Source organism: Zoogloea sp. (assembly GCF_030157465.1).
GTDB lineage: Bacteria > Pseudomonadota > Gammaproteobacteria > Burkholderiales > Rhodocyclaceae > Zoogloea.
In genome coordinates this window covers 1-53845 of the sequence record NZ_JAOAUU010000077.1, presented here as the reverse complement: position 1 = coordinate 53845, position 53845 = coordinate 1, and the positions used below count along the sequence as shown (strand labels likewise).

The window sequence follows — 53845 nt, the reverse complement described above, 5'->3', positions numbered from 1 at the left end:
GCTTGAACGGCCGGGTTTCGGTCGTAGCTACACAACAGAATGGGCCGGCTTTGACCGGCTCTTCTTTTTCAAGGGATCACCGTGCCATTTCTCGGACTTGAACGGCCGCGCATCGACACGCCCATGGGGCAGGCGCTCGAATGCGCGCTGGGCGTACTCAAGCGGGTCGGTTTTTTCAGCATGTTCATCAACCTGCTTACGCTCACCTCGTCGATCTACATGATGCAGGTGTACGACCGGGTACTGGCTTCGCGCAGCGGCCCGACCCTTCTGTACCTCACGCTTTTCGCCGGTGCCTGCCTGGCCACGCTGGCCGCCCTCGAAGTGGTGCGCTCCCGGCTGCTGGTGCGGCTTGGGGCGCGCTTTGACGCGCAGCTGTCGGGCCTCGTCTTCATGCGCACGCTCACCGCCGGGCGCAGCGGCCAATCCCTGCGTGATCTCGACCAGCTGCGCAACTTCCTGACCGGCTCGCACATCCTGAGCCTGCTCGATGCGCCGTGGATGCCGATCTACATCGGCCTGGTTTACCTGCTTCACCCCATGCTCGGCCATGTGGCGCTGGTGGGGGGCGTGCTGCTGTTCCTGCTGGCGCTCTGGAACGAGCGTGACACCCGCGAGCCCCTTGCCGAGGCCGGCAAGCAGATGGCGGCCGGCACCCAGTTTGCCGAGATTTCGGCGCGCAACGCCGAAGCGATCCGCGCCATGGGCATGTTGCCCGGCCTCACCGTGCTGTGGCGCAAACGTCACGACCTGGGCCTCGGCCTGCAGGGCCTGGCCAGCGACCGGGCCGGCAACGTGGCCGCGGTGGCCAAGGCGCTGCGCTTCTTCCTGCAGGTTGCGATTCTCGGCGTGGGTGCCTGGCTGGTGATCAAGCAGGAATGCACCGGCGGCGTGATGATCGCTTCGTCCATCATCATGGGCCGCGGGCTGGCCCCGGTGGAAGCGGCCATTGGCGGCTGGCGCGGCTTCCTGATGGCGCGGGAATCGTATGGTCGGCTGCTCAAGGGATTTGGCAGCGATGCCGCCGACGCGCCCACCATGCTGCTGCCCAAGCCCGAGGGCAAGCTGGTTTTCGAGGGCGTTTCGGGCGGCCCGCCCGATTTGCGCAAATTCACCGTTCAAAACCTCAGCTTTAGCCTGGATGCCGGCAGCGTGCTGGGCATCACCGGCCCCAGCGCGGCCGGAAAGTCCACCCTCGCGCGGCTGGCGGTGGGCGTGTGGCGGCCGGGCACCGGTGTGGTGCGGCTTGACGGCGTGAATATCGCCGACTGGAATCGCGAAGACGTGGGCCCACACATCGGCTACCTGCCCCAGGACATCGAGCTTTTTCCCGGAACCGTCGCCGACAACATCGCCCGCTTCGGCAAGGTGGACCCGGACAAGGTTGTCGATGCGGCCCAGCTTGCCGGGGCGCACCAGGTGATCCTCGAACTGCCCCAGGGCTACGACACGCCGATCGGCCCGTCGGGCGTCAATCTGTCCGGCGGGCAGCGCCAGCGCATCGGGCTGGCGCGGGCCTTCTATGGGCGCCCGCCGCTGATCGTGCTGGACGAGCCCACCTCCAACCTCGATGCCGAAGGCGAAGGCGCCGTGCGCCAGGCCATGGAAGTGCTGCGGGGCCAATCGACGGTGGTCGTCATTGCCCACCGGCCGGCGGTGCTCGGCGGCACCGATCAACTGATGGTGATCCTGAAAGGACAAATCGTGAATTTCGGGCCCACTTCGGAAGTCATGCCGGTCATCACGCGGCGCGTCATTGCCCGTCCGGAAGGCCAGCCGCAGGAAGCCGGAGGCGCAGCCAATGGTTGAACTCGCCCGTGAAATCGAAGCCTCGCTGATCGTCGGCGAGGACAAGGCCGTGGCCGACGCCCGGCGCCCGGCGCTGGAGCCGCATCGGCTACGCAATCCTGGCCGGCACCTTCGGGCTCACCATCGTGTGGTCGTCGCTGGCGCCGCTGTCGTCGGCGGTGGTGGCCCAGGGCTCGGTCAAGGTGGACAGCAGCCGCAAAAAAATCCAGCACCCGGAAGGGGGCGTGGTGAAGGCGATCTTGGTGAAGGATGGCAGCACCGTGAAGGCCGGTGATGTGCTGGTGCAGCTCGACGAAACCAAGGCCGGCGCCGCCTACGGGGTGGTGAAGGGCGGGCGCGAAGTGGCCCTGGCGGCCCAGGCGCGCCTCGAGGCCGAGCGCGACGAGCGTTCTTCCATCGTCTTTCCCAAGGCGCTGACGAGCCAGGCGAACGAGCCGCAGATCGCCGAAATCCTGCGCTCCCAGGAGTCCGTCTTCAACGCCCGGCGCGCCTCGCGCATCGGCGAGGTGGGGATTCTCGAACGACAGATCGGCTCGCTGCGCAGCGAGATCGCGGGCCTGCAATCCCAGCAGCGCTCCAAGCAGGAGCAGGCGGCCAGCGTCAAGGCCGAACTCGACGGGCTTGCGTCGCTGGCCAGCCAGGGCATGGTCGAAAAAACCAAGATCCGCACCATCGAGCGCGATCTGACCCGCCTCCTCGGCGAGCGGGACGAACTGGCCTCCAAGGTGGCTTCGGCCAACACGGCAATCAGCGAGAAGGAGCTCAAGAAATTCCAGGTGAAAAAAGCCTTTCACGAGGAAGTGGTTGCCGAGCTGAAGAAGGTTCAGGCCGAAAACTTCGAGTTGATCGAACGTGAAAGCGCCACCCGCTACACCCTCGAGCAAACCGAACTGCGCGCACCGGTGGATGGCACCGTGACGGATCTCAAGATTCACACCGCCGGCGGCGTGATCGGCCCCGGCGAAGTGGTGATGGAAGTGGTGCCCAGCTCCGACCGGCTGATCGTCGAAGGCAAGGTGTTGCCGCCGGACATCGACCGGGTGGCGCTGGGGCAGGATGTGGGCGTCAAGCTGCACGCCTTCAACGCACGCACCACGCCCGAGCTCAAGGGCAAGCTCAGCTACGTGTCGGCCGACGCGGTGCTCGACCCGCGTACCGAGATGAGCTACTTCATCGTCAAGGTCACGGTGTCGGCCGACGAACTGAAGCGACTCGGCGACCAGAAAGTGCAGCCGGGCATGCAGACCGACGTGTTCATCATCACCGGCGAGCGCACCTTCCTGGGCTATCTGTTCCGGCCGCTGGCCGACAGCTTCAACCAGGCCTGGCGGGAGCGCTAACGGGGCTCTCTCTGCTGCCCAGCATTTCCTCGCAAACCTTCATCCACGCCCGCGCGGCGTGGGACATGTAGCGGCCGGGCTTCCAGATCAACGCCACATTCCAGTCCAGGGGCGAGTCCGGCGCGGCAAGCAGCGGGCGTACAACCAGCTCGTCGCCAATGTTGAGGCGGGCGAGGAGGGGAGCCGGGATCAGCGTGGTGCCGAGCCCGGCGGCGGCCAGCGCGACGAGAAAATCCCACTGGCTGCTTTGGGCCGCGATGCGCGCTTCGAAGCCCGCCACGACGCAGGCCTCGCGGATTCGCCGGGTCAGCGAGAAATCGTCGCCGAGCAGCAGCAGCGGCTCGTCCCGCAGTGCCGTCAGCGGCACCGTTGCCGCCCGTGCCCAACGCGCCTGCCGCGTGCCGACCACGAAGACCGGATAGCGCCCGAAGCTGCGCGAATCCAGCCCCAGCGCCGGGTCGGCGGGCAGCAGCGTGGCGCCCACTTCCAGCTCGCCGCCGGCCACCTGCTGCTCGATCACCTGCCCGCCGTTTTCCTGCAGGCGCAGGCTCACCGCCGGGTAGCGCTCGCGAAAAGCCTTTACCACCGGCGGAAACAGCAGGTTCACCATCGGCGGAATTCCCACCGTCAGCTCGCCGCGGGCGAGGGTGGTGAGGTCGGTCACCTCGCGGGTGAGCCGGCCCATCATGCCCAGCGCCTCCAGCCCCCGTTCATGCACGATGCGCCCGACGTCGGTCAGGCGCAGCTGGCGCCCGTCGCGGATCAAGAGCGGCTGGCCGATTTCGTCCTCCAGTTGGCGGAGCATCTTGCTGACCGTCGACTGGGTGACGTTGAGGCGTTCGGCGGCCACCGTGAAGCTGCTGTGGCGAACGGTTTCGACGAAATAACGAAGTGCGCGAAGGTCCATTTTGATGAAAAAAACGACTGAAGTTCAGTAGTTTAAGTCATAACACGACTGTTTTACCCGTCCTATACTGCCAGCCGACTCGTCCGTCGAGATGGGGCCACACAACCGAGGATCGGAGAAAACGCAATGCCCATGGATCGTATTCGCCTTGCCCGCCTGCGGGACCGCATCATGTCGCCCGAAGCCGCCGCCGAACTGTTTCGCGACGGCATGACGGTCGGCATGAGCGGCTTCACCCGCGCCGGTGACTGCAAGGCCGTGCCTTTTGCGCTGGCCGAGCGGGCTGCCAACGAGCCGCTGCAGATCACGCTGATGACCGGCGCATCCCTGGGCAACGACATCGACAAGGTGCTCACCGACGCCAACGTGATCAGTCGCCGCATCCCGTTCCAGTCCGACCCGACGCTGCGCCGCAAGATCAACGCCGGCGAGGTGATGTTCATCGACCAGCACTTGTCCGAAACCGTCGAGCAGCTGCGCTCCGGCCAGCTTGCGCCGGTGGATATCGCGGTGGTCGAGGCCACCGCCATCACCGAGAACGGCGGCATCGTGCCGACCACCTCGGTGGGCAATTCGGTCAGCTTTGCCGTGCTGGCGAAAAAAATCATCGTCGAGATCAACCTGACCATGCCGGCCGGGCTCGAAGGCCTGCACGACATCTACATCCCCACCTACCGCCCGCACCGCCTGCCGATTCCGCTGATTTCGCCCGAGCAGCGCATCGGCCTGCCGTTCATTCCGGTGGACCCGGAAAAGATCGTCGCCATCGTGATCACCGAGAAGGCCGACAGCCCGTCCAACGTGCTGCCGCCGGACGACGAAACGCGGGCAATTGCCGGTCACCTGAATGATTTCCTGGGCCACGAAGTGAAGGCCGGGCGTCTGTCGGCGTCGCTGCAGCCGCTGCAGGCCGGCATCGGCACCATCGCCAACGCGGTGCTGCACGGCATGCTGGATTCACCCTTCCGGGATCTGAAGATGTACTCGGAAGTGCTGCAGGACAGCACCGTCGAACTGCTTGACGACGGTCGCCTGAGTTTTGCGTCGGCGTCCAGCATCACCCTTTCGCACGGTACGTATGAGCGGGTGCTGGGCGATATCGAGAAGTACAAGTCGCGTCTGGTGCTGCGTCCGCAGGAGATCAGCAACCACCCCGAAGTGATTCGCCGCCTTGGCCTGATCACCATCAACACGGCGCTGGAGTGCGACATCTACGGCAATGTGAATTCCACCCACGTGGGCGGCACGCACATGATGAACGGCATCGGCGGCTCGGGCGATTTTGCCCGCAACGCGCACCTGTCGGTGTTCGTGACCAAGTCGATCGCCAAGAACGGAGCGATTTCGAGCATCGTGCCGATGGTGACCCACGTGGATCACACCGAGCACGACACCGACATCATCGTGACCGAGCACGGCCTGGCCGACTTGCGCGGTCTGGCTCCCCGCGAAAGGGCCCGGCAGATCATCGACCACTGCACCGATCCGCTCTACCGCGACGTGCTGCGTGATTATTACTTGCGCGCCTGCCGCCGTGGCGGCCACACCCCGCAGTTGCTGCAGGAGGCCTTTGCCTGGCATTTGCGCTACGAGCACAGCGGCTCGATGCTGGAGCGCCAGCCGGAAGCCGTGCCGGCCTGAGGGTTTGCCCCGAACGCTCACCCCGAACGCGGGCGCGCGCAGGCCGCGCTCCGCAGGCTTCGGCTGATCGAAAGCGCCCTTCGATCCGGAGCCTCGTAACATCGCCTGCATCTCCCCAAGCCAACCGCGTTCCGCTCTCCCCGGCGGAACGCGGTTTTGGCTTTGTGGGGCGTGCGCGCGGGCAGGTTCAGGCGGTGATGTGCACCTCGGCGGCGCCGGAATGCATTCGGCCGATCACCGCCGCGTCGCCAAAACCGCCACTGCGGAAGGTTTCCAGCACGGTGGCGACACTGGCTTCGTCGCAGGCCACCAGCAGGCCGCCGCTGGTCTGGGCGTCGGCGAGCACGTTGCGCTGCCAGCTTTCCACGCCGTCGTCGAAGCGCACCGCGTTGCCGCAGCTGTCGAGGTTGCGGGCGATTGCGCCGGGGCCGATGCCCTGTTTGGCAAACGGCACGGCCGCCGGCATCACCGGCACGCTGGAAGCCGCCACCGCCGCGCCCAGACCCGCACCCCGACACACCTCCAGCAGATGGCCGAGCAGGCCGAAACCGGTGACGTCGGTCAGCGCGTGCACGCCCGGCAGGCTGGCCAGGGCCGGGCCCACGGTGTTGAGGCGGGTGGTGGTGGCGATCATCTGGGCGTAACCGTCTTCACCGAGCACGCCTTTTTTCATGGCGGAACCGAGAATGCCGACGCCCAGCGGCTTGCCGAGGATCAGCACGTCGCCATCGCGGGCATCGCGGTTGCGCTTGATCACGTCCGGGTGGGCGATGCCCAGCGCGACGAGGCCGTAGATCGGTTCGGGGGAGTCGATGCTGTGCCCGCCGGCCACCGGAATGCCGGCTGCCGCGCAAACACTGGCGCCCCCTTCGAGGATGCGGCCGATGTCGGACAGCGACATCTTGCCCACCGGCATGCCGACGATGGCCAGCGCCATGATGGGCGTGCCGCCCATGGCGTAAACGTCGGAAAGGGCGTTGGTGGCGGCGATGCGCCCGAAGTCGAAGGGATCGTCGACGATGGGCATGAAGAAATCGGTGGTGGCGATCAGGGCCTGCTGGTCGTTGAGGCGCCACACGGCGGCATCGTCGGCGGTTTCGGTGCCCACCATCAGATTGGCGAAGGGCTTGGCGGCAGGCATGTGACTGAGCATTTCGCTCAGTACGGCGGGGGCGATTTTGCAGCCGCATCCGCCGCCGTGAGACAATTCCGTGAGTCGCAGGGGTGCTTCAGTCATCTCTTTTTTTCCAGTTCATTCAGCGGGTTGTTCATCGTGTCTTCTCATTCTGCCCCCTTTTCCGCCCGCTTCGAGCAGCTCGACGAGTTCGACGCCATCATCGACGTGCGTTCGCCGTCCGAGTTTGCCGAAGACCATATTCCCGGGGCCATCAACTGCCCGGTGCTCGACGACGAGGAGCGCATCCGGGTGGGCACGCTCTACAAGCAGGTGTCGCCTTTCGAGGCACGCAAGGTGGGGGCTGCGCTGGTGTCGCGAAATATCGCAAACCACATCAAGGCGCATTTTCTCAGCAAGCCGAAGGGCTGGAAACCCTTGATTTACTGCTGGCGCGGCGGACAGCGCAGCGGTTCGATGACGGTTGTGCTCGGCCAGATCGGCTGGGCTGCCCGGCGTCTCGAAGGCGGCTACAAGTCTTTCCGCAATCACGTGCTGGCCGAGCTCGATGCGTTGCCGCCGGCGCTCACGTTCAAGATTCTCTGCGGGCCCACCGGCAGCGCCAAAACGGCGCTGCTCGATGCGCTGGCCGCGGCGGGCGAGCAGGTGCTGGACCTGGAAGGGCTGGCCAATCACCGTGGTTCGGTGCTGGGCGGCGAACCGAACAGCAGCCAGCCGGGCCAGAAGGCTTTCGAAACACAGCTGTGGTCCGTTCTGCGGGGCTTCGATCCGGCGCGGCCGGTGTGGGCCGAGTCCGAAAGCCGGCGCGTCGGACGGCTGCATTCGCCGGGCGTGCTCTTCGAGTGCCTGCGCAGTGGCGAGTGTGTGCGTATCCAGGCGCCGCTGGTCGCCCGCATCGATCATTTGCTGGAGCGCTATTCCGACCTGATTGCCGACCCTGCGGCCTTCAATGCCAAGCTCGAGCGCCTGGCGCCGCAGCATGGCCACAAGCGGGTTGCCGGGTGGCAGGCGATGGTGGAGGCCGGCACCTGGCGCCAGCTGGCCGAGGAACTGGTCACGGCCCATTACGATCCGGCCTATCTGCGCGGTGGCGAGGGGCTGTATCGCCGGCTGGCGGAGGGGCAGGAGCTGGTGTTGTCCGGGCTCGATCCGGCAAGCCTGGCAGCCGCGGCGCAGGAACTCGCCTCGTCGTCCGCAGGCTGATGCCGGATTGATCCCTCCGGGGTGCGGGCCTGCGCCGATGCGGCCCGGCCCGCTCGAGACCTCAGGCCGGCCGGCGGGCGTGGCGCAGGATGCTGGCCACGAGGGTGTCGAGATCAATCGGCTTGGCGATGTGGTCAACCATGCCGGCATTCATGCACTTGGCCTTTTCTTCGGCCATGGCGTGGGCGGTCTGGCCGATGACGGGCAGCGCCGGCGCCAGTAGACGGATGCGCCGGGTGGCTTCGTAGCCGTCCATTTCCGGCATCTGGATGTCCATCAGCACGATATCGAAGCTGCCGGGGCGGCTTGCGGCAACCCGTTCGACCGCCGCCCGGCCGTTGTCGACCATTTCGAGGCGGGCGCCTTCCGAGAGCAGCATGTCCTCGAGCACCAGTTGATTCACTTCGTTGTCTTCGGCGGCCAGGATGGAGATGCCGGCCAGGCGTTCGGCCTGGGGGCTGGCAGTGATGGCGTGGGGGGCGTGCAGGCTGGCGTTTTCCGCCGGCACGTAGGGCAGGCGGACTTCGAAGCAGCTGCCGTGGCCGGGCTCGCTGGTGGCTTCGATGCGGCCCTCGAAGAGGCCGACGAGCTGCCTGGTGATGGCCAGGCCGAGGCCGGTGCCGCCGAAGCGTCGGGTGGTTGAGCTGTCGGCCTGCTCGAAGGCCAGGAAAATCTGGTTCAGGCGGCAGGGGTCGATGCCAATGCCGGTATCGCTGACGCGGAATACCAGCTGGTCGTTGTCCCGTGCGGCGTGGATCGTGACGGTGCCAGCCTCGGTGAATTTCAGGGCGTTGGAGAGCAGGTTGGCGAGGATCTGGCTGACCCGCAGCGGGTCGAGGGTGCAGGCGACGGGCAGATTCGGGGCCAGTTCGAGGCGAAGGCTCAGGCCCTTGCTGCTGGCCCTTTCGCTGAATGTGCCGGCGGTGGCCTCGAGCAGCCGCGGCAGGTCGGTTGCCACGGATTCCAGGTGCAGCTTGCCGGCTTCGATCTTGGAGAAGTCGAGGATGTCATTCACCACGCCCAGAAGCAGCTTGCCCGAGTCGAGGATGTGGGCGAAGACCTGCCGCGTCCGGCTGTCAAGGCTGTCCCGATGGCCGATCTCCGCAAAACCGAGGATGCCGTTGAGGGGCGTGCGGATTTCATGGCTCATGTTGGCCAGGAATTCGCTTCTGATGCGGGCCAGTTTTTCGGCGGCCTGGCGGGCTTGCTCGCGGGCTTCTTCCATTGCCCGCCGTTCGGTGACGTCCATGAAGCTGATCACTGCGCCAACAATATGGCCGTCCCGGATCATCGGGTGGGTGGAGTAGATGACGGGCACCGGATGCCCGTCGGCGTGCCAGTACACCTCGTCGCTGATGGTGACGACTTCGCCGAGGCGCAGGGTCTGGTTGGTCGGGCAGTCCAGCGGGGAATAGGGCCGGCCGTCGGGGTGGCTGTGGTGGATGAGGGCGTGGATGTGCGCACCCACGACGCTGTCTGCGGCAAGCCCCAGCATGCGGCAGGCGGCCGGGTTGATGAAGGTGACGCGGCCGTGGGTGTCCACGCCGTAAACACCGTCGGCAGTGGATTCGAGGATCAGGCGGATGCTGGCTTCCGAGCTGGAAAGCTGGGCGGTGCGCTCGGCGACCAGTTGTTCGAGGTGCTGCCGGTGCCGGCTCAGTTCGTTTTCGAGCGCCTTGCGTTCGGTGACGTTGCGGCAGACGCCGAAGACGCGATCGATACGGCCGCTGTCGTCGAAGGTGGCGCTGGCCCAGTCGGCGACCCAGATGTAGGTGCCGTTGGGGTGGCTCAGGCGGTATTCGATCGCGTATTCGGGGGCCTCGGGGGTGAGGCCGGCGAGGGCGGCCAGGAAGTGTTTCTCGTCGTCGGGATGGACGAGCTTGAAGTAGGCTTTTCCGGTGCCTTCCGGAGGCAGGCCCCAACTGCGGGGCAGGTTGCCGTTTCGATAGACCCTGTCGCTACCCGTGATGTATTCGTAGGCGAACATGTTGGCCGCGTGGAGGGCGAGGCGCATGCGCTTTTCGCTTTCCGCCAGGGCCGCTGCGGAGTGGGCGCTGGCGATGCCGATGGCCGCGGTGTGGGTGGCCATGTCGACCAGTTGTTCGGCGGTGTCGATCTGCAGCGCGGGGCCGGTGCTGTAAAGGGCGAAGGTGCCGAGCAGGCCGCCGCCGGCATCGAGGATGGGAGACGACCAGCAGGCGTGCAGCTTGGCCGCGCGGGCTGCGTCGTGCAGGCAGGCCCAGCGCGGGTCGGTCTGGATGTCGTCGATGAGGAGGGCGTCGTGCATGAAGGCGCTGCTTGCGTCGGCGTTCCTGTCGCTGCCGATGAGCAGGCCGTCCATGGCCCGGTTGAAGGCGTCGGGCAGGCTGGGGGCTGCGCCGTGGCGCAGGGTGCCGCTCGGCGCGTCGAAGAGGAGGACCGAGCAGAGCATGCCTTGGGCCTGGGATTCGAGGCCGCGTACCAGCTGATCGAGGACGAGGGGCAGCGGCGCATCGCTGGCGATCATTTCGAGGATGCGGTTCTGGGCCGCCTGCAGGCCGGCCACACGTTTCTGTTTGTCCACGTCGTGGGCGACGCAGAGATAGCCGACGGCGCGCTGTCTGCCGGAAGTGATCGGCGTGACGATTTCGGCGATTTGGACGAGGCTGTGATCCTTGCGCAGCCAGGTGCGCTCGTGTTGGTCGACATTGGCCGGGTTGTGGGCCGGGATCGGGGCGCCGGGCTTGTCGGGGGGCTGGAAGTGATCAAGGCGCAGCTTGCCAATGGTTTCTGCGGCGGTGTAGCCCAGCAGGTTTTCGGCGCCGCGGTTGAACACGGTGATGAGGCCTTTGCTGTCGGTGGAAATGATCGCCACTTCAGAGGCCGCGTCCAGCACGCCTTGCAGCAGGCGATTGCTGCGTGCCATGCGCCGGTAGAAAAGAAACACCGACATCAGGGCCAGGGCGGCCAGGGCCGCGGAGGCGGCGGCGCGCCAGCGCCACTCGCGGAGCATTTCGGCGTGGGAGACGCCGACGACAACGTACAGGGGGAAGTGTTCGAGCCTCTGGAAGCTGGTGGCCCGCTGGATGCCGTCGAAGCGGCTCGCGTTGGACAGGGTGCCGGATTTCCGGCCTTCGAGGATCAGCTGGTGAGCCGGGTGGGTGGGTTCGGACTTGTTGATGGCGCCGGGAACGTAGGGGCGGCGGGTGATGAGGGTGCCCGTGTCGATGCGACGAATTCCGGCGGCGCCGTCCGTGCCGAGCCGGGCATCTTCGAGCAGACGATCGAAATAGCTCAGGTCGAGGGGCGAGCTCACGGCACCGAGAAAACGCCCCTGCGAGTCGCGGATAGCGCGCAGCAGGATGACGGCGTTGCGGTCGGTGGTGCGGGATATGACCACGTCGGAAATGACCAGGCCGGCATCGGGGTCGTCGCGGACGCGCTGGAAGTGCGGGCGATCGGCCACGTTCATGGGGCGCAGCATTGTTGCGGTGGTCAGGCGAAGCTCGCCGCTGGCGTCGAAAATCCGGATGCTGTCCACCTGCGGGATGCGCGCAAGGTAGTGGCGCAGGCGGGGGGCTTCGGCTTGCCAGGTTTTTTGAAGCGCTGCCGGTTCGTCGATGAGGGGGGCGAGCAGGACGGCCGATTCTGCCAGCAGCATGTCGACCGTGTTGAGCGTGGTGTCGAGGGCGAAGGCGTTGACCCGGGCAACGCCGCTGGAGGTGGCTTCCGCCTTGTTGATGACGTCGTTATAGCCCGTCCAGGAAAGGTAGCCGAGCACGAGGGCCGTCGTCAGCATGGCGACGATCTGCCCCCAGTACGCCTTCGGCAGCGGGCTCCGATCGATCTGCTTTTTATCTCCCACCCGCTACTCTCCTGCCGGCGAAGATGCCGGGGGGTTCCTCTTGTTGCCGGGCTTGCAGCCTGCGGTCATCGTGTTTACGGCGAGTGGGTGGATGTCTTGATGCGGATGCCCATGAGGGCAACCGGGCCACCCGTGAAGGGGGCCCGGGTGGGTGATGCTGCTTACAACACTTCGGCGGCGTGGTCGGCGAGGCGGGAGCGTTCGCCACGCTGCAGGGTGATGTGGCCGGAATGGGCCCAGCCCTTGAAGCGATCGACCACGTAGGTGAGGCCCGACGAGCCTTCGGTGAGGTAGGGCGTGTCGATCTGCGCGATGTTGCCCATGCACACCACCTTGGTGCCGGGGCCGGCGCGGGTGATGAGGGTTTTCATCTGCTTGGGCGTCAGGTTCTGGGCTTCATCGATGATCAGGAACTTGTTGATGAAGGTGCGTCCGCGCATGAAGTTGAGGGACTTGATCTTGATGCGGCTCCTGATCAGGTCGCGCGTGGCGGCCCGGCCCCATTCGCCGCCCTCGCCGGTGGTGCCGTTGAGCACGTCCAGGTTATCTTCCAGGGCACCCATCCACGGGGCCATCTTTTCTTCCTCGGTGCCGGGCAGGAAGCCGATGTCCTCGCCCACCGGTACGGTGACGCGGGTCATGATGATTTCCGAGTAGCGCTTGGTCTCGAGCACCTGGGTCAGGCTGGCTGCCAGCGTGAGCAGCGTTTTGCCGGTGCCGGCCTGACCGAGGAGGGTGACGAAGTCGATCTCCGGGTTCATCAGCAGGTTGAGGGCGAAGTTCTGCTCCCGGTTGCGCGCCGTTATGCCCCAGGTGTTGTTCTTCTGGTGGGAGTAATCGATCAGGGTTTCAAGGGTGACGGTGCGTCCGGCCTTGTCCTTGACCCAGGCCTGCAGGGGCTGCTCGCCTTCGCCTTCCTGGAAGACGAATTCGTTGATCAGCAGGTCGGCGGTGTCGGGGCCCTTGAGCTTGTAGTAGGTGTGGCCGTCCTGCTTCCAGGATTCGAGATCCTTGCCGTTGGCTTCCCAGAAGGCGGTGTCGATCTCACGGGTGCCGGTGTAGAGCAGGTCGGTGTCTTCGAGAACCTTGTCGTTGAAGTAATCCTGTGCGGCGAGGCCCAGCGCACGGGCCTTGATGCGCATGTTGATGTCCTTGGACACCAGGATGACCGCGCGCTTCCGGTCGAACTTCTCGAAGAGGTGCAGCACCACCGCGAGGATCTGGTTGTCGCCCTTGGCCGTCGGCAGCGCCGCGGGCAGCTTGACATCGACCGCCTCGGTCTGGAGGAACAGGCGCCCGCTGGCCAGCTCGGATGACGGGCCGACGAGGCTGATGCCCGATTCGATGCCCTCGGGGCAGGAGTTGACGATTTCGTCGAGCGTGCGGCTGGCCTGCCGTGCGTTACGGGCCACTTCCGACATGCCCTTCTTGTTGGAGTCGAGCTCTTCGAGAGTCATCATCGGCACGAAGATGTCGTGCTCCTCGAAGCGGAACAGGCTCGTGGGGTCGTGCATCAGCACGTTGGTGTCGAGGACGAACAGCTTGGTGGCGGGGGTCTTGGACTTGCCGGTGCGGCGGGTTGCCATGGTGTCGGTCCTTCTCGGCGTGTGTGGGAGAGGAAGCGGGCGGGCTGTTAGAGGGTCTTGATGTAATCCAGCACTTCCTGGGCGTGACCGGGCACTTTCACGCCACGCCATTCGCGCCGCAGGATGCCGGCGGCGTCGATGACGAAGGTGCTGCGTTCTATGCCCCGCACCTGTTTGCCGTACATGTTCTTGAGTTTCATGACGCCGAAGAGCGTGCAGGCGGTTTCATCCGGGTCGGAGATGAGATCGAAGGGCAGGGCCTGCTTGGTGCGGAAGTTGTCGTGGGATTTGATGCTGTCGCGGGAGATGCCGAGCACGACGGCGCCTGCGGCAATGAATTCGTCGTGCAGGTCGCGGAAGTTCTGGCTTTCGGTGGTGCAGCCGGGGGTGCTGTCCTTCGGGTAGAAGTAGAGCACGACTTTCCGGCCTTGAAGGCTGGACAGGCTGAAGGCGGGGCTGCCGGTGGCGGCAAGGGTGAAGTCGGGTACGGCCTGATCGAGCATGGTGTCTCCGGAAACGTTGGTCGTCCGGTGCAGACTAATCGCAAGGCGGCAGACTGGCAATCCGCCCTGCGTGAAGATTTTCGTTCAGGCCGGATCGAAGATCAGCGCGGCCGCCACGTTGCGGTGCTCGGACACCAGGATGTTGTAGGTGCGGCACGCCGAACCCAGGTCCATCACCTCAAGCCCGATGCGGGCGTTGAACAGCGCCTTCATCAGTTTGGGTTGCGGAAAGCGCTGGCGCATTCCGGTACCCAGAATGATGATCTCGCAGCCGAGGCCGGCCAGACGCTCGAAGGCGGCTTCGTCGAGACTTTCGAAGTCGCCCTGGTGCCAGTCGGGCACGAGCTGCTGGGGCATCACGATCAGGTTTTGTTCGTGGCGGTCCGGCCCGATCATCACGTGCCGGGCGTCGTAGCGGGCGATGGTGTGGTACTGGGCATTCTGGTCGAGGTGGAGTTTCATGGCTTCTGTTCTCGGCGGTGGCGGGAGTTGATTTGCCCGGCTAGGGTGGCTTGGGTACCATTATAGCTTTGCGTCGTCTTGCGCCTGCCCGGGTATGCCCCCGGCCGTCACGCCAGCGGCGCCGGAATCATGAGCCGCCACACCAAACCGCGTGCTGTCAGCCGGCAGCCCGCGCTTATCAGTCAGGAAACGGAAAACGCCGTGCAACCCATTCGCAAGTCCGACAAACTCGCCAACGTCTGTTACGACATCCGCGGCCCCGTGCTGCAGAAGGCGAAGCAGATGGAGGACGAGGGCCACAAGATCATCAAGCTGAACATCGGCAACCTGGCGCCGTTCGGTTTCGATTCCCCGGAAGAAATCCAGCTCGACATGATCCGCAACCTGCCCAACGCGGCCGGCTATTCGGATTCGAAGGGGATCTTCTCGGCCCGCAAGGCGATCATGCATTACACCCAGCAAAAGCACATCAAGGGTGTGACGCTCGAAGACATCTACGTGGGTAATGGCGTTTCCGAACTGATCGTGATGGCCATGAACGCGCTGCTCAACACCGGCGACGAAGTGCTGGTGCCGGCCCCCGACTACCCGCTGTGGACCGCCGCGGTCAGCCTGTCGGGCGGCAACCCGCGTCATTACATCTGTGACGAATCCAACGGCTGGTTGCCGGATCTCGACGACATCCGCGCCAAGATCACGCCGCGCACCCGCGCCATCGTGATCATCAACCCGAACAACCCGACCGGTGCCGTCTATCCCGACGACACCCTGAAGGCCATCGTGGCCATTGCCCGCGAACACGGCCTGATCATCTACGCCGACGAAGTGTACGACAAGGTGCTCTACGAGGGCGTCACGCACACCTCCATCGGTTCGCTGTCGGAAGACGTGCTGACCGTCACCTTCAACGGCCTGTCCAAGAACTACCGCTCCTGTGGCTACCGCGCCGGCTGGATGGTGGTTTCCGGCGACCGCCGTCCGGCTGCCGATTACATCGAAGGCCTCAACATGCTGGCCTCGATGCGCCTGTGCGCCAACGTGCCCGGCCAGTTCGCCATCCAGACGGCCCTCGGTGGCTACCAGAGCATCGACGATCTGGTTGCCCCCGGCGGCCGCCTGCGTCGCCAGCGCGACCTTGCCTACGAGCTGATTACCGCCATTCCGGGGGTCAGTTGCGTCAAGCCCAAGGCCACGCTGTACATGTTCCCGAAGCTCGACGCCAAGATGTACCCCATCGAGGACGACCAGCAGTTCATCGCCGAACTGCTGGAGCAGGAAAAAGTCCTGCTGGTCCAGGGCACCGGCTTCAACTGGCCGACGCCGGATCATTTCCGGCTGGTTTTCCTGCCCTACGAGGACGACCTGAGGGATGCCGTCAACCGCATCGCCCGCTTCCTCGACGGCTACCGCAAACGTCACGGCACCTGATTTGCGGGTGAAGGGTGAAGCGTGAGGCGCGAGGGGTTCAACCCGCTCCGCACGCTGGCCCCTTTGCCTTTACCCTTAACTCTTCACTCTTGACCCTTCAACGAATATGAAACCCATCAATGTTGGCCTCCTGGGCATCGGCACCGTCGGCGGTGGCACCTTTACCGTTCTCAAGCGTAACGAAGAAGAAATCACCCGCCGTGCCGGCAGGCCGATCCGCATTACCGCGGTGGCCGACAAGAACCTCGAACTGGCAAAGAGCGTTGCCGGCGAAGGCGTGCGTCTGACCGACGACGCCTTCTCGATCGTCACCGACCCCGAGATCGACATCGTCGTCGAACTCATCGGCGGCTACGGCGTGGCCAAGGAGCTCGTGCTCAAGGCCATCGAAAACGGCAAGCACGTGGTCACCGCCAACAAGGCGCTGCTCGCTGTGCATGGCAATGAAATCTTCGCCGCCGCCCAGAAGAAGGGCGTGATGGTCGCCTTCGAAGCTGCCGTGGCCGGTGGCATCCCCATCATCAAGGCGCTGCGCGAAGGCCTCTCTGCCAACCGCATCCAGTGGCTGGCCGGCATCATCAACGGCACCACCAACTTCATCCTGTCCGAGATGCGCGACAAGGGCCTGCCCTTCGCGGAGGTGCTCAAGGAAGCCCAGGCGCTCGGCTACGCCGAAGCCGACCCCACCTTCGACATCGAAGGCGTCGACGCCGCCCACAAGGCCACCCTGATGGCCTCCATCGCCTTTGGCGTGCCGGTGCAGTTCGACAAGGCTTACGTCGAGGGCATCAGCAAGCTCGACGGCGTCGATATCAAGTACGCCGAACAACTCGGCTACCGCATCAAGCTGCTGGGCATCGCCCGCCGCCGTCCGCAGGGCATCGAGCTGCGCGTGCATCCCACGCTGATTCCCGAAAAGCGCCTGATCGCCAACGTCGAAGGCGCCATGAACGCCGTGCTGGTGCAGGGCGATGCCGTTGGCGCCACCCTTTACTACGGCAAGGGCGCCGGCGCCGAGCCGACTGCCAGCGCCGTGATCGCCGACCTCGTCGACGTGACCCGCCTGCACACCTCCGACCCGGAACACCGCGTGCCGCATCTGGCCTTCCAGCCCGACCAGATCACCGAACTGCCCATGCTGCCGATCGACGAAGTCGAGACCAGCTACTACCTGCGCCTGCGTGTCGACGACAAGCCGGGCGTACTCGCCGATGTCACCCGCATCCTGGCCGACCAGTCAATTTCCATCGACGCCATGCTCCAGCGCGAACCGGAAGAGGGCGAGTCGCAAACCGACATCATCATCCTCACCCATCTCACCATCGAGAAAAACATGAACGCCGCCATCGCCAAGGTTGAAAGCCTTGAGTCGGTGACCGGCAAGGTGACCCGCCTGCGCCTGGAAAATCTTTGATTGGTTTTCCGGTTTGAAATAAAAAAGCCGCGCTGGTCGCGGCTTTTTTATTGCTGTGTGCAACGCGACTCAGCGCAGAACCCGTCCGTCACGACTCAGGACGGTGAGGTCTACGAAGCGTGAGCCGTTGTGGCTGGCCGGCGTGTAGCCGAGCTTGTAACCGCCCAGGTCGAAGTTGCTGCTTTCGAGCGTGTTGACCAGCTTTTCGCGGGTCAGATCCTTGCCGGTTTTACGAATGGCCTCGGCCATCAGTTTGGCGTTGATGAAGCCTTCGAGCCCGTAGTAGCTGTAGTTGCCGTGTTTGGCGAAGGCCTGCAGGGCCTTGTGATATTCCTTGACGACGGGCAGCGTGTCGTTCCAGGGGTAGGGCATGGCCTGGGAGATGCCGATGCCGTGCGCTTCCCTGGCGCCCATTTCTGCAACCAGGATGTCTGCGCCGATCGGCGAGAGGGTGGAGAACTGCGGTGATTGACCGGCCTTGCGCATCTGCCGTACGAATTCGGCGGTGGGCTTGAACAGCGTCACCATGATGACGGCCTGCGGGTTGGCCTTGGCGATCTGGGCAACGGCGCCTTCTACCTGCTGCGAGTTGCGTTCGACCGAGCCTTCGGCGACCGGCTTGAGCTTGTGCCGGGCGAGGGCGCTGACGACGCCATCCTTGCCGGACTTGCCAAAGCCGTCGTTCTGGTAGAACACCGCGATCTGCGTGATACCGAGCGCGACGAGGTGATTGACGATGGATTCGGTCTCGTCGGAGTAGCTCGCGCGGAGGTGGAACATATAGCGATTGACCGGCGAGCGCAGGCTGCCCGCGCCGCTGATGGTGCCCAGCAGCGGCACTTTTGCGTCGCTGAAAACCTTCATGGCCTCGGTGGTCGGCGACGAGCCGTAATAAGCCATCAGCGCGAAAACCTTGCTTTCGTTGATCAGCTTGCGGGTATTGGCGACGGTCTTTTCCGTTTCATAGCCGTCGTCGAGGGCCAGCAGTTCGATCTTCTTGCCGCCGACTCCGCCTGCAGCGTTCAGCTGCGCGAAGTAGGCCAGGGCGCCTTCCCTCATTTCCTTGCCGTAGGCGCCGTTGGGGCCGGTGAATGGCGCCGACATGCCGAGGGTGATGGTGCTGTCGCTGACGCCCGGATCAGCCGCCTGAGCGGCGGTGGTTGCGGCAAGGAGCAGTCCGGAGCCGAGGGCGGCGAGCAGGGACTTGAGCTTTTGGAGGCGCATGGGAATCGCTATTCTGGATTGATGGACGGAAAACCATCTTCGAGTATAGGGCAAACAAATGTGACGCAGGAATGCCGCGGGCGAAAGGCGTTTCCGAAATGGATGCCCTGAAATCCGGGTTGCATAAAGACGCTGGCCAGTACCCGGAGAAAATCTTTCCGGATGCTGGCCAGCGGCGATGAAGCGGGGTGAAGGAAGGCTTCAGCGTGTTCAGCCGCTGAAGAAATCCTTCACCTTGTCCATCCACGACTTGGCTTTCGGATTGTGGCGCTCTGCGTTGGTCGAGGCAATGTCGCCGAATTCGCGCAGCAGTTCCTTCTGGCGATCGGTGAGCTTGACCGGGGTTTCGACGATCACGTGAACCATCAGGTCGCCGGGCGCGTGGCTGCGCACGTTGCGGATGCCCTTGCCGCGCAGGCGGAAGACCTTTGCGCTCTGGGTTTCGGCCGGGATGCGGATGCTGGCCGCACCGTCGAGGGTCGGGATCTCGATTTCGCCGCCGAGGGCTGCCGTGGTGAAGCTGATCGGCATCTCGCAGTGGAGGTCGTCCCCGTCACGCTGAAAGACCGCGTGCTGCTTGATGTGGATTTCCACGTAGAGATCGCCGGCAGGGCCGCCATTGACGCCCGGTTCGCCCTGGCCGCCGTGGCGCAGGCGCATGCCGTTGTCGATGCCGGCCGGAATCTTCACTTCCAGCGTTTTCTGGCGCTTGACGCGTCCGGCGCCGCCGCAGGATGTGCAGGGTTCGGGAATGATGCGGCCGCTGCCGTGGCACTTCGGGCAGGTCTGCTGGATCGAGAAGAAGCCTTGCTGGATGCGCACCTGGCCCGCGCCGCCGCAGGTCGGGCAGGTTTTGGGCTGGGTGCCGGGCTTGGCGCCGGTGCCGTGGCAGGGCTCGCATTCTTCCTGGGCAGGAATGCGGATCGTCTTTTCGGCGCCGCGGGCGGCCTCTTCGAGACTGATCTCGAGGTTGTAGCGCAGATCGGCGCCGCGATAGACGTTGGAGCGCCCGCGTCCGCCACCACCGCCGCCTCCTCCGAAGATATCCCCGAAGATGTCTCCGAAGGCGTCGGCGAAGCCGTCGAAGCCCTGGCCGCCACCGCCGCCGCCCATGGACGGGTTGACGCCTTCGTGGCCGTAGCGGTCGTAGGCGGCGCGCTTGTTGGCGTCGGTGAGGATTTCGTAGGCTTCCTTGCCTTCCTTGAACTTCTCTTCAGCTTCCTTGTTGTCCGGGTTGCGGTCCGGGTGGAACTTCATGGCCAGCTTGCGGTAGGCCTTTTTCAGCTCGTCCTCAGAGGCGTCGCGATTGACGCCGAGGACTTCGTATAAATCCCGTTTCGCCATTTTTGGGTGCTCTGGCTATCTTGTGGAAAGGCCGAGCCGCACGGTGCGCGATGCACCGGCATGGCTCGGCCGGGTTTGTCGGTTCGGCTTTTTGAACCGGACAGGCTTACTTCTTGTCCTTCACCTCGGTGAATTCGGCATCCACCACGTCCGGATCATTGGACTGGGCGCCGCTGGCAGAAGCACCTGCTCCCGCACCTGCGCCGCCGGCAGCACCGGCTTCGGCCTGGGCCTGGGCGTAGATGTGCTCGCCGAGCTTCTGGCTGACGGTGCCGAGCGCTTCGCTCTTGGCGTCGATGGCGGCCTTGTCGCCGGACTTGATGGCTTCTTCGGCTTCGGCGATGGCGGTTTCGATCTTGGCCTTGTCGTCGCCGATCTTGTCGCCGTGCTCGGCCAGGGCCTTCTTCACGGAGTGAACCAGGGTGTCGAGCTGGTTGCGGGCATCGACCAGTTCGTGAGCCTTCTTGTCTTCCTCGGCGTGAGCTTCGGCGTCGCGCACCATGGCCTGGATCTCTTCATCGGAGAGGCCGGAGTTGGCCTTGATGGTGATCTTGTTTTCCTTGCCGGTGGCTTTGTCCTTGGCGGACACGTGCAGGATGCCGTTGGCGTCGATGTCGAAGGTGACTTCGATCTGCGGCATACCGCGCGGCGACGGCGGGATGTCGGACAGGTTGAACTGGCCGAGGCTCTTGTTGCCGTTGGCCATCTCGCGCTCGCCCTGCAGCACGTGGATGGTGACCGCGGACTGGTTGTCGTCGGCGGTGGAGAACACCTGCGAGGCCTTGGTCGGGATCGTGGTGTTCTTCTGGATCAGCTTGGTCATCACGCCGCCCAGGGTTTCGATGCCCAGGGACAGGGGGGAGACGTCGAGGAGCAGCACGTCCTTGACTTCGCCCTGCAGCACGCCGCCCTGGATGGAGGCGCCGACAGCGACGGCCTCGTCCGGGTTCACGTCGCGGCGGGGATCCTTGCCGAAGAATTCCTTCACCTTCTCGATGACCTTGGGCATGCGGGTCTGGCCGCCGACCAGGATCACGTCGTCGATGTCGGAAACCTTGACGCCAGCGTCCTTGAGGGCGATGCGGCAGGGCTCGATGGTGCGCTCGACCAGCTCTTCGACCAGCGACTCGAACTTGGCGCGGGTGATCTTCAGCGCCAGGTGCTTCGGGCCGGTGGCATCAGCGGTGATGTAGGGTAGGTTGATTTCGGTTTGCTGACCGGAGGACAGCTCGATCTTGGCCTTTTCGGCGGCTTCCTTGAGGCGCTGCAGGGCCAGCACGTCGTTCTTGAGATCGACGCCTTGCTCTTTTTTGAACTCGGTGACGATGTAGTCGATGATGCGCTGGTCGAAGTCTTCGCCGCCCAGGAAGGTGTCGCCGTTGGTGGACAGCACCTCGAACTGCTTCTCGCCATCGACGTCGGCGATCTCGATGATCGACACGTCGAAGGTGCCGCCACCCAGGTCGTAGACGGCGATCTTGCGGTCGCCCTTCTCGTTCTTGTCGAGGCCGAAGGCCAGCGCGGCCGCGGTCGGCTCGTTGATGATGCGCTTGACGTCGAGGCCGGCGATGCGGCCGGCGTCCTTGGTGGCCTGGCGCTGGCTGTCGTTGAAGTAGGCCGGCACGGTGATGACGGCTTCGGTGACTTCTTCGCCGAGGTAGTCTTCGGCGGTCTTCTTCATCTTGCGCAGCACTTCGGCAGAAACCTGCGGCGGGGCCATTTTTTTGCCGCGCACTTCAACCCAGGCGTCGCCGTTGTCGGCCTTGGCAATGGTGAAGGGCATCAGGTCGATGTCCTTCTGTACTTCCTTTTCTTCGAAGCGACGGCCGATCAGGCGCTTGATTGCGTAGATGGTGTTCTTGGCGTTGGTGACGGCCTGGCGCTTGGCCGGCGCGCCGCACAGGATTTCGCCGTCGTCGGCATAGGCCACGACGGACGGGGTGGTGCGCGCACCTTCGGAGTTTTCGATGACCTTTGGCTTGCCGCCTTCCATCACGGAAACGCAGCTGTTGGTGGTGCCGAGGTCGATGCCGATAATCTTGCCCATGAAAGTTCCTTCAGTTCGAATTCTGTTTGACGTGGCGGCCGATCGTCTCGGCGCCCTGGCTTGCTAACGAATATGGGGATGCTGTGGCCGGTTTCAAGCGGCGGGTTTTGCTTTTGAGACGATGACCAGTGCGGGGCGCATCGTGCGCTCATGGAGCAGGTAGCCCTTTTGTAGCACGGTGATCACGGTGTTCGGCTCACCGTCGGCCTCAAGGGCGCTGATGGCCTGGTGCTTGTTGGGGTCGAACTTTTCGCCGACCGGGTTGATTTCGGTGACGTTGGCGCTCTGGAACGCAGAAGCGAGCTGCTTGAGTGTGAGTTCGACGCCCTGGCGGAGGGTTTCGAGGGTGGCGTTGTCGGTGGCGAGGGCGGCTTCGAGGCTGTCCTTGACCGGCAGCATGGCCTGGGCGAACTTGTCGGCGGCAAATTTGCCGGCCTTGGCAATGTCGTCCTGGGCGCGGCGGCGGACGTTTTCCGTCTCGGCCTTGGCGCGCAGCCAGGCGTCGTGGTGCTCGGCGGCGTTCAGTTCGGCCTGGCGGAGCAGCTCGGCAAGGCTGGGCAGGGTGTCGATACCCGGCACGTCGGCAACGGGCGTCTGCGTTTCGGCACCGGTGTCGGCGACGTTCTCCACAAGCTCCGGCGCGGCCTTGTTCTCGGGGCTCAGAGGGGTTTCTTGATCTTGCATGGGTAACGGCTCCTTTTTTTGACTCGCACTAACTGGGGGCGGAAGGATAAAATTTCAAGAGCTATTTCCGCGCGCATTGAAGTCGTTACCGGAAAGCAGGCGAAGCAAGTGTAAAATCAACCCACTCCGGGCTGGTCCCGGTCATCTTTACGGACTCTGCGGCGTAAAGCAGGTATGGAAAAAACACCTGAAAAAATCGGCAAGTACAAGCTGGTCCGTGAGGTCGGCCGCGGTGCTACGGCCACGGTCTATCTGGCTGAGCATCCGCAGTACCCCGAAAATGTCGCGCTCAAGCTGATCCGCTTCGACGACAAATCCAAGGACACGGCCAAGTGGAACCGGCGCCTGCTCAAGCTGCTGCGCGCCGAGATGGATGTTTCCCGCCGTCTGGATCACCCCAACATCATCAAGGTCTTCGATACGACGGTCGAGAAGGATTACGCCTATCTCGTCATGGAGTATTTTCCGGGCACGACCCTGGAGCATTACTGCAGCTTCCAGAATCTCCTGCCGCTCCATCGCACGATCGGCATGATCTTCAAGTGCGCGATGGCCCTCGATTACGCGTACCGGCAGGGCATCGTTCACCGCGACATCAAGCCGGCCAACATCCTGGTTGATGAGCACGACAACGTAAAGATCACCGACTTCGGTCTGGCGCTCAACATCAGCAAGAAAAGCGCGTCGGATTCCACCTTCATCATGGGCGTCGGCTCGCCGGCCTACATGAGCCCCGAGCAGATCAAGGGCTATCCGCTCAACCAGAAGACCGACCTGTTCTCACTGGGGGTCGTGCTCTTTCACATGCTTACCGGGCGCCTGCCCTTCAGGGCAAAGAACCCGGCCCAGCTGATCTACAAGATCATCAACACCGAGCCTCCGCTGGTCTCGCAGATCAATTCCGAACTGCCTGAGCAACTCGACCAGGTCATTCGCAAGGCGCTGGAGAAGGATCTCTATTCCCGCTACAAGAACGGTGCCGATTTTGCGAAGGATCTGTCTGCGGTTCGCTACAAGATTCTCGACGACACCTCGGTGCCGGTCGACAACACCCGCTATTCCATCCTGCGCAAGATGCCGTTTTTCACGGAATTCGAAGACGTGGAAATCTGGGAGATCCTGCGTTTTTCCCGTTGGCGGAAATCGGATTCCAACACGCTGTTGATGCGTGAAGGTGATTCGGACCAGCGCTTCGGGATCGTCATCGACGGGCGAGTCGAGGTTTCGGTGGATGGCCAGCGGGTCAGCGAGGTGTCTTACGGCGAGGTTTTCGGCGAGTTGGCCTACCTCGACGAACAGGACCACAAGCACATGTACACCGCGGTCACCACCACGACCACCACCTATCTCGAACTCAATCCGGCGGCGCTCTCGCTGGCGACGGACGAGTGCCAGGATGCTTTCCGCCGCCGCCTTGTGACGATTGTGGCGCGCCGGCTCGGGAGCGCCTACCGGGAGCTGGCCAAAACCGGTGCTCCCGCCGAGCGTATTACCGCCAGCGGTTTCGGCATGGAACTGCAGCTCCTCGACAACTGAGGTGCTGCGCCATCGGGCGCGTAAAAACTCAGCATTTCACCCCAGCTTGGACAGCGTCCAGCGGCGGATGTCGTCTGTGCTCATTGCGCCGGCCTGCCGGGCGATCTCGCGGCCGTGGCGGATCAGCAGCAGGGTTGGAATGCTGCGGATTCCGAAACGCGCTGCCAGCCCCTGTTCTTCCTCGGTATTGACCTTTCCCAGCCTTACCTGTGGCTCGAGCTGTGTGGCTGCCGCTGTGAAGGCTGGAGCCATGCTGCGGCAGGGCCCGCACCAGGGCGCCCAGAAATCCACAAGCAGCGGCAGGTCGCTGCGTTCGGCGTGGGCGGCAAAGTTTCCAGCCGTCAGGGTGACAGGCGCGCCGGCGAACAGGCTGTGCTTGCAACGTCCGCAGGTGCCGTTGTCGTTCAGCTTGTCGGCCGGAACCCGGTTGAGTGCGTGGCAGTGGGGGCAAGGAACAAGGAGTGCTTCGCTCATGATCGTGGCGCCAGGTCGTGGATGTCCAGTCAGTTAGATGGGGTGGGGGGCACGACTTTCAAGCGGTCCCTTGCCGGGGCCGTGGTGCAGACAACTAAAGTTCTCCCCAATTTGGCCGAAATCGCTTCCTGAGTCGCGATGTCTTCGCGGAACCTTGGGAGGTGGCCTGTGAGCCGAGGCAGCACTTATGGAATCAGTCGGGTGGATAACGAAACCAGTCGCACTCACGGCTGGCTGGTGACCATCCAGCGGCGCGGAGTTATTTACCGGAAACATTTCAGTGACGGGGTGTTTGGCGGCAAGCCGCGTTCATTTGCGGCGGCAAAGGAATATCGCGACGAAATCATTGCCGCGCACCCGCCGCTTTCGATGCAGGAATACTCCAACATCGTCAAAAAGAACAACCGCTCGGGCGTGGTCGGCGTGTGTCGCTACTGCGCTTCGGAAACCCGCGATCTGCCTGAAGAAAAGCAGCGCTGGTTCTGGGTGGCGTCGTGGCCCCTGCCTGATGGCCGGCGCAAGCGGGTGAAGTTTTCAGTCAAGAAATATGGCGAGGACGGAGCTTTCCAGATGGCCATGGATGCACGCTCTTCGGCGCTTGGCAAGCTGGTGGGCGCATTCGATCCGGGTGCTGTCCGTCGTAAGGCGACCCGTCGCCGCGCTGCGGGTGTTCCCGCGAGCGGAGCGCACTGACCCGCGCACAACACGGCCCGGGCTTGCGTGCCGTGTTGTACGCAGGCCCGGCAGGCTCAGTTCCTGTCGTCGGCCAGGGCCAGGCCAACCATCCAGGTCAGGACGCTATATAACAGAGCACCCCAGAACGCCGTCCAGAAATCCGGCACCACGAAGCCTTGTACAAGGCCCGATACCGCCCAGAACATCAGTGCATTGATCACCAGCGTGAATAGGCCGAGGGTCAGGATGGTGATGGGCAGGGTGATGAGGATGAGCAGCGGCCGGATGATTGCATTCACGAAACCCAGCAACACGGCGCTGATCAGCGCCGCGGTGTAGCTGTCCACCTTTACGCTCGACACCAGTTCCGGGATCAGCATCAGCGCGACCGCGTTGAGTATCCAGCGCAGGATCAGTTTCATTTCATTTCTCCGGCAGACATTTCTGTTTTTGCGGGGCCTTCACGCGCGGGCACCCAGTTCGCGGGCCCGGCTTGCCTGGCGGGCAAGGGTGTCCTGGGCGGGTCGGGCTTCGGTCACCCAGTTGCCCATCTGGCGCAGCGACAGGGCCATCAGCGCTTCGATCCAGTCCTGCCGTTCATTCAGGCAGGGGATGTAGCCAAAGCGCTTGCCGCCCGCATGCAGGAAGGCTTCGCGGCATTCCATGTTGATTTCTTCGAGGGTTTCGAGGCAGTCGGAAACGAAGCCCGGGCACATCACGTCCACCGAACCGACGCCCGTGCGGGCGAGTTCTTCCAGCGTGGGCTGGGTATAGGGCTTGAGCCATTCTGCCTTGCCGAAGCGTGACTGGAAGCTGACGATCAGCCGCTCGGGCGGAAGCTTGAGGGCTTCGCCGAGCAGGCGGCCGGTTTTGTAGCACTCGCAGTGGTACGGGTCGCCCAGGTCGAGCGAGCGCCGCGGAATGCCGTGGAAGCTCAGCACCAGACGGTCGGCCTGGCCGTTTTTCTTCCAGTGTTCATGCACCGATGCGGCCAGTGCCTGGATATAGCCCGGGTCGTCGGCAAAGCTGCGCACGTAGCGGATTTCAGGCAGGTTGCGCCAGTGGCGCAGGCTGGTGGCGACTTCGTCGATGACCGTTGCGGTGGTGCTGGCGGCGAATTGAGGGTAGAGCGGCACGACCAGGATGCGTGTGCAGCCGGCGGCGCGCATGGCGTCGAGCTGGCTGCGGATCGACGGCTGGCCGTAGCGCATGGCCCAATTCACCACCAGCTCGCGCTCGCCGGCCTGGGTCAGGTAGCCGGCCAGCAGCTTGGCCTGCTTTTCGGTGTGGGCCTTGAGTGGAGAGCCTTCGTCTGTCCAGACGCTGGCATATTTTTTGGCAGACTTGGCCGGCCGGACGGTGAGGATGATGCCGTTGAGGATGGGCCACCAGAGCAGGCGCGGGATTTCCACGACCCGCGGGTCGGACAGAAATTCCTTGAGATAGGGGCGCAGGGCCGCGGCCGTGGGCGCTGCCGGCGTGCCGAGATTGACGATCAGAATGCCGGTGCGCGGCGTCTGACCATGGGTGTACGCTGGCTCTTGCCAGAATCGGGTCATCGGAAAGGCTTTCTAGTTTTGGCCCGACAGGGCACTGGTGAGGAGGCGGGCGGTGACGTCCACGATGGGGATGACCCGCTCGTAGGCCATGCGGGTAGGGCCGATGACACCGATCGAGCCGACGAGCTGGCCGTCCACCTCGTAGGGCGCGGTGACGACACTGCAGTCGTCGAGAGGGCTGAGGCCACTTTCGCCGCCGATGAAGATCTGGACGCCCTGAGCCCGGTTGGAGATGTCGAGCAATTGCATCAGGCCGGTCTTTTGCTCGAAGAGCTTGAACAGGTCGCGCAGGCGGGCCATGTTCGAGGACAGGTCTTCGGCGTCGAGGAGGTTTGTTTTGCCGGAGATGACATACGTTGACTGGGTTTCTTCCAGAACCTCGCTGCCGGCCTCGACGGCAGCGCTCATCAGCTCGGTCATGTCCGAGCGCAGTTGCTTGAGTTCGTCCTGGATGCGGTGGCGGATTTCGTGGAAGGCGAAGCCGGCGAAGTGCTGGTTGAGATAGTTGGCCGCCGTGACGAGCTCGGAAGGGCTGTAGCCGCGCTTGGTGAACAGGATGCGGTTCTGCACGTCGCCCGCCGTGGTGACGAGGATCAGCAGGATTCGGGTGTCCGACAGGCTGACGAATTCGATCTGGCGTATTTTGAGCGCGTCCTGTCTGGGCGAGACGACGACGCCGGCGAAGTGGGTCAGACCCGACAGCAACTGCGACGCGGCGCTGATGACGCGCTGCGGTTCGCCCGGCTGGATCTGGCCTTTGAGCTCCTGCAGCTGGCCAAGCCCCAGCGGCTGCACGGTGAGCAGGCTGTCGACAAAGAACCGGTAGCCGAGGGCCGTGGGGATGCGTCCGGCGGATGTGTGCGGGCTGGTGATGAAGCCGAGCTCTTCCAGATCAGACATCACGTTGCGCACGGTGGCTGGCGAGAGCTGGAGCCCGGAGTAGCGGGACAGCGCACGCGAGCCGACGGGCTGGCCTTCGGCGATGTAATGCTCCACCAGGGTCTTGAGGAGGATTTGCGAGCGTTGGTCGAGGCTGGTCATGGTTGCAACTTTGGAGGTTCGCAGGGATTCTAAGGAAGGCTGGCGATCATGAGAAGAACAAGCGCGTGGTGGGCCGTGCGATTTGCCGGCGGCGCAGAAGAATGTGGTTTAATCGATCCATGACCTGCGAATTCAAGACCATCGCACTGATAGGCAAATACCAGAGCCCCGAAGTGGCTGAGGCCGTGCTCCGCCTCGCCGACTATCTGCGCAATCTGGGGCTGAATGTGCTGATCGAACAGGGTACGGCAAGTTCCACTGGATTGAGTGCCGGATTTTCGGTTGCCACCTACGAGGAGATCGGCGGCCACGCGGATCTGGCCGTGGTGCTCGGCGGTGACGGCACGCTGCTCAACAGCGCCTGCCGGCTTGCCGAATACAACGTGCCGCTGGCGGGCGTCAATCAGGGCCGGCTCGGGTTTCTGACGGACATCTCCCGTGAGGTGGCTCTCGAGAAAATCGGTGAAATCCTGCGCGGTCGCTATGCCGAGGAATCCCGCATCCTGCTTGATGCGGAAGTGCTGCGCAACGGCCAGCGGGTCTTTCATACAGTGGCCCTCAACGATGTCGTCGTCAATAAGGGAGATCTGGGGCGCATGATCGAATTCGACCTGCGCATCGACGACGAGTTCGTATACACCCAGCGTTCCGACGGCATGATCATCTCCACGCCCACCGGCTCGACAGCCTACGCGCTGTCGGCCAATGGCCCGATTCTGCATCCCAGCGTCGAGGGCATCGCGCTGGTGCCGATGTGTCCCCATACACTCACGGCGCGGCCAATCACGCTGCCGGACACCAGCAGGATCGACATCGTCCTGCTGCCGCCCCACGACTCCCGCGTTCACTTCGACGGCCAGACCCGCTACGACACCCGTGCGGGCGACACCGTGCGGATCACCCGTTCGCCCCACAGCGTTCGCCTGTTGCATCCCGAGGGCTACAGTTATTTCGCAATGTTGCGCGAGAAGCTGCACTGGAGCTCCACGCCCCGCCATAGCTGACCGAGTCATCCATTCGCTTTATTCATGCTGCGTCATCTCTCCATTCGCGATTTTGTTATCGTCGATCAGCTCGAACTCGAGTTCGATTCCGGCTTTGGCGCCCTTACCGGTGAAACCGGTGCCGGTAAATCCATTCTTCTTGATGCCCTCGGGCTCGCTCTGGGCGGCAAGGCCGAGGCGGGCATGGTGCGCACGGGGCAGGCTCGGGCGGAGATCGTCGCCGACTTCGACCTGCCGGCCGGGAGCCCCCTGCGGGACTGGCTGGCCGAGCAGGAAATCGACGCCTCGGATGGCAGCGTGCTGCTCCGCCGGGTGCTCGAGAGCGGTGGCCGCTCGCGGGCCTGGCTCAACGGTTCGCCGGTGGTGCTGACCCAGTTGCGTGCGGCCGGCGAGTGGCTGGCCGACATCCACGGCCAGCATGCCCACCACGCACTCTTGCGCACCGACGCCCAGCTCGCGCTGGTCGATGCCCACGGCGGCCTCGCTGCCCGGGCGGCCGAGGTGGCGGAGCTTTACCGCGCCTGGTCTGTGCTGCGGCGTGCCCGTGAAGCGGCGGAGGAGGGCGCCTCGTCCACCGAAAGGGAGCGTGAGCTTCTTGGCTGGCAGGTCAGTGAATTGCGTGAACTGGCGTTCGACGTCGACGAGTGGAACGCGCTTAACCAGGAGCAGGCCCGTCTCGCCCACGCAGCCAGCCTCATCGAAGGCAGCGCCGAAGTCCTCGACGGGCTGGTGGATGGCGAGTACGCGCTGGCGCCGCAGCTCGAACGCCTGCTCGGCCGCGTTGCCGACATGGCCCAGCATGACGGGCAGCTGACCGATGTCCAGGAGCTTCTCGGCAGCGCCAGCATTCAGCTCGATGAAGCGCTGCATGCAATGCGCCGTTACCGCGACCGCCTCGATCTCGATCCGGGGCGGCTGGCGGAAATCGACCTGCGCATCCAGGCGGTGACCGCCGCGGCGCGCAAGTACCGTGTCGCGCCGGAAGGCCTGCCGGACGTGCTGGCGGAGAGTATCGCTCGCCTCGAACGGCTGACCCGGCAATCCGATCCGGAGGCGCTGGCCCGCGAAGAGGCTGCGGCACGAGGCGTTTTCATGGGGGTCGCGCAGAAGCTTTCCGGCGCGCGTCAGAAGGTGGCCGCCGAGCTGTCGGCGGCCGTCACCGAGGCGATGCAGTCTCTTGCCATGGCAGGAAGCTGCTTCGATATAGCGCTGCGGGCGGTCGAGGAAGGGTGTGCCAGCGGGCTGGAAACCGTCGAGTTTCTGGTGACCGCCAACGCCAGCCAGCCGCTGCGTCCGCTGGCCAGGGTAGCCTCGGGAGGCGAGCTGTCGCGCATCGGCCTGGCTATCCAGGTCATCACCAGCCGCAACGCGGCCACGCCGACGCTGATTTTCGACGAAGTGGATGTAGGGATAGGCGGTCGTGTGGCGGAGATTGTCGGACGGCTGCTCAGGCAGCTCGGTGACGATCGACAGGTGCTGTGCGTCACCCATCTGCCGCAGGTGGCGGCCCAGGCGAACTGGCAGTGGTCGATCGCCAAGGAAACCCGCGAAGGCCAGACCCTGTCGAGCGTAAGGCAGCTCGATGCCGGCGCCCGAATCGAGGAAATCGCGCGGATGCTCGGTGGTGTGAACATCACCGACACAACCCGCAGCCACGCAGCAGAAATGCTCGGCCTGCAGGGCTAGACGGGCGGATTCAGCTCGTTCTGCCAGGCCGCTTGTTCCGGCCTCGGTCAGCAATCTTCGCTAATGCGACGAGGGCTGGCGGTGCAAGGAATGCTTCTGCGGCGATGTGGCGGCGGCGCCGCTGGAAGTCCTAGCGGGTGCTGCTGGTGTGCTGCCCTGCTGCCGGCTTGTGGGGGCAGTCGGTTTTGGTGCAATCCACATACAGGTAAAGAGCGTGCGCACGCACGCTGAAGCCGCGTTCTGCGGCGATCCTGTTTTGCCTGTCCTCGATCTCGGGATCGAAGAACTCCTCGACGTTGCCGCATTGCAGGCAGACCAGGTGGTCGTGGTGATTGCCTTCGTTCAGCTCGAAAACAGCTTTGCCGGATTCGAAGTAATGGCGTTCGAGCAGGCCGGCCTGCTCGAACTGGGTAAGCACCCGGTAAACCGTGGCCAGGCCGATATCCATGTCTTCGGCGATGAGCAGGCGATAGACGTCTTCGGCGGTCAGGTGGCGGTTTTCGGCTTTCTGGAAAAGATCGAGGATCTTTAGCCGTGGGAAAGTTGCCTTCAGGCCGATACTTTTGAGACTCTGGGAATTGCTGGACATGGAGGCCCCGAAAAACAGGAGATGGCGGCCGGGAGCCCGGCCAGCCCCGTATGATATAGTTTCTGCCCCTCGTTGAGAATGCGGCCTGCCGGTCGTATTCGCGTCCGCCCCCAGAAACGTCATGCGCAAACAGATTTGTTCCGCCCTGCCCGTTGCGGCAGTGCTTGCTGCCCTGAGCGCGGCACTTTCCGGCTGCTCTGTCACCACCCTCAGTGATTTCGTGAAGCCCTACCGGATCGATGTGCGGCAGGGCAATTACGTAACCCAGGACATGGTCGCCCAGCTCAAACCGGGCATGACCCGCGAGCAGGTGCGCTTTGTGCTGGGCACGCCGCTGGTGGCCGATGTCTTTCACTCTGACCGTTGGGATTACATCTATCGCTTTCTGCCTGGCAAGGGTGAGCCGCAGGAGCGGCGCCTTGCAGTTGTCTTCGAGGACGGCCGGCTGGCGCGCCTCGAAGGCGATGTCCGTGCCGAGGAGGCACAGCCCGGGGCGCAGTGAGGCCAGGGCTGCGGCCTTTACCTTGACTGTCTTTATCTGCCCTCATCTTTTCTCTCTCCCAAATCCTTCAATTCCGGGGAACACATGAATCAAGTTCGTATCGCGATTGCCGGTGCGTCCGGACGCATGGGTCGGATGCTTGTCGAAACCACCCTCAAATCCTCCGATCTCGTCCTGGTTGCGGCCTTCGAGCATCCTGGCAGCCCGTTCATCGGCAAAGATGCCGGTGAGCTGGCCGGCCTGCCCTGTGGCGTGGCGATCACCAGTGACGTGGCTGCGGGCCTCGCCAAGGCCGACTGCCTGATCGACTTCACCCGTCCGGAAGCCACCCTCCGGCATCTCGAACTGGCTCGTGCCGCATGTTGCGGCATGGTGATCGGCACGACCGGTTTCTCGGCCGAGGGCAAGGCGGCAATCGCCTCGGCGGCGGAGCACATTCCGGTGGTCTTTGCGCCAAACATGGCGGTCGGCATGAACGCCGTGTTCAAGCTGCTCGACATGGCTGCGCGCATCCTCAACGAAGGCTACGACGTTGAAATCATCGAGGCCCATCACCGCCTCAAGGTCGATGCGCCGTCGGGCACCGCCCTGCGCATGGGCGAGGTGGTTGCAGGGGCGCTCGGGCGTGATCTGGAGTCCTGCGCAATCTACGGCCGGGAGGGCGTGACCGGCGAGCGTGACGGCCAGACCATCGGCTTTGCCACGGTGCGCGGTGGTGACATCGTCGGCGATCACACGGTTCTTTTCGCCGGGATCGGTGAGCGCATCGAGATTACCCACAAGAGCGGCAGCCGCATGCCTTACGCTTCCGGAAGCCTCCGTGCGGCGCGTTTCATCGCCGGGCGCAAGGCCGGTCTTTTCGATATGCAGGACGTGCTGGGTCTGAGGTAATCCCGGTAGGGCCGGGACTCAAGAATGGGCGTGGCATGCCGTTATGGTAGCCAGCTCCGTGATAGGCGTATCGGCGGGTCTGATACGCCTTTTTTTTGATGATTCACTCTCACCTGTTGATGACGTGACCCGTTCCGAAGTCGATCCCGCTGCGTCAGATGCCGAAATCGGGCGCGCCCTGCGCACCTTTCTGGCCGAGAGTGTCGCCAATGGGCGCCTCGGCATTCCGTTTGACGTGGAGAGTGCGTCCAGTGGGCAGATAATCGATCTTGTCGGTGAGATTCTGGCGGGTCGTGAAAAGGCCGAGCGCAAGCTCAGGGAGACCCGCGAACGTCTTGAACTTGCGATGCACAACACCGATGGAGGCCTGTGGGACTGGGATCTCTCCAGGGGTGAGATCGTCATGGACGACAACTGGCGCGATTCGCTCGGCTATGACGAGTCCGAGTGTTCGGGGCGTTTCGAGGACTGGCTGCCGCTGATTCATTCCGACGACCTCGAAGTTACCCGGACCCAGCTCCACGTTCACCTGCGCGGTGAGTTCGATTACTTTGAAACCCAGTTCCGCGTTGCCCGCAAAAACGGTGGCTGGCGCTGGATGCTGGTGCGTGGTCGGGCATCCAGTCGTGGGCCGGATGGCCGCTGGATGCGAATGGTCGGCACCTATCAGGACATCACCAACGCCAAGTGTGCCGAGCTGGAGTTGCTTCATGCCAAGGAGCAGGCCGAAGCAGCCAACCGTGCCAAGAGCGATTTCCTGGCGAACATGAGCCATGAAATCCGCACTCCGATGAACGGCATCATCGGCATGACGGAGTTGATGCTGGACACCTCGCTGGATGTGGAACAGCGGGAATACCTGCTGACCGTCAAGAGCTCGGCTGACTCGCTGCTCCGCATCATCAATGACGTGCTGGATTTCTCGAAGATCGAGGCCGGGCATCTGACCCTGGAGATGGTCGGCTTTTCGCTCGCGAGCCTGCTGGGCGACATGATGAAGTCGCTCGCCTTGCGGGCCTACCAGAAGGGGCTCGAATGTTTCTACTACGTGAGCCCGGAAATTCCGCCGGTGCTGGTCGGCGATCCGACCCGGCTGCGCCAGGTGCTGACCAATCTGGTCGGCAATGCGATCAAGTTTACCGAGCAGGGTGAAGTTGAAGTCTCCGTCCTGTTCTGTGGCGAGGAGGCAGGGGAGGTGAGTCTCGAGTTCGCTGTCAGGGATTCCGGCATCGGCATTCCCGAGGACAAGCAGGATCTCGTCTTCGGTGCTTTCTCCCAGGCTGACGCATCGACGACACGCCGGTATGGCGGTACCGGGCTTGGCCTGGCAATCAGTCGCCGCATCGTGGAGTTGATGGGTGGCACGATCACGCTGGACAGTAAACCCGGTGCAGGCAGTACTTTCCGTTTTACGGTTCGCGTCGGTGCCGGTCAGGCAAGGCTGGTCACTCTGCCCCGGTTTGGCGCGCGGCGGGTGCTGGTGGCGGCCTCGAACGCCGCTTTGCGGCACTGCGTCGGCAAACAGCTCGATTTGATCGGTCTCGAAGTGCAGGAGGCCGGGAGCGGGGCGGCCGTCGAGGAGTTGCTGGGTGCTGCCCACAAGGCCAATACCCCTTTCGACTGGGTGTTGATGGATGCAGCAATGCCTGCGCCTGGTGGTTATGCGCTGGCGGAAACGATGATCAAGGGTTGGCCGCGACTCGACCGGCTGATCATGCTGCTCAATGCCAACAGCTCACGCAGCGATACGGTCAAGTGCGAAAACCTGCATGTCGGAGCGCGCCTGATCAAGCCTTTTTCCCGATCCGATTTGCTGGACGCCTTAAGCTTGACCCTGGAAGGCGAGGCGGTCGACGAGGAGCGCCAACAGTCCTTCGATGCAGCCCAGACCCAGGCCTACGCGCCGATCGGGGCCGGCCAGCCGCGCCATCTCAGAATCCTGCTGGTCGAGGATAATCCGGTGAATCAGACGGTGGCTGTCAAGATGCTCGAGAAGGTCGGTCATACCCTCATCGTGGCGGCCAACGGGCAGGAGGCGCTGGATTATTTCGACAGGGAGCGCTTTGACATCATTTTGATGGACGTCCAGATGCCCGTGATGGGAGGTCTGGAAGCCACCCAGGCGATCCGCACTCGCGAGGCGCGCCGCAGCTGGGCTGCCGGCGGAAAGTGGCGCTCCACGCCTATTGTCGCCATGACCGCCCACGCCATGCAGGGTGACCGGGATCGCTGTCTGATGGCCGGTATGGATGACTACATTGCCAAGCCGATCAAGCCCATCGAGTTGCATGCGGTGATTGAACGGGTGATGGGCGAAGCCGGCTTCGCAGATATCGAGCCCGACTTGCAGCAGGAAAGTGGTGTGGATGTTGCGAAGGCCGACTTTTCGGTTGCCGACCTCGGCGCGACGCGCGATCTGCTCGATGGTGACGAGGTGGCGCTGCAGCAGCTGATCCGTCTTTTCTTCAGTGATTTCGAGCGCAACAGGCAAAATCTCGAGCACGCGCAAAAGAAGGGCGACCTGACGACAATCCGGAATTTGGCACACTCGATAAAGGGTTCTGCCGGTGTTTTCAATGCGGTCGGCGCTGTCGCTGCAGCCCAGCGGCTCGAACTGGTTGCCAAGGACGGTGATGCGGCCGGCGTGAAGCGCGAGCTGCCGTTGCTGCTGGCCGAGCTGGGTAATCTGGCCGGAGTGTTGCGGCGGGCGCGGAAATCGGCCTAGCCTTGTCAGCGTTCTGTCAGTTTTCCTTCTGCCATGTTTGCCCGAACAGGTCTCTGCAGGCTATAATTAGAAAGTTTCATAGCGGGATGGCCGATGCGGCTGATCCCGTTTTTCATGTGTAGTCCTGCTACGCATGTCTGTCGTCCAATCACAAGATTTCGAGGAGTTCGCCGTGTCAGCTTTCCCGCCCGCCATTCTTGCTCTTGCCGACGGGACGGTGTTTTACGGTAAAGGCATCGGGGCGATAGGAACGACAGCCGGCGAGGTGGTGTTCAACACTTCCATGTCCGGTTATCAGGAAATCCTCACCGATCCGAGTTACTGTCGCCAGATCGTTACGCTCACCTATCCGCATATCGGCAATACCGGCATCAACCGTGAAGACTGCGAGGCCGGCAAAGTCTTCGCGGCCGGCCTGGTGATCCGTGATCTGCCCCTGGTGGCGTCAAACTGGCGTAGCGAGCAGTCGCTCGACGCCTACCTCAAATCCGAGAACATCGTCGCCATCTCCGGTATCGACACCCGCAAGCTGACCCGCATCCTGCGTGAAAAAGGTGCCCAGAGTGGCTGCATCGTCACCGCAGCGACATCAGCCGATCTGAACGTCGAAGCCGCACTGGCCCAGGCCCGCGCGTTTCCGGGGCTTTCGGGCATGGATCTCGCCAAGGTCGTTTCGGCCACCGAGCCTTACCCGTGGTCCGAAGGTGAATGGAGGCTCGGGAAGGGGTATGTCACTCCCGACAGTTCGCGCTTCCACGTGGTCGCCTACGACTACGGCGTCAAGCGCAACATCCTGCGCATGCTTGCCGAGCGTGGGTGCCGTCTGACCGTCGTGCCGGCGCAAACCCCGGCTGCCGAGGTGTTTGCACTGAATCCGGATGGCGTCTTCCTGTCCAACGGCCCCGGCGATCCGGAGCCCTGCGATTACGCCATCACCGCGATCACTGAAATCCTGGCCAAGGGTATCCCGACCTTCGGTATCTGCCTGGGGCACCAGCTTCTCGCTCTGGCTTCAGGTGCGCGCACGCTCAAGATGAAGTTTGGCCACCACGGTGCCAATCACCCCGTCAAGGATCTCGATTCCGGCCAGGTGCTCATCACCAGTCAGAACCACGGCTTTGCCGCCGACGCCGCTACGCTGCCGGCCAACGTCCGCGTCACTCACGTGTCGCTGTTCGATGGCAGCCTGCAGGGTATGGCCCGCACCGATGTGCCGGCCTTCTCCTTTCAGGGGCACCCGGAAGCCAGCCCGGGCCCGCACGACGTGGCCTATCTGTTCGACCGATTCATTTCGCTGATGGAGGCGAGGGGCTGAAGCTGATCGCCATGCCGGCGCGCCAAGGCGCGCCTTTTTCTGGCCATCTGCAATCCAGTCGCTGAAGAACTATGCCCAAACGTACAGACATCAAGACCATTCTCATCATTGGCGCCGGCCCGATCATCATCGGCCAGGCCTGTGAATTCGATTACTCCGGCGCACAAGCCTGCAAGGCCTTGCGCGAAGAGGGCTACAAGGTCGTGCTGGTGAATTCGAACCCGGCTACGATCATGACCGATCCGGAAACGGCCGACGTCACCTACATAGAGCCGATCACCTGGCAGGTTGTCGAGCGCATCATTGAAAAAGAGCGTCCCGACGCAGTGCTGCCGACCATGGGCGGCCAGACGGCGCTCAACTGCGCGCTTGATCTCGCCAAGCACGGTGTGCTCGCCAAGTACAACGTCGAACTCATCGGTGCCAAGGAAGAGGCCATCGACAAGGCCGAGGACCGCATGAAGTTCAAGGATGCCATGACCAAGATCGGTCTCGGCTCCGCGCGTTCCGGCGTTGCCCACAGTCTTGAAGAAGCGAATCAGGTGCAGGCCGAAATCGGCTTCCCGGTCATTATTCGCCCATCCTTCACGCTCGGCGGTACTGGCGGCGGCATTGCCTACAATCCCGAAGAGTTCGTCGAGATCTGCAAGCGCGGCCTCGAAGCCAGCCCGACCAACGAACTCCTCATCGAAGAGTCCCTGATCGGCTGGAAGGAATATGAGATGGAAGTGGTTCGCGACACCGCGGACAACTGCATCATCGTCTGTTCCATCGAGAACCTCGATCCGATGGGCGTGCATACCGGTGACTCGATCACCGTCGCCCCGGCCCAGACGCTGACCGACAAGGAGTATCAGATCCTGCGCAACGCCTCCATCGCGGTGCTGCGCGAGATCGGCGTTGATACTGGCGGTTCCAACGTTCAGTTTGCGATCAACCCGAAAGACGGTCGCATGATCGTCATCGAGATGAATCCGCGGGTGTCGCGTTCGTCGGCGCTTGCCTCGAAGGCCACCGGTTTCCCGATCGCCAAGGTGGCGGCCAAGCTGGCAGTCGGCTTTACCCTTGACGAGCTGAAGAACGACATCACCGGTGGAGCGACCCCGGCGTCCTTCGAGCCGTCCATCGACTACGTCGTCACGAAGATTCCGCGTTTTGCCTTCGAGAAGTTCCCGATGGCCAACGACCGCCTGACGACGCAGATGAAGTCGGTAGGTGAAGTCATGGCCATGGGCCGTACTTTCCAGGAGTCCTTCCAGAAGGCCTTGCGCGGCCTCGAGACCGGCGTCTATGGCCTCGATGAAGTCGAAACCGATCCTGACGAGCTCGAACGCGAACTCGGCGCGCCGGGTTCGCTGCGCATCTGGTACGTTGGCCAGGCCTTCCGGGAAGGCATGACCCTCGAACAGGTTCATTCGCTGACCCGCATCGATCCGTGGTTCCTGGTTCAGATCGAAGACATCATCACCACTGAAAAATCCCTGACAGGCCGCTCGCTCAAGGGGCTTGGTGCGGCAGAACTGCGCGAGCTCAAGCGCAAGGGCTTTGCTGACCGTCGTCTGGCCAAGCTGCTGGGGACCGATGAAACGTCCGTCCGACTGCATCGTCACTCTGTCGGTGTTCGTCCGGTTTACAAGCGCGTGGATACTTGCGCAGCCGAGTTTTCCACTTCGACTGCTTACCTGTACTCCTCCTATGAGGACGAGTGCGAGGCTCAGCCGACCAGCAACAAGAAGATCATGGTTCTCGGCGGCGGGCCGAACCGGATTGGCCAGGGTATCGAGTTCGACTACTGCTGCGTGCACGCAGCGATGGCCATGCGGGAAGATGGTTACGAGACCATCATGGTCAACTGTAATCCGGAAACCGTTTCTACCGACTACGACACATCCGATCGCCTCTACTTCGAGCCGCTGACCCTTGAGGACATCCTCGAAATCGTCGCCGTCGAAAAGCCCGTTGGTGTCATCGTCCAGTTTGGTGGTCAGACTCCGCTTAAGCGTGCGCGTGAGCTCGAAGCCAACGGCGTGCCCATCATCGGCACCAGCCCCGACATGATCGACGCGGCTGAAGACCGCGAGCGCTTCCAGAAGCTGCTGTTCGAACTGGGCCTCAAGCAGCCGCCCAACCGCACCGCCCGTACGCCGGAAGATGCCGTGCGTCTGGCTGCTGAAATAGGCTACCCGCTGGTGGTGCGTCCCAGCTACGTGCTGGGCGGCCGGGCGATGGAAATCGTCCATGAGCAGAAGGATCTCGAGCGTTACATGCGCGAGGCGGTCAAGGTTTCCAATGACTCGCCGGTGCTCCTCGACCGCTTCCTCAACGACGCCACCGAAGTGGACGTCGACGCCTTGTCGGACGGCAAGCGCGTGATGATCGGCGGCATCATGGAGCACATCGAGCAGGCCGGCGTGCACTCGGGCGATTCCGCCTGTTCGCTGCCGCCCTACACGCTGTCCGCCAAGTTGCAGGATGAACTGCGCCGCCAGACCGAAGCGATGGCGCGTGCGCTCAACGTTTGCGGCCTGATGAACGTCCAGTTCGCGATTCAGGGCCAGGGCGACGCCGCCGTGGTCTATGTGCTGGAAGTGAACCCCCGTGCCTCGCGCACCGTTCCCTTTGTGTCCAAGGCGTGCAGCCTGCAACTGGCCAAGATTGCAGCCCGCTGCATGGCGGGTCGCAGCCTGGATGACCAGGGTATCGTCGGCGAGATCGTGCCGCCTTACTACTCGGTGAAGGAAGCTGTTTTCCCCTTCGTCAAGTTCCCGGGCGTCGATACCATCCTCGGACCGGAAATGAAGTCCACCGGCGAAGTGATGGGCGTTGGCCGTACTTTTGCCGAAGCCTTCGTCAAGAGTCAGTTGGGCGCGGGGGTGCGCCTGCCGACTTCCGGCAAGGCGTTTGTCAGCGTCAAGCACGCAGATCGCCCGAAGGCGATCGAAGTGGCGCGCGAACTCATCGATCTCGGCTTCACCGTCGTGGCGACCCGCGGCACCGCTGCGGCAATGACCGCGGCTGGCCTGTCGGTATCGGAAGTGAACAAGGTGAACGAAGGTCGTCCGCACATTGTGGACATGATCAAGAACAACGAGATCAGTCTTGTCGTCAACACCGTAGAGGAAAAGCGCCAGGCCGTGGCTGACTCTCGCTCGATCCGGACCAGCGCCCTGGCCGCCAAGGTCACGGTGTACACCACGATTGAAGGCGCCCGCGCAGCGTGCATGGGTATGCGACACCTTTCAGGCCTCGAGGCGTATTCGCTGCAGGATCTCCATGCGGAGCTGGCCAAGGCATGAACAAGGTTCCCCTTACCGTTACTGGTGCCGAGAAGTTGCGGCAAGAGTTGCAGCGACTGAAAACAGTGGACCGCCCCAATGTGATCGCAGCGATCGCCGAGGCGCGGTCCCACGGGGATCTTTCGGAAAATGCCGAGTACGACGCAGCAAAGGAGCGTCAAGGCTTTGTCGAAGGGCGGATTCGTGAGGTTGAAGGCAAGTTGTCCAACGCCCAGATCATCGATCCGCAGCTTCTCGATGCTGACGGCCGCTGCGTGTTCGGTGCGACCGTCGAACTTGAAGACCTGGATACCGGTGAAACCCTGACTTATCAGATCGTTGGTGACGACGAAGCCGATATCAAGGAGGGCAAGATTGCGATCACGTCACCGATCGCGCGTGCCCTGATTGGCAAGTTCGCGGGCGACGTAGCCGAAGTCCAGGCCCCGAAGGGGGTGCGCGAACTGGAATTGATCGACGTACGCTACGTTTGAGCCCATTCCCGATGCAGCGTTTAGCCGAGCACCTTTACAGCATCCTGATCACTTTGTGGGTCGGGGCTTTGTGGGCCATCGGCTATCTGGCCGCGCCCACGCTGTTTCGGGTTCTGGACGACCGTGCTCTTGCCGGTAATCTGGCTGGTCAGATGTTTACCTATGTCGCCTGGCTCGGTATGGCGGCTGCGGCTTACCTGCTGGTATTTCTGGCGCTCCGCAAAAACGGGGCCGCGTTCAAGAGCGCAGTATTCTGGTTGGTCTTGCTGATGCTACTGCTGACGGTGGCCAGTTACTTCGGTCTTCAGCCGGTTCTGGCCCAACTCAAGGCAGACTCATTTCCGCGCGAAGTCATGGAAAGTGCCCTGCGTAGCCGTTTTGCGGCATGGCATGGCGTTTCCAGTATCGTTTACCTGATCCAGAGCCTGTTGGGATTGTTTCTGGTGGCATTGCAAGGCCGCGGTCTGCGCTGACCGGGCCATGCAGGGCTCAGCGCTGAGCGCCGCCGCGGGACTTGCCAGGAGCAGCAGCAAACCAGTGGGGCTTCTTCGGGGCTTTGCTTGAAAGAGATGACATGCCGCGATTGGCCGAAAGGACTTTTGCGGATTTGGCTTTGGCTGGCGATTTCCGGCGTTTCTCTGCAGGAATCGCGGAAGATGATTCTTCCTCGCGCTTCTCCCGCCACACTACCAGTGTCTTGCCGATGTGTTGAACCGAGGCGGCACCGAGTTCGGTGCAGACTGTTGCCAGGATCGAATCTCGCTGGGCACGATCTTCCCCATAGACCCTGATCTTGATGAGCTCATGAGCCTGAAGGGCGTGGTCGATTTCCTTGAGTACCGCTGGAGTCAGGCCGTTGCTGGCTACGCTGACGACGGGATTAAGGTGGTGGGCTTGTGCGCGAAACGCTCGCCGCTGGGCGGGACTGAGTTCAGTCATTTTGCAACCCATTGAAAGAAGGGCAGTATTGTACCGCGATGAAGCGCACCAAGACCAGTAAATCATGGATGACAGAGCACGTGAACGATCCTTTCGTTCAACGCGCCAAGGCTGAAGGGCTGCGTGCCAGGGCCGCCTACAAGCTGACCGAGATCGACGATAAGGACAAACTCCTCCGTCCAGGCATGGTTGTCGTCGACCTCGGAGCCGCACCGGGCTCGTGGAGTCAGATTGCGGCGACCCGCGTCGGCGAGAAAGGCAGGGTTTTCGCGCTCGATCTCTTGCCGATGGAGCCGATACGTGGCGTGGAGTTCATGCAGGGCGATTTTCACGACGAAGCCTTTGTCGTGCTTTTCGAGGCGCAGCTTGGTTCTCAAAGCGCCGACCTTGTATTGTCGGACATCGCGCCCAATATCTCGGGTATCCCGAGTGTTGATCAGGCCCGGTCCATCCATCTGGCGGAACTGGCGCTGGATTTTGCGCAGCGTCATCTGGCTCAAGGCGGGCGTTTTCTCGTCAAGGTCTTCCAGGGGCAGGGCTTCGAGGAATTCCGCAAGGAGGTGGAGGCGAGTTTTAAAACTGTCGTTGTGCGCAAGCCCCAGGCGTCGCGGGGACGAAGTTCCGAAGTTTACTTGCTCGGATCAGGCAAGCGCATCTGATGTTGCGTATCTGGGGCAGGCCTGAAAAGTTTGCTCCATCAAAAAATATTCTTGAGGCCGGTGCCGACACGGGCGTCGAGCGTGTCGAGGCACGGTGTTGAGTGGCCATCCGGAGGATGGTCGATCGGGCGCCAGAGATTTTTGATCTGGTTCCGTTCGGGACGGCAGGATGTAAAGGGTAGGACGCCTGGCCGCGCAGCCATTTCAGCGTGGAATGATGATGTGGCCTGCGGGCTTTCAGACAAAAGCAGCCCCCTTGATTGTCAATGCTCGCGTGTTCACATGCACGGACTTGGCGCCGGCCTGTTCGCGGCGAGCCAGTCGTGCTGGCTACGACAGTGTTTCTCGCGTGACCACCTGACCGGGCACTTGATGTCGCAGGCGGATAACTTGGGGCTCCCCCGCACACATGATCCGGCAGGCCGTCCAGGCAGTGCTCAACCCGTCGGCGACGTGAAGTGATCACGGACTTAAAAGTCAATCCATGTCGTTCGGCTGCTGCTTTGCGTGTTTTGCCTTCCGGCGGCGGCAGCGCATTCTGTGCTTCTTCAGGATCTTCTGCCGTTTCAATTTTTCGCTAGTGCTCGAAGCCGGGACCACGCACAGTGTCACCCGGAATTCCGGCGCTCGAGGGCATGACAAAACCTTGCCGCAAGCTCCCCAACCGTCGATTGGTGGCAACGACTTCGCGGAGCAATCTTGTCATTAATATTTACTATCGTGAGGATGATTTGATCCGCCGAACGATCGGACTTAGAATCGGTCCACTATGCTATGGCCCCTGTCGGGCCTTCAAGGAATCGCGTTGAACAATTTATTCAAGAATCTTGCGATCTGGTTGGTGATCGGCGTTGTGCTGATGACTGTATTCAACCAGTTCAACAACCGCCAGGCCGCCCAGAATTCGGTCGAGTACTCGCAGTTCATGGAGGACGCGAAGCAAGGCAAGATCGCCAAGGCGGTCGTTGATGGGCGGACAGTGCGTGCTTCGACTCAGGATGGCCGGCAGATCACGGTCTATACCCCCGGCGTGCAGGACATCTGGATGGTCGGTGACCTGATGCGCTATGGCGTGAAAGTCACGGCGGCGAAGCCAGAGGAGGAGCAGTCCTTCCTGATGAACATATTCGTGTCGTGGTTTCCGATGGTTCTCTTGATTGGCGTGTGGGTCTTCTTCATGCGCCAGATGCAGGGTGGCGGGCGCGGCGGTGCATTTTCCTTTGGCAAGTCCAAAGCCAAGATGCTCGACGATTCGGCAAACACGGTGACCTTTGCAGACGTGGCCGGCTGTGATGAGGCCAAGGATGAGGTTGGCGAACTCGTAGAGTTCCTGCGTGATCCGACCAAGTTCCAGAAGCTTGGCGGGCATATTCCCAAGGGTGTGCTGATGGTTGGCTCGCCCGGTACCGGCAAAACGCTGCTCGCCAAGGCTATTGCAGGCGAGGCAAAAGTGCCGTTCTTCTCGATTTCGGGTTCCGATTTCGTGGAAATGTTTGTCGGCGTTGGCGCTGCCCGCGTACGGGACATGTTCGAACAGGCCAAGAAGCAGGCTCCGTGCATTATTTTTATCGATGAAATCGATGCAGTTGGCCGGCAGCGTGGCGCAGGTCTCGGCGGAGGCAATGACGAGCGTGAGCAAACCCTTAACCAGTTGCTTGTCGAGATGGATGGGTTTGAAGGCGTGTCCGGTGTCATCGTAATCGCAGCGACCAACCGGCCCGATGTGCTTGATCCGGCCCTGCTGCGTCCGGGCCGTTTCGACCGCCAGGTAGTCGTTCCCCTGCCCGACATTCGTGGGCGTGAGCAGATCCTGCGCGTTCACATGCGCAAGGTGCCCATCGCACCTGACGTTGATGCAATGATTCTGGCGCGTGGCTGCCCTGGATTTGCTGGCGCCGATCTCGCCAACCTTGTGAATGAAGCGGCCCTGTTCGCAGCTCGGGGTAACAAGCGTCTTGTGGATATGGATGACTTTGAGCGCGCGAAGGACAAGATCATGATGGGCGCGGAGCGTCGCTCCATGGTCATGCCTGAGGAAGAGCGTCGTAACACCGCGTACCACGAGTCGGGTCACGCGGTTGTCGCCAAATGCTTGACCAAAACCGATCCGGTCCACAAGGTCACGATCATTCCGCGCGGGCGAGCTTTGGGCGTCACGATGCAGCTTCCTGAGCAGGATCGCTACAGCCAGGACAGGGAGCGTTTGCTTCAGACTATCGCGGTGCTTTTCGGTGGCCGGATCGCCGAAGAGATTTTCATGAACCAGATGACTACCGGTGCTTCGAACGATTTTCAGCGTGCCACCGATCTGGCCCGCCGGATGGTGACCCAGTGGGGCATGTCCGACAATCTTGGGCCTATGGTCTACGGCGAGGAGGAAGGCGAAGTTTTCCTCGGGCGATCTGTTACGACTCACAAGAATATGTCGGAAGCAACGCTGCAGAAGGTGGATGCAGAGATTCGCCGCATTCTTGATCAGCAATACGCTCTGGCTCGTCGCCTGATCGAGGAGAGTCGCGACAAGGTCGAGGCAATGACTGCAGCTCTTCTGGAACTGGAGACCATTGATGCTGATCAGATCAATGACATCATGGCCGGAAAGCCTCCTCGCGCTCCCAAGCCCTCGTCCCAGCCGCCACGTCGTCCGAGTGATGACTCCCCAGGCGCGGCGCCGACAGCGACTGCTCCCGCCGCTTGATTCATTGAGTTGATTATTCAAGGGGCCGGCTTTTGAGCCGGCCCTCTTTCGTTTGAGCTTTCCATATGTCCCGAATTCTTCGATGTGGTCGTTTCCGTCTTGATCTTTCACGGCCAAAGATCATGGCGATCATCAACGTGACGAGTGATTCCTTTTCCGGTGATGGTTGCCCCAGTCTCGAAGCTGCGCTGCGCTCTGCGGAGCGAGCGGTGGAGGAGGGGGCCGATCTCCTTGATATCGGCGGAGAGTCTTCACGTCCGGGCGCAATTCCTGTGTCGGAACAGCAGGAGCTCGATCGGGTGATTCCTCTTGTCGAGGCACTGTCCGGCTTTGGCGTCCCGTTGTCGGTCGATACCGTAAAGCCGGTTGTGATGCGTGAGTCGCTGCGTGCTGGCGCAGATCTGATGAATGACATAGCGTCCTTTCGCCTGCCCGGCGCTCTGGAGGCCGTTGGTGCCAGCTCTGCAGCTCTGTGCGTCATGCATATGAAGGGTGAGCCCGCTACGATGCAGCGTGCGCCGCAGTATGGTGAGGTGCTTGCCGAGGTGATGGCCTTTCTCGACGAAAGGGTGAAGACCCTGCTTGCCTTTGGGGTGTCACCTGATCGCATCCTGATCGATCCCGGTTTCGGATTCGGAAAGACGCTTGAGCACAATCTGGCCTTGCTAAGGCAGCTGGATGCATTAGGTGCTGCGGGCTATCCCGTGCTGGTGGGGATGTCGAGAAAGACGATGCTTGGGGCGATCACTGGTCGGGACGTGAGCGAGCGGGTTGTCGCTGGTGCTGCCGCTGCGCTTTTGGCCGTCCAGCGTGGTGCAGATATCATTCGCACCCATGACGTTGGAGTCACTCGTGACGTTTTGCGCTTGTGGGCAGCGCTTGAGGCCGATCCTGCCGAGTAGGTTGCGGCAAAATGCTGAATTAATGAAACGAGTCTTAGTGCGAGGGGAAAATGTCTAGACGTTATTTTGGAACGGATGGTGTGCGTGGTTGTGTCGGTGAGGCGCCCATCACGCCCGATTTCTGTCTGCGTCTTGGTTATGCTGCAGGCAAGACCTTGATTGCCGATGACCATCTGCGTCCTGGCGAACGTCCGGCCGTGATCATCGGCAAGGACACGCGGATTTCTGGCTATATGCTCGAGTCGGCTCTGGAGGCAGGGTTTTCAGCGGCAGGCGTCGACGTATACCTTGCGGGACCCTTGCCTACGCCGGCCATTGCTTACCTTACCCGTGCGCTGCGGCTGCAGGTTGGGGTCGTAATTTCTGCGTCGCACAACCCCTTTCAAGATAACGGGATCAAGTTTTTCTCTGCTGCCGGAACCAAGTTACCTGATTCTGTGGAGCTGGAAATCGAGGCCCGGCTAGATGAGCCCATGGGCTGCGAGCCTTCTTCCCGGCTTGGCAAGGCGCAACGAATTGACGATGCCCGCGGGCGTTATGTCGAGTTCTGCAAGAACACTTTTCCTAACGAGCTCGATCTGCGTGGCATGAAAATCGCCCTTGATTGCGCCAATGGTGCGGCCTACATGGTTGCACCCAAGGTGTTTCACGAGCTTGGGGCTGAACTTGTTCTGGTTGGCGCCGAACCCAATGGAACCAACATCAACGATAAGGTTGGAGCCACGTCTCCGCAGAGCATTCGCGATGCCGTGCTGAAAAGCGGTGCGGATCTTGGCATCGCCCTGGATGGCGATGGCGATCGCATCGTCATGGTGGACGCCAAGGGCGAGATTTACGATGGCGACAAGCTTCTCTACGTCATTGCCAAGGCAGCCAAGGCGGAAGGGGACGCGAACGGCGTCGTGGGAACCCTGATGAGTAACCTGGGCTTCGAGCACGCGGTCGCGCGTCTCGGTCTGCCGTTTGCACGGGCGAAGGTTGGTGATCGTTACGTGCTTGAACTCATGCATGAGAAGGGCTGGAAGCTGGGTGGTGAAAACTCTGGCCACATCATCTGCCTTGATCGTCACACGACAGGTGACGGGATCATCGCCGGTCTGCAGGTGCTGGCTGCTTTGCGCAAACAAAACACCACACTTGACGAGATGTGCGCAGACTTGGTCTTTTACCCACAAAAGCTGGTCAATGTTCCGATCAAGCCCGGCTTTGCGTGGTCGGGCAACGCTGCGATTTCCGAGGCCGTCGAGGCCGCGACGCGCGAACTCGCAGACAAGGGGCGGGTGCTGCTGAGGCCCTCTGGAACTGAGCCACTGCTGCGGGTCATGGTCGAAGGAAGCGACGCGGTTATGGTGGATCGCATTGCCCATGGTCTTGCTGAGGTTGTCAGGGCCGCTGCAGTTTAGTTTTGCTGCGGTGCGATATGTAACAAATCTGAAATTTTCCAATCGTAGAATTCAAGCCGGTACAGTGCTGTTTCGAACAGCCTGTCGCCGGTTTTTTTTTGTGGGCTATCCGCCGGATTTTCCGCGGGCCACTCTGAAATGGAGAAATTCATGCAAGGTTTCATTCGCGCCTGTTCGTTCGCTGTTGCTCTGAGTGGCGCCGCTGTCGCTCAAGCGGCTGATATTACCGGTGCCGGGGCGACCTTCCCGTACCCGATCTACTCCAAGTGGGCCGAGGTGTACAAAGCCAAGACCGGTGCCGGTCTCAATTACCAGTCCATCGGCTCCGGTGGCGGTATCAAGCAGATCAAGGCTCGGACGGTTGATTTCGGTGCTTCCGACATGCCGCTGAAGGCGGAAGACCTCGAGAAAGATGGTCTGGTGCAGTTCCCGGCGGTGATCGGTGGCGTTGTGCCCGTTGTGAACCTTGAGGGCGTTGCGCCTGGCCAAATGCGCCTTGATGGTGGTGTGCTGGCCGACATCTACATGGGCAAGATCAAAAAGTGGAATGATCCGGCCATCGTCGCCCTGAACTCTGGCGTGAAGCTGCCGGACGAGAACATCACGGTCGTGCGCCGTGCTGACGGCTCGGGTACCACCTTCTTGTTCACCAACTATCTGTCGAAGGTCAGTGTTGAGTGGAAAGACAAGGTCGGCGCGGGCACTGCTGTGCAGTGGCCGGAAGGCGTGGGCGGCAAGGGCAACGAAGGTGTTGCATCCTACGTGCAGCGTATCAAGGGTGGTATTGGCTACGTTGAGTACGCCTACGCCAAGAAGAACAAGATGAGTCACCTGGCCCTGAAGAACAAGGCCGGTGAGTACGTTCAGCCTGACGACTTGACCTTCCAGGCGGCCGCTGCTTATGCCGAGTGGAGCAAGGTTCCTGGTTTTGGGGAAATTCTTACCGAGCAGCCGGGCAAGACCAGCTGGCCTATTACCGGTGCCAGTTTTGTGCTGATGCACAAGGTTCAGGCCGATCCGGCCAAGGGGGCCGAAGTGCTGAAGTTCTTCGACTGGGCGTTCAAGAACGGCCAGAAAATCGCCCAGGATCTCGACTACGTTCCGCTGCCGCCTGCTCTGGTTAAGCAGATCGACACTGCCTGGCGTGCCTCCCTCAAGGATGCCTCGGGTCAGCCGATCCTGAAGTAAATCGATTCTTCTCCAGCACGGGTGGGTGGGCGGCAGACACAGGTCGCACATCCATCCGTAGTTTTTTATTTGGTTTAATCAAACGGTGAGCCGTAATGTCATCCCAAAGTACTGCACTCGGATCAGGCGCTGTGCCCGGTAGGGGCGCACTCGGTCTTGCGAATGCCGACTCTGGCTCCATGTTGCCGGAACCGCCGCGTGATCGAATGCGGGTTCAGCGATTACAGGATGCGCTGTTCCACCAGGTCACTCGTTTTTTTGCATTCTCTGTCTTGGCGATTCTTGCTGCCATCATTGCTTCCCTGTTGTACGGCGCCTGGCCGGCATTGCTGGAGTTCGGTGCCGGCTTTCCCTTTAGCGCCGACTGGAATCCGGTGGCGGACAAATTTGGCGGACTGATTTCCGTCTATGGCACGCTGAGTACTTCAGTCATCGCTCTGGTTGTAGCCATACCCGTCAGTTTCGGGATCGCGATTTTTCTGACTGAACTTTGCCCTCCTGTCCTGCGGGGGCCTCTGGGCATCGCTGTTGAGCTTTTGGCGGCCGTGCCCAGCATCATCTACGGGATGTGGGGCCTCTTTGTGTTTGCCCCGCTCTTTGCCGACTACGTCCAGCCCGTTCTGTCGATGACTCTCGGCAACTTGCCTTTTATTGGAACGCTGTTTCAAGGCCCGCAGAACGGGATCGGCATTCTTTCTGCCGGCCTGATCCTGTCCGTCATGGTGATCCCGTTCATCGCATCGGTGATGCGGGATGTTTTCGAAGTGGTGCCGGGCATCCTCAAGGAGTCCGCCTATGGGCTTGGCGCGACGACCTGGGAAGTCGTCTGGAACATCGTGTTGCCCTACACCCGTGTTGGTGTGATCGGTGGCGTCATGTTGGGCCTTGGGCGTGCCCTTGGAGAAACGATGGCGGTGACCTTTGTCATCGGCAACGCACACCGAATCAGTCCGTCACTTTACGAAGCAGGCAACAGCATCGCTTCAACGCTGGCCAACGAGTTCGCCGAGGCCGCGTCTGATCTGCATGTGTCTTCGTTGATCGCTCTGGGCCTGATCCTGTTTTTTGTGACCTTCGTCGTGCTGGCGCTGTCCAAGATTCTGCTGATGCGTCTGGGCCGCAGTGAAGGGGAGAAAACCTGATGAGTGACACAACAGCTCTCTACCGCAAGCGGGTGCGGACCAACCGTATCGCGCTGATGTGCTCATTGTTGGCGATGCTGATCGGCATGAGCTTTCTTGCGTGGATCATGATTGTGCTGCTGTACAAGGGGTTCGGTGCATTGAGCCTGTCTTTGTTCACGCAGTCCACACCGGCACCCGGATCCGATGGCGGCCTCTTCAACGCAATTCTTGGCAGCTTGATGATGGTTGGCGTTTCGACGTTCATTGCAACCCCGATCGGGATCCTGGCAGGTGTTTACTTGTCGGAGTTTGGGCGCAAGGGGTGGTTGGCACCGACGACGCGGTTCATCAACGATATTCTTTTGTCTGCGCCATCGATCGTTATTGGTGTTTTCATCTACGCGGTCTATGTTGCACAGGTGCAGCACTTTTCAGGCTGGGCAGGCTCGCTGGCGCTCGCGTTGATCGCCATTCCGGTCGTCGTGCGGACGACCGAGAATATGCTCAACCTCGTGCCAGGCAGCCTGCGTGAAGCCGCTTCCGCACTTGGAGCCCCACGCTGGAAAGTTGTCTTGCACGTGGTCCTGCGGTCGGCCAGGGCTGGCGTGCTGACGGGAATTCTCCTTGCAATCGCGCGGGTGAGCGGAGAGACGGCGCCGCTGCTTTTCACTGCTCTGAACAACCAATTTACAAGTTATGACCTGAATGGCCCGATGGCCAACCTCCCGGTTGTGATTTTCCAGTTTGCCATGAGCCCTTACGAGAACTGGAACTCACTCGCCTGGGGCGGCGCAATCCTTATCACTTTCGGCGTTCTATGCTTGAACATCGTCGTTCGTACCATGTTCCGCAAAAAGATCTAGGAAACCCATGATGCAATCATCTGTATCGACAAAGCGTGAAATGTCCTTTTCGCATTTGCGCGAGGAGGCAACGACGGCCGTCGCCCATGGAGCGGAGCCAAAGATCAAGATTAGGAATCTTGACTTCTTCTATGGCTCTTTCCAAGGACTCAAGCACATCGATCTAGACATTCAAGAGGGCATGGTTACGGCGTTCATTGGACCGTCTGGCTGTGGCAAGTCAACGCTTCTGCGCACGTTGAACCGGATGTACGACCTCTACCCAGGGCAGCGTGCAACCGGCGAAATCCTCCTGAATGGAAAGAATGTCCTCAGCCCTGACCAGGATGTGAACGCGCTGCGTGCGAAGGTCGGCATGGTTTTCCAGAAGCCGACACCGTTTCCGATGTCAATCTACGAAAACATTGCTTTCGGTGTGCGACTTTACGAAAACCTCTCCCGAGCCGACATGGACAATCGCGTTGAATGGGCCTTGCGCAAAGCCGCCTTGTGGGATGAGGTCAAGGGAAAGTTGAACCAGAGCGGTCTGTCGCTGTCCGGCGGACAGCAACAGCGGTTGTGCATCGCTCGGGGCGTTGCGGTCAAGCCGGAGGTGCTGCTGCTGGATGAGCCAACTTCGGCGCTCGATCCGATTTCGACTGCCAAGGTCGAAGAACTCGTTCATGAGCTCAAGAGTGAATACACGATCGCGATCGTCACACACAACATGCAGCAGGCTGCTCGGGTGTCGGATTACACGGCATACATGTATCTTGGGGAGCTTGTCGAGTTTGGTTTAACCGACGAGATCTTCATCAAGCCCAAACGAAAAGAGACTGAAGACTACATCACCGGACGTTTCGGCTGAGGTCGTAACCCCGGACTGCAGAGGAGGGCTGGCGCTTGCCAGCCCTTTTTTTTGACCTGGGTGCCACGCGGCGATAAAATGGAAAAATTTGGCTTCGGTGCTCAAGGTGCGTAAAAAGCTGGTAATCGGAAACTGGAAGATGAACGGCTGCCTGGAACGCAACGCGTCCCTGCTTGCAGAGTTGCGGCTAATGGGCAGCTCCGAGAGGGTTGAGGTCGTCGTGTGCCCTCCGTTTCCATACGTCTCCCAAGCGAAGGAGATCCTGGCCGGAAGCGCTGTCTCGGTGGGAGCACAAAACCTCAGCTCCTTCAAGGACGGGGCGTACACCGGGGACGTAAGCGGCTCGATGCTGCTGGATTTGGGTTGTTCTTTGGTGATTGTTGGTCACTCGGAGCGCAGAAGTGTCTTTGGCGAGACAGATCATGTCGTCGCCACAAAGGTTGCGTTGGCTCTGGAGTTGGGCCTGAAGCCTATACTCTGCGTTGGCGAAACCCTCGCGCAGCGCGAGGCCGGGGAGGCTGAGGCTGTTGTGCAGGCTCAGCTGGATGGTGTTCTCGCCGTCGTTGGGGCTGCGCTGGCCAGTGATGTCGTTGTTGCGTATGAGCCGGTCTGGGCCATTGGTACCGGTAGGACTGCGACGCCGGATCAGGCTGAGGTGATGCACGCTTTTATTCGCGCTCATCTCGAGCGTAGCGGCGTGGCCGCGCAGAAGGTTAAGATTTTGTATGGGGGAAGCGTGACAGCTGCCAATGCCCCATTGTTGTTTGTCAAGCCTGATATCGATGGGGCGCTCGTAGGTGGTGCTTCCTTGGTGGCGGAGAGTTTTTCCTTAATTTGTGCGGCTGCTGCCGCAATCTGAATCGGATTTTTGGAGGCGGTGATGGGAAGTATTGTGTTTTCGGTTGTGTTGACGGTGCATGTGCTCGCAGGGCTTGGTGTGATTGGCTTGGTGCTCATGCAGCACGGAAAAGGTGCGGATATGGGGGCCGCGTTTGGGAGCGGGGCGTCGGGCAGTCTGTTTGGGTCTTCCGGTTCGGCAAACTTTATGAGTCGAGCAACTGGGGGGCTTGCGGCGGTATTTTTTGTGACTAGCCTTGGTTTGAGCTACCTCGCGGGCTCTAAGGATAATGTGACGAAGAGTGTGATGGATGGAGCTGCTGTTTCGGCGCCGGCAGTCGATCCGGCAGAGGGTTCCGCGGCTCCTGCTGCCGATGGGTCCAAGGCCAAGGACATTCCGCGATAAATTCAAGTCTCTCTTGGCGCTGGTGGGTGATTGTCTTATAATGCTAAGCGTCAAATGAAAAAGCCGACGTGGTGAAATTGGTAGACACGCTATCTTGAGGGGGTAGTGGCGAAAGCCGTATGAGTTCGAGTCTCATCGTCGGCACCATAAAATAAGCAGGCCGCCCGCATATTGCGGGCGTTTGCTTGCAGGCAGCGCTAATGACTGCTGTTCGGTTACGGGAGCTCAAGCTATGTTGGAATCCTATTTTCCAGTTCTAGTATTTATCCTGTTTGCTGCTGTTTTCGGTTTTATTCCCATCATTGCAGGCCGGGTTTTAGGTCCAAACAAGCCTGACGTCGAAAAGCTGTCACCATTCGAGTGTGGCTTTGAACCCTTCGAAGATGCACGCATCAAGTTTGATGTTCGCTACTATCTTCTCGCCATTCTCTTCATTTTGTTCGATCTCGAGATTGCGTTTCTGTTTCCTTGGGCGACAATCTTGAGAGAAATTGCTGCTAACGAGTCTATTCGTCTCTTCGGGTTTTTCGAGATGATTGTCTTTTTGGGCATTCTCCTGCTTGGCTACGTCTACGTTTGGAAAAAAGGCGCTCTCGACTGGGAGTGATCTTAGGTATTTCCTGGACGCACAAATTGTTGGCTAAAGGGTGTTTATGAGCATCGAAGGTGTTTTCAAGGAAGGGTTTGTAACTACTTCGCTTGATACGGTAATCAATTGGACGCGCACGGGGTCTCTCTGGCCAATGACGTTTGGGCTGGCCTGCTGTGCTGTCGAAATGATTCATGCGGGCTGTTCCCGTTACGATCTCGATCGATTCGGCGTCGTGTTCCGTCCAAGTCCCCGCCAATCTGATTTGATGATCGTGGCCGGTACCCTGTGTAACAAGATGGCCCCCGCTCTACGCAAGGTCTACGATCAAATGTCCGAGCCTCGCTGGGTGATATCGATGGGGTCTTGTGCAAACGGTGGTGGTTATTATCACTATTCGTATTCTGTTGTACGGGGCTGTGACAGGATTGTTCCTGTTGATGTGTATGTTCCCGGCTGTCCTCCGACTGCGGAAGCACTCTTGTATGGCATAGTCCAATTGCAAAACAAGATCAAACGTGAATGCACTATCGCCCGCTGACTATCATGAGTGAAAAACTTGAACGTCTAGGCCAAGTGCTGGCTAGCAAATTCGGTGAGAAAATACTTCAAACGCTGACTTCTTGTGGCGAGTTGACCATAGTTGTCTCGGCGAAGGATTACTCCTCAGTTGCCACTGTGTTGCGCGACGATTCCGAACTTCGTTTCGAGCAACTTGTTGATCTGACAGGGCTTGATTATTCCGGCTTTGCAGGGCGTGACGGGGGGGCGCGTTTTGCAGTCGCCTCTCATTTGCTCTCAGTTAGTAACAACTATCGTCTCAGACTTCGTGTTTTCGCAGAGGACGACGCTTTTCCGATGGTCGACTCTGTTTGCGATATCTGGCCCAGTGCTAACTGGTTCGAGCGCGAAGCGTTTGATCTTTTCGGCATAATGTTCAATGGTCATCCAGATCTGCGCAGAATTCTTACTGATTATGGTTTTGTTGGCTATCCTTTCCGCAAAGACTTCCCGATTTCGGGGTACGTTGAAATGCGTTATGACCAAGAGCTT

At 61.7% G+C, this 53845-nt stretch carries 47 protein-coding genes and 1 tRNA gene; 31 read left to right on the top strand and 17 right to left on the bottom strand.

The genetic code is table 11. The features are described from left to right. Positions 1-81: 81 nt before the first annotated feature. Together Q1W26_RS10165 and Q1W26_RS10160 are read left to right on the top strand one after the other, a co-directional pair. Positions 82-1809, top strand: coding sequence for a type I secretion system permease/ATPase (locus tag Q1W26_RS10165; protein WP_300439367.1), 1728 nt, complete (start codon positions 82-84; stop codon positions 1807-1809). A 125-nt stretch (positions 1810-1934) separates the two neighbouring features. After that, the gene (locus tag Q1W26_RS10160; protein ID WP_300439364.1) at positions 1935-3149 is read left to right on the top strand and encodes an HlyD family type I secretion periplasmic adaptor subunit; all 1215 of its coding nucleotides are present in this window, start codon (positions 1935-1937) and stop codon (positions 3147-3149) included. Here the strand turns inward: Q1W26_RS10160 and Q1W26_RS10155 are convergent. After that, a complete protein-coding gene (locus Q1W26_RS10155; RefSeq protein WP_300439361.1) occupies positions 3124-4056 on the bottom strand; it encodes a LysR family transcriptional regulator in 933 nt (310 codons plus the stop codon). The two genes, Q1W26_RS10160 and Q1W26_RS10155, sit on opposite strands and share 26 nt — an antisense overlap. A 126-nt stretch (positions 4057-4182) precedes the next feature. On the opposite strand from Q1W26_RS10155, the gene Q1W26_RS10150 reads away from it, so the two are divergent. Further along, entirely contained in the window at positions 4183-5697 is a 1515-nt protein-coding gene (locus Q1W26_RS10150) for an acetyl-CoA hydrolase/transferase family protein (protein WP_300439358.1), read from the top strand. Positions 5698-5884: 187 nt separating this feature from the next. Here Q1W26_RS10150 and selD read toward each other — a convergent pair whose 3' ends face one another. Beyond that, positions 5885-6934, bottom strand: coding sequence for a selenide, water dikinase SelD (gene selD, locus Q1W26_RS10145; protein ID WP_300439356.1), 1050 nt, complete (start codon positions 6932-6934; stop codon positions 5885-5887). A 36-nt stretch (positions 6935-6970) separates the two neighbouring features. On the opposite strand from selD, the gene mnmH reads away from it, so the two are divergent. Continuing rightward, entirely contained in the window at positions 6971-8035 is a 1065-nt protein-coding gene (gene mnmH, locus Q1W26_RS10140) for a tRNA 2-selenouridine(34) synthase MnmH (protein WP_300439353.1), read from the top strand. 61 nt (positions 8036-8096) lie between these two features. Here the strand turns inward: mnmH and Q1W26_RS10135 are convergent, their stop codons facing one another. The 4 genes from Q1W26_RS10135 to Q1W26_RS10120 all read right to left on the bottom strand — a co-directional run bounded on the left by Q1W26_RS10135 (position 8097) and on the right by Q1W26_RS10120 (position 14430). Next, a complete protein-coding gene (locus Q1W26_RS10135; RefSeq protein WP_300439350.1) occupies positions 8097-11879 on the bottom strand; it encodes a PAS domain S-box protein in 3783 nt (1260 codons plus the stop codon). 161 nt (positions 11880-12040) lie between these two features. Beyond that, positions 12041-13465 carry a PhoH family protein gene (locus tag Q1W26_RS10130; RefSeq protein ID WP_300439347.1) on the bottom strand — a complete coding sequence of 475 codons (1425 nt, stop codon included), beginning with the start codon at positions 13463-13465 and terminating at the stop codon, positions 12041-12043. 47 nt (positions 13466-13512) lie between these two features. Continuing rightward, positions 13513-13968, bottom strand: a complete 456-nt coding sequence (locus tag Q1W26_RS10125; RefSeq protein ID WP_300439345.1) for a peroxiredoxin — start codon at positions 13966-13968, stop codon at positions 13513-13515. Positions 13969-14052: 84 nt separating this feature from the next. Then, a complete protein-coding gene (locus Q1W26_RS10120; protein WP_300439343.1) occupies positions 14053-14430 on the bottom strand; it encodes an Mth938-like domain-containing protein in 378 nt (125 codons plus the stop codon). 201 nt (positions 14431-14631) lie between these two features. Between Q1W26_RS10120 and Q1W26_RS10115 the strand changes: the two genes are divergently transcribed. Next, positions 14632-15858: a pyridoxal phosphate-dependent aminotransferase gene (locus tag Q1W26_RS10115; protein WP_300439340.1), complete on the top strand. Its 1227-nt coding sequence runs from the start codon at positions 14632-14634 to the stop codon at positions 15856-15858. A 106-nt stretch (positions 15859-15964) separates the two neighbouring features. Next, entirely contained in the window at positions 15965-17272 is a 1308-nt protein-coding gene (locus Q1W26_RS10110; RefSeq protein ID WP_300439337.1) for a homoserine dehydrogenase, read from the top strand. Between the two features lie 69 nt (positions 17273-17341). On the opposite strand, the gene Q1W26_RS10105 is transcribed toward Q1W26_RS10110, so the two are convergent. From Q1W26_RS10105 to grpE, 4 genes are all read right to left on the bottom strand, one after another. Continuing rightward, positions 17342-18496, bottom strand: a complete 1155-nt coding sequence (locus Q1W26_RS10105) for an ABC transporter substrate-binding protein (RefSeq protein WP_300439334.1) — start codon at positions 18494-18496, stop codon at positions 17342-17344. Positions 18497-18706: 210 nt separating this feature from the next. Continuing rightward, entirely contained in the window at positions 18707-19840 is a 1134-nt protein-coding gene (gene dnaJ / locus Q1W26_RS10100) for a molecular chaperone DnaJ (protein ID WP_300439331.1), read from the bottom strand. A 106-nt stretch (positions 19841-19946) separates the two neighbouring features. After that, positions 19947-21887: a molecular chaperone DnaK gene (gene dnaK, locus Q1W26_RS10095; RefSeq protein ID WP_300439328.1), complete on the bottom strand. Its 1941-nt coding sequence runs from the start codon at positions 21885-21887 to the stop codon at positions 19947-19949. 93 nt (positions 21888-21980) lie between these two features. After that, positions 21981-22571 (bottom strand): nucleotide exchange factor GrpE, encoded by a 591-nt coding sequence (gene grpE, locus Q1W26_RS10090; protein WP_300439325.1) that lies wholly within the window; start codon positions 22569-22571, stop codon positions 21981-21983. Positions 22572-22745: 174 nt separating this feature from the next. On the opposite strand from grpE, the gene Q1W26_RS10085 reads away from it, so the two are divergent. Beyond that, positions 22746-24107, top strand: coding sequence for a serine/threonine-protein kinase (locus tag Q1W26_RS10085; protein ID WP_300439323.1), 1362 nt, complete (start codon positions 22746-22748; stop codon positions 24105-24107). A gap of 36 nt (positions 24108-24143) precedes the next feature. Here Q1W26_RS10085 and trxC read toward each other — a convergent pair whose 3' ends face one another. Next, positions 24144-24581, bottom strand: a complete 438-nt coding sequence (gene trxC / locus Q1W26_RS10080) for a thioredoxin TrxC (RefSeq protein WP_300439320.1) — start codon at positions 24579-24581, stop codon at positions 24144-24146. A gap of 201 nt (positions 24582-24782) precedes the next feature. On the opposite strand from trxC, the gene Q1W26_RS10075 reads away from it, so the two are divergent. Beyond that, positions 24783-25274 carry an AP2 domain-containing protein gene (locus tag Q1W26_RS10075; protein ID WP_300439317.1) on the top strand — a complete coding sequence of 164 codons (492 nt, stop codon included), beginning with the start codon at positions 24783-24785 and terminating at the stop codon, positions 25272-25274. A 56-nt stretch (positions 25275-25330) separates the two neighbouring features. Here Q1W26_RS10075 and Q1W26_RS10070 read toward each other — a convergent pair whose 3' ends face one another. The 3 genes from Q1W26_RS10070 to hrcA are packed head-to-tail and all read right to left on the bottom strand — an operon-like array spanning position 25331 to position 27856. Further along, the gene (locus Q1W26_RS10070; RefSeq protein ID WP_300439314.1) at positions 25331-25678 is read right to left on the bottom strand and encodes a phage holin family protein; all 348 of its coding nucleotides are present in this window, start codon (positions 25676-25678) and stop codon (positions 25331-25333) included. A 39-nt stretch (positions 25679-25717) separates the two neighbouring features. Next, positions 25718-26815 carry a ferrochelatase gene (gene hemH, locus Q1W26_RS10065; RefSeq protein WP_300439311.1) on the bottom strand — a complete coding sequence of 366 codons (1098 nt, stop codon included), beginning with the start codon at positions 26813-26815 and terminating at the stop codon, positions 25718-25720. Positions 26816-26827: 12 nt separating this feature from the next. Beyond that, complete coding sequence (gene hrcA / locus Q1W26_RS10060; protein ID WP_300439308.1) at positions 26828-27856, bottom strand: heat-inducible transcriptional repressor HrcA; 1029 nt, start codon at positions 27854-27856, stop codon at positions 26828-26830. Positions 27857-27975: 119 nt separating this feature from the next. Between hrcA and Q1W26_RS10055 the strand changes: the two genes are divergently transcribed. Together Q1W26_RS10055 and recN are read left to right on the top strand one after the other, a co-directional pair. Further along, a complete protein-coding gene (locus Q1W26_RS10055) occupies positions 27976-28860 on the top strand; it encodes an NAD kinase (RefSeq protein ID WP_300439306.1) in 885 nt (294 codons plus the stop codon). 24 nt (positions 28861-28884) lie between these two features. Then, on the top strand, positions 28885-30546 hold the full coding sequence (recN, locus tag Q1W26_RS10050) for a DNA repair protein RecN (RefSeq protein WP_300439303.1): 1662 nt from the start codon (positions 28885-28887) through the stop codon (positions 30544-30546). A 130-nt stretch (positions 30547-30676) separates the two neighbouring features. On the opposite strand, the gene fur is transcribed toward recN, so the two are convergent. Then, on the bottom strand, positions 30677-31135 hold the full coding sequence (gene fur / locus Q1W26_RS10045) for a ferric iron uptake transcriptional regulator (protein ID WP_300439300.1): 459 nt from the start codon (positions 31133-31135) through the stop codon (positions 30677-30679). Between the two features lie 121 nt (positions 31136-31256). On the opposite strand from fur, the gene Q1W26_RS10040 reads away from it, so the two are divergent. The 7 genes from Q1W26_RS10040 (at position 31257) to Q1W26_RS10010 (ending at position 40810) form a co-directional block, all read left to right on the top strand. Continuing rightward, positions 31257-31637, top strand: coding sequence for an outer membrane protein assembly factor BamE (locus Q1W26_RS10040; RefSeq protein WP_300439297.1), 381 nt, complete (start codon positions 31257-31259; stop codon positions 31635-31637). An 84-nt stretch (positions 31638-31721) separates the two neighbouring features. Further along, positions 31722-32528: a 4-hydroxy-tetrahydrodipicolinate reductase gene (gene dapB, locus Q1W26_RS10035; protein WP_300439294.1), complete on the top strand. Its 807-nt coding sequence runs from the start codon at positions 31722-31724 to the stop codon at positions 32526-32528. A gap of 43 nt (positions 32529-32571) precedes the next feature. Further along, a complete protein-coding gene (locus tag Q1W26_RS10030; protein WP_300439290.1) occupies positions 32572-35253 on the top strand; it encodes a response regulator in 2682 nt (893 codons plus the stop codon). Positions 35254-35425: 172 nt separating this feature from the next. Then, positions 35426-36568, top strand: a complete 1143-nt coding sequence (gene carA, locus Q1W26_RS10025) for a glutamine-hydrolyzing carbamoyl-phosphate synthase small subunit (protein WP_300439287.1) — start codon at positions 35426-35428, stop codon at positions 36566-36568. A gap of 71 nt (positions 36569-36639) precedes the next feature. Next, positions 36640-39864: a carbamoyl-phosphate synthase large subunit gene (gene carB / locus Q1W26_RS10020; protein WP_300439284.1), complete on the top strand. Its 3225-nt coding sequence runs from the start codon at positions 36640-36642 to the stop codon at positions 39862-39864. Further along, entirely contained in the window at positions 39861-40337 is a 477-nt protein-coding gene (gene greA, locus Q1W26_RS10015) for a transcription elongation factor GreA (protein WP_300439282.1), read from the top strand. Before carB ends, greA begins: the two co-directional genes overlap by 4 nt. An 11-nt stretch (positions 40338-40348) precedes the next feature. Further along, positions 40349-40810, top strand: coding sequence for a DUF4149 domain-containing protein (locus Q1W26_RS10010; RefSeq protein ID WP_300439279.1), 462 nt, complete (start codon positions 40349-40351; stop codon positions 40808-40810). 16 nt (positions 40811-40826) lie between these two features. On the opposite strand, the gene yhbY is transcribed toward Q1W26_RS10010, so the two are convergent. Further along, positions 40827-41276 carry a ribosome assembly RNA-binding protein YhbY gene (yhbY, locus tag Q1W26_RS10005; RefSeq protein ID WP_300439276.1) on the bottom strand — a complete coding sequence of 150 codons (450 nt, stop codon included), beginning with the start codon at positions 41274-41276 and terminating at the stop codon, positions 40827-40829. Positions 41277-41314: 38 nt separating this feature from the next. Between yhbY and rlmE the strand changes: the two genes are divergently transcribed. From rlmE to glmM, 4 genes are all read left to right on the top strand, one after another. Then, complete coding sequence (gene rlmE, locus Q1W26_RS10000; RefSeq protein WP_300439273.1) at positions 41315-41935, top strand: 23S rRNA (uridine(2552)-2'-O)-methyltransferase RlmE; 621 nt, start codon at positions 41315-41317, stop codon at positions 41933-41935. An 805-nt stretch (positions 41936-42740) separates the two neighbouring features. After that, positions 42741-44633 (top strand): ATP-dependent zinc metalloprotease FtsH, encoded by a 1893-nt coding sequence (ftsH, locus tag Q1W26_RS09995; RefSeq protein WP_300439270.1) that lies wholly within the window; start codon positions 42741-42743, stop codon positions 44631-44633. Positions 44634-44755: 122 nt separating this feature from the next. Further along, positions 44756-45535, top strand: coding sequence for a dihydropteroate synthase (folP, locus tag Q1W26_RS09990; protein WP_300439267.1), 780 nt, complete (start codon positions 44756-44758; stop codon positions 45533-45535). Between the two features lie 50 nt (positions 45536-45585). After that, the gene (glmM, locus tag Q1W26_RS09985) at positions 45586-46938 is read left to right on the top strand and encodes a phosphoglucosamine mutase (protein ID WP_300439264.1); all 1353 of its coding nucleotides are present in this window, start codon (positions 45586-45588) and stop codon (positions 46936-46938) included. On the opposite strand, the gene Q1W26_RS09980 is transcribed toward glmM, so the two are convergent. Continuing rightward, positions 46935-47090, bottom strand: a complete 156-nt coding sequence (locus Q1W26_RS09980; RefSeq protein WP_300439261.1) for a hypothetical protein — start codon at positions 47088-47090, stop codon at positions 46935-46937. The two genes, glmM and Q1W26_RS09980, sit on opposite strands and share 4 nt — an antisense overlap. Here Q1W26_RS09980 and pstS point away from each other — a divergent pair. From pstS to Q1W26_RS09930, 10 genes are all read left to right on the top strand, one after another. Continuing rightward, positions 47089-48126 (top strand): phosphate ABC transporter substrate-binding protein PstS, encoded by a 1038-nt coding sequence (pstS, locus tag Q1W26_RS09975; RefSeq protein WP_300439258.1) that lies wholly within the window; start codon positions 47089-47091, stop codon positions 48124-48126. The genes Q1W26_RS09980 and pstS overlap by 2 nt on opposite strands. Positions 48127-48305: 179 nt before the next feature. Continuing rightward, positions 48306-49268, top strand: a complete 963-nt coding sequence (gene pstC, locus Q1W26_RS09970; protein WP_300439254.1) for a phosphate ABC transporter permease subunit PstC — start codon at positions 48306-48308, stop codon at positions 49266-49268. Further along, complete coding sequence (gene pstA, locus Q1W26_RS09965; RefSeq protein WP_300439251.1) at positions 49268-50113, top strand: phosphate ABC transporter permease PstA; 846 nt, start codon at positions 49268-49270, stop codon at positions 50111-50113. Before pstC ends, pstA begins: the two co-directional genes overlap by 1 nt. Before the next feature lie 40 nt (positions 50114-50153). Continuing rightward, on the top strand, positions 50154-50960 hold the full coding sequence (gene pstB / locus Q1W26_RS09960; RefSeq protein WP_300439370.1) for a phosphate ABC transporter ATP-binding protein PstB: 807 nt from the start codon (positions 50154-50156) through the stop codon (positions 50958-50960). 97 nt (positions 50961-51057) lie between these two features. Continuing rightward, entirely contained in the window at positions 51058-51819 is a 762-nt protein-coding gene (gene tpiA, locus Q1W26_RS09955; RefSeq protein ID WP_366143662.1) for a triose-phosphate isomerase, read from the top strand. Between the two features lie 21 nt (positions 51820-51840). Continuing rightward, positions 51841-52203, top strand: coding sequence for a preprotein translocase subunit SecG (gene secG / locus Q1W26_RS09950; RefSeq protein WP_300439245.1), 363 nt, complete (start codon positions 51841-51843; stop codon positions 52201-52203). 62 nt (positions 52204-52265) lie between these two features. After that, positions 52266-52350: transfer RNA gene (locus tag Q1W26_RS09945), tRNA-Leu, on the top strand. Between the two features lie 85 nt (positions 52351-52435). Beyond that, positions 52436-52810: an NADH-quinone oxidoreductase subunit A gene (gene ndhC / locus Q1W26_RS09940; protein ID WP_300439242.1), complete on the top strand. Its 375-nt coding sequence runs from the start codon at positions 52436-52438 to the stop codon at positions 52808-52810. A 46-nt stretch (positions 52811-52856) separates the two neighbouring features. Then, positions 52857-53333, top strand: coding sequence for an NADH-quinone oxidoreductase subunit B (locus Q1W26_RS09935; protein WP_169145099.1), 477 nt, complete (start codon positions 52857-52859; stop codon positions 53331-53333). A 5-nt stretch (positions 53334-53338) separates the two neighbouring features. Beyond that, on the top strand, positions 53339-53845 hold a 507-nt coding region (locus tag Q1W26_RS09930; RefSeq protein WP_300439240.1), incomplete at its 3' end, for an NADH-quinone oxidoreductase subunit C.

Excerpts from the sequence above, each read along its gene's own strand:
- Q1W26_RS10155 (WP_300439361.1), bottom strand. The coding sequence starts at position 4,056 with ATGGACCTTCGCGCACTTCGTTATTTCGTCGAAACCGTTCGCCACAGC.
- Q1W26_RS10150 (WP_300439358.1), top strand. The coding sequence starts at position 4,183 with ATGCCCATGGATCGTATTCGCCTTGCCCGCCTGCGGGACCGCATCATG.
- selD (WP_300439356.1), bottom strand. The coding sequence starts at position 6,934 with ATGACTGAAGCACCCCTGCGACTCACGGAATTGTCTCACGGCGGCGGA.
- Q1W26_RS10130 (WP_300439347.1), bottom strand. The coding sequence starts at position 13,465 with ATGGCAACCCGCCGCACCGGCAAGTCCAAGACCCCCGCCACCAAGCTG.
- Q1W26_RS10125 (WP_300439345.1), bottom strand. The coding sequence starts at position 13,968 with ATGCTCGATCAGGCCGTACCCGACTTCACCCTTGCCGCCACCGGCAGC.
- Q1W26_RS10120 (WP_300439343.1), bottom strand. The coding sequence starts at position 14,430 with ATGAAACTCCACCTCGACCAGAATGCCCAGTACCACACCATCGCCCGC.
- Q1W26_RS10110 (WP_300439337.1), top strand. The coding sequence starts at position 15,965 with ATGAAACCCATCAATGTTGGCCTCCTGGGCATCGGCACCGTCGGCGGT.
- Q1W26_RS10105 (WP_300439334.1), bottom strand. The coding sequence starts at position 18,496 with ATGCGCCTCCAAAAGCTCAAGTCCCTGCTCGCCGCCCTCGGCTCCGGA.
- dnaJ (WP_300439331.1), bottom strand. The coding sequence starts at position 19,840 with ATGGCGAAACGGGATTTATACGAAGTCCTCGGCGTCAATCGCGACGCC.
- dnaK (WP_300439328.1), bottom strand. The coding sequence starts at position 21,887 with ATGGGCAAGATTATCGGCATCGACCTCGGCACCACCAACAGCTGCGTT.
- grpE (WP_300439325.1), bottom strand. The coding sequence starts at position 22,571 with ATGCAAGATCAAGAAACCCCTCTGAGCCCCGAGAACAAGGCCGCGCCG.
- Q1W26_RS10085 (WP_300439323.1), top strand. The coding sequence starts at position 22,746 with ATGGAAAAAACACCTGAAAAAATCGGCAAGTACAAGCTGGTCCGTGAG.
- trxC (WP_300439320.1), bottom strand. The coding sequence starts at position 24,581 with ATGAGCGAAGCACTCCTTGTTCCTTGCCCCCACTGCCACGCACTCAAC.
- Q1W26_RS10070 (WP_300439314.1), bottom strand. The coding sequence starts at position 25,678 with ATGAAACTGATCCTGCGCTGGATACTCAACGCGGTCGCGCTGATGCTG.
- hemH (WP_300439311.1), bottom strand. The coding sequence starts at position 26,815 with ATGACCCGATTCTGGCAAGAGCCAGCGTACACCCATGGTCAGACGCCG.
- hrcA (WP_300439308.1), bottom strand. The coding sequence starts at position 27,856 with ATGACCAGCCTCGACCAACGCTCGCAAATCCTCCTCAAGACCCTGGTG.
- Q1W26_RS10055 (WP_300439306.1), top strand. The coding sequence starts at position 27,976 with ATGACCTGCGAATTCAAGACCATCGCACTGATAGGCAAATACCAGAGC.
- recN (WP_300439303.1), top strand. The coding sequence starts at position 28,885 with ATGCTGCGTCATCTCTCCATTCGCGATTTTGTTATCGTCGATCAGCTC.
- fur (WP_300439300.1), bottom strand. The coding sequence starts at position 31,135 with ATGTCCAGCAATTCCCAGAGTCTCAAAAGTATCGGCCTGAAGGCAACT.
- Q1W26_RS10040 (WP_300439297.1), top strand. The coding sequence starts at position 31,257 with ATGCGCAAACAGATTTGTTCCGCCCTGCCCGTTGCGGCAGTGCTTGCT.
- dapB (WP_300439294.1), top strand. The coding sequence starts at position 31,722 with ATGAATCAAGTTCGTATCGCGATTGCCGGTGCGTCCGGACGCATGGGT.
- Q1W26_RS10030 (WP_300439290.1), top strand. The coding sequence starts at position 32,572 with ATGGTAGCCAGCTCCGTGATAGGCGTATCGGCGGGTCTGATACGCCTT.
- carB (WP_300439284.1), top strand. The coding sequence starts at position 36,640 with ATGCCCAAACGTACAGACATCAAGACCATTCTCATCATTGGCGCCGGC.
- greA (WP_300439282.1), top strand. The coding sequence starts at position 39,861 with ATGAACAAGGTTCCCCTTACCGTTACTGGTGCCGAGAAGTTGCGGCAA.
- Q1W26_RS10010 (WP_300439279.1), top strand. The coding sequence starts at position 40,349 with ATGCAGCGTTTAGCCGAGCACCTTTACAGCATCCTGATCACTTTGTGG.
- yhbY (WP_300439276.1), bottom strand. The coding sequence starts at position 41,276 with ATGACTGAACTCAGTCCCGCCCAGCGGCGAGCGTTTCGCGCACAAGCC.
- rlmE (WP_300439273.1), top strand. The coding sequence starts at position 41,315 with ATGAAGCGCACCAAGACCAGTAAATCATGGATGACAGAGCACGTGAAC.
- folP (WP_300439267.1), top strand. The coding sequence starts at position 44,756 with ATGGCGATCATCAACGTGACGAGTGATTCCTTTTCCGGTGATGGTTGC.
- glmM (WP_300439264.1), top strand. The coding sequence starts at position 45,586 with ATGTCTAGACGTTATTTTGGAACGGATGGTGTGCGTGGTTGTGTCGGT.
- pstS (WP_300439258.1), top strand. The coding sequence starts at position 47,089 with ATGCAAGGTTTCATTCGCGCCTGTTCGTTCGCTGTTGCTCTGAGTGGC.
- Q1W26_RS09980 (WP_300439261.1), bottom strand. The coding sequence starts at position 47,090 with ATGAATTTCTCCATTTCAGAGTGGCCCGCGGAAAATCCGGCGGATAGC.
- pstC (WP_300439254.1), top strand. The coding sequence starts at position 48,306 with ATGTTGCCGGAACCGCCGCGTGATCGAATGCGGGTTCAGCGATTACAG.
- pstA (WP_300439251.1), top strand. The coding sequence starts at position 49,268 with ATGAGTGACACAACAGCTCTCTACCGCAAGCGGGTGCGGACCAACCGT.
- pstB (WP_300439370.1), top strand. The coding sequence starts at position 50,154 with ATGTCCTTTTCGCATTTGCGCGAGGAGGCAACGACGGCCGTCGCCCAT.
- secG (WP_300439245.1), top strand. The coding sequence starts at position 51,841 with ATGGGAAGTATTGTGTTTTCGGTTGTGTTGACGGTGCATGTGCTCGCA.
- ndhC (WP_300439242.1), top strand. The coding sequence starts at position 52,436 with ATGTTGGAATCCTATTTTCCAGTTCTAGTATTTATCCTGTTTGCTGCT.
- Q1W26_RS09935 (WP_169145099.1), top strand. The coding sequence starts at position 52,857 with ATGAGCATCGAAGGTGTTTTCAAGGAAGGGTTTGTAACTACTTCGCTT.